This is a genomic window from Algoriphagus jejuensis (assembly GCF_039523455.1).
Lineage (GTDB): Bacteria > Bacteroidota > Bacteroidia > Cytophagales > Cyclobacteriaceae > Algoriphagus > Algoriphagus jejuensis.
The window spans coordinates 230,687-288,357 of sequence record NZ_BAAAFI010000004.1; the positions used below are offsets into that span (position 1 = coordinate 230,687).

A 57,671-nucleotide genomic window follows, 5' to 3' on the forward strand; every position below is an offset into this window, starting at 1 on the left:
GGAGCAGTTCCTATCCGGCTTCACCTATCATGCCGAGATACGCTGGACCCTGTTTGGGCTGACTGCCTTGCTGATGTTTGGCTTGACTTTCGCATCGGTCGGTTATCACACGCTCAAGGCCGCTTGGACCAATCCCGTGAATTCGCTGCAGAATGAGGGTTGACTGAATAAGGGCTTACCTTAATCCATGCTTTTTCGAAATGAATACGAATGATAAACCGTTTCTGAAATCTTTACTTTCGATTGAATGTTCCTATCTTGAAATCGACAAAAGCATGAAGTTATGTCCACAACTCTAAGAGCATCCGTTCATCAACTCGTGGATGAAATTGAAGACGAGCAACTTCTGGAGGTGCTCCGGGAATTTCTTTCCCTGAGGAAAGAATCAGAGCCTGGAAAACTTTGGGAAGAACTACCCGAGGATAAAAAGCAAGAAGTTTTGTCAGCGCTGCAGGAATCTGAGGATGAATCTACTTTGATGACTCGGGAGGAATTTTTGAAATCAAAAAAATGAAAATATTTGTCAGCAAACGGGCAGACAGGGATTTTCAAAACATCTTAGAATACCTCGAATACAGATGGGGAGCAGGTTCGGTTGAAAAATTCAAATCCCTCACCAATGACTTTTTGGATATTTTGGAAAACTTTCCAGAAATCGGCTCAATGGAATTGCCCGAGAAAAAAATTCGGGGATTTCAACTCACCAAGCAAACTCGAGTCTTTTATACGATCAAGCCCAAATTCATTTTGATTTTGACCTTCTATGACGTTCGTCAAAATCCGAAAAGTAAAAATCTCTGACTCTTGTCTAAAAATTCATCACCTCTTCTAATTTCCCTCTAGACTTTTTTATTCTCAGCAGTGGCTGTTTCACAACTATAAATCGACTAGCTCTAGGTAGAAAAATAGTCGTAGGAATTAATATGGCGTTTTTCTATTTTTCCACTTTGAGACAATAGCCCATTAACTATGAAAAAACACCTACTCTTCTACCTGGTATTCCTACTCGCCTTGGGATATTCTTCCTTTGCGCAGGAAGCCCTCTTTCGGGCACAAAACATTATCTCTCCGGAAATTCACGACGACTCGAGCGTGACCTTTCGCCTTTTCGCTCCCAATGCTAAATCGGTTCAGGTGACCGGAGACTTCCTCCCTTCGGTCAAGATGGATACACCCATGGGACAAATGGACGGTCCGGGCAAAGCTGAGATGACCAAGGAAAGCAACGGCGTTTGGGAATTTAAAGCTCCTGCCCTCAACCCAGAGTTATACAGTTATTCTTTCGTCATCGACGGATTTACGACCACAGATCCCAGCAACCCTTTTCTGAATCGGGATGTAGCATCAGTAACCAATATATTTCTTGTGGGCAAAGGTCAGGCAGACTTTTATCGGACCAATGACATCCCGCATGGCACAGTTGCCCGCAGATGGTATGACTCTCCCGGCTTGGGAATGGATCGCAGAATCACCATCTACACGCCTCCGGGATATGAAAAATCAACTGAAAAACTTCCGGTGCTTTACCTCCTGCATGGTGCCGGCGGTGATGAGGAAGCCTGGATTGCCTTGGGCCGGACCGCTCAAATCATGGACAACCTGATCGCCGAAGGCAAAGCCAAGCCAATGATTGTGGTCATGCCCAATGGAAATGTAATCCAAGACGGAGCTCCCGGAGAAGGAAGTAAAGGACTATACAAACCCTCTTTCATGATTGCCAAAACCATGGATGGAACCTACGAGGGCGCTTTCACTGACATTATTTCTTTCGTAGAAAGCAACTACCGCGTACAGGCGGACAAAGCCCACCGAGCAATTGCCGGACTTTCCATGGGTGGATATCATGCCCTTCATATTTCGAGATACTATCCGAACACTTTCGACTATGTAGGTCTGTTCTCTGCGGCAATTATGGCCAGAGAAGATGCGACAGGCAAGGTGTACAGCAACTTTGACGAGACGCTCAAAGCTCAAATGGACAATGGCTACAAACTCTATTGGATCGCCATCGGCAAGACCGATTTCCTCTACGACGCCAACAAGGAATTCCGCACCAAACTGGATGGAATGGGGATGAAATATACTTATGTCGAATCCGAAGGCGGCCACATCTGGAGAAACTGGAGAGTGTATCTGACCCAGTTTGCACCCCTACTTTTCAACTAACCAATAACCCATTAACACATGAAATTCAATCAATTAATTAAAAGTCTGGCTTTGATTCTCTTCTTGGGAGTTTCGACCCGGATCCAAGCGCAGGAGATCAGCGCGATGCAAGCTCCTCGGGTAGTCTCTCCGGAGATTGCCGACAACAGATCAGTTACGTTCCGAGTGCTCTCCGAAAAAGCCACCGAAGTCACACTCAACGGCAGCTGGATGGGTTTTGGCGAAAAACTTTCCCTGACCAAAGGCGCACAGGGCGTGTGGTCTGTGACCATCGATCCGCTACCGTCTTCCATGTACCATTACAATTTCTTCATCGACGGGGTATCGGCGATCGACCCCACCAATGCTCATGCTCTCCGGGACGGTACCCGCTACGCAAGTTTGCTGATGGTGCCGGGCGATGAATCCAAAGTCTTTCAATTGAATGAAACACCACATGGGAATATTACCCAGATGTGGTACCCATCTCCTTCTTTGGGAACGGACAGAAGGATGTACGTCTACACTCCTCCGGGATACGACAGTGGGAAAGACTCCTACCCTGTCCTCTACCTCCTGCATGGTGCGGGTGGTGACGAGGATGCCTGGACGGCATTGGGCAGAGCAAATCTGATTCTAGACAACCTGATCGCCTCCGGCAAGTCCAAACCGATGATCGTGGTGATGACCAACGGTAACGCCTGGCAGACCTCCACCCTTCGGGAGATTCCAGGGATTACTGCACCTACACGGGAAACCCGGGGGCAGTTTCAGGGGAAATTTGAGAAGAGCTTGGTGGAGGACGTCGTACCTTATATCGAAAAGAACTTCCGGGTAAAACCCGACAAAAACCATCGTGCCCTAGCAGGACTGTCGATGGGGGGCGGACACACCATCACCGCCTCGCTTACCTATCCGGATACTTTTGGCTACATCGGCGTTTTCAGCAGCGGGATATTTGACGCGAATGCAGACATGGCTGATCTGGAGAAAAAATTCATCGCCCTGAAGGACAGCGGCGTTTCCAACTATTGGGTAGCCTGCGGCAAAGAGGACTTTGTCATGGAATCCAACAAACGCTTGCTCAGCCTGCTGGAAAAATCCGGATTGAAGCATGAATACTTCGAAAACGAAGGGGGACATACCTGGGCCAACTGGAGAACCTATCTTTCCATGTTTGCGCCGATGCTTTTCTGATAATAATTTACCAAACAATCAACCACCCGAGCGCAGTCTATGAATGGCTGCGTTTTTTGTTGGTTGACAATTTTAGAACAGACTTACCAGAATGAAAAGCTCAAATAACGGCTGTCAAATCTCAATATTACAATGACAATTTACCTCCAGATCACTTTGTGGTTTCCCAGGCCCAACTTCAAGCGTAAAGCTTGACCAGCCTGCAACCCAGATTGAATGGCGCCATCGATATAGCCGACGTTGGCTCCGAAATCTATCCAGTCACCACACATGAAAAGATTCGAGAAACCACTTTGATCGGTCTTAAGACGATATTTATGGCTATTGGGAACGGACAGGGTGTAATGATCCGTAGGTCTCACATTGGCTCTGAAGTACTGGTTAACAAACCTGCTGAACCCATCTTTGTTATTTTCCGGATCCGCCAACAACTGAAAGTCTAAGCCTTGAGGATAAGTCTCAGTAGCTCCTTTTGGCCAAAACCAGCCGGCATTGTCATTGAGCCATTGCTCAAAAGAATCGATCAATCTTTGCGTTTCTTTCTTCTGAAAATTATGATCGGTGAAAGGTGGAAGCGGCGCCCTCAAAGTCAAAGGCCCGGTGAAATAGGCGAGAAATTCAGGTTTTTGACCGGCAGGCCAGTCTTCGTTTGGCAATACCAGCGAGCTGTCCAACCAGGAATACATGGGGTTTTGATAGACCACAACGTTGGGAGCACCTCCTTCTTCGGGCAATCCCCAGGCAGCCAACTCGAATCCCAATTCCTTCAACTTAGGCAAAAACCACAATTGGGAAGATATAGTCGGCGTGGTCAGCACATTGTCTACCATCAGTTTCCATTTGCTTTGCTTTTCGATGATTTCACTACAGATCGTTTTCAAAGTCCCAATGGGTATCCCTAAGATAACTTCATCAAAATCCACCCCCAGATTCAGAGTTCCGTCCTGATAGTTAGTCCAGTTGGCCCAAGGATCCTCCAAGTTCACCTGTCCGTCTATCAATCTTTTAGCGTATCCGGGGTCTATCTGTTCATAATTTGGCACTGATGGCCAAGCATTTAAGTCTCCAATCTTCTTGACAGGATCATAAGTAGCGCCATTGAGCTTCACCTGCTCTGCCAAAGAAATCTTCTGAATCGCCCCGGTATCAGAATAGTGGATCTGCTTGATTTCTTGAAAGAATTTAAATTCCACGCCCCGGTTTTTAAGCACCTCGTACATAGGCATCACCATGACATCGCCCGTTCCGTAGACAAACTGAAAGACAAAGGAACCTTTGTATCCCACTGATTTGGTGAAAAACTCCAATGCCGTACCTGCACCGATTGCCCCTCCTTTCTCATTGACCAGATTTGCAAAAGTGCCGGTATAAAAAAATCGTACCACCACAGAAAAAACAACCCAATCAGGTGCCCCCTGTTTCCTAAGCCATTCCCGATAGTCAATGTCATTGATCCGGTTGAAATCAAATTTTTCTGATCTTGGATCATAGACGTCTTCCAAAACTCCTTTCAGATTGTAGTATGCCAAGGCAATCATCAGGTTGATTCGTTTCAAGGCGGGTCTCTTTCCCATTAATTTCAACTCCCTTTTTTCTATGATACCTACTATTTTCCTTAATATCCCAAGCGCCTTAGTCAATCTATGATATGCCGCGCTGTCGGTTTTATTTTTTGTGATATCTAAAGATTCCACCAGGCCGTCGTATTTTTCTTGATGGAATTGTTCAATCTGGGTTTTCTTCGAGATGAAAAATTCAATGACTCTTTCCAAAAAGCTTTTTTTCTTGGGTTCGCTTAGACCACCTTCGCCATTTGATGGAAAATAGTGATCCAGGATCCATTTGCTTATTGGATTGATTCCCTTGCGATAGGGGCTTCCCAAGGCGATTTCCAGCATCATCGCAATTCCTTTTTCGATCAGCTCCCAGGTAGAAAGTGGCTCGCCGTCACCGGGAAGATCCTCGAGCTGCGGAAATATCAACGGCCAATTGGTCCATTTCCCCGTTTCGACATCAAAATCCGTCATCAAAGTGGTGTTGTTCCTTTTCAACCCGTCTTTGAACAAATCTTGAAGTGGACTGTCGGGCGCTAGATTATTTGTCTTACGCTCTTTATATACATCCCTAAGAAGCCGGAAAGTAGTGTCGTACCAGCCTTGCAGGATGTGGATCCCGTGCTCTTCGATCCGGTTGCAATTCCCTCTCCCAGTGGCCGTTTTCCCTCCCAGTCTCCAGCCTATCTGATAGACCGTGATCTCGTAGCGGTCCTTCCAACCTGGATAATCTGTCAATTCATGGACTGCGGATAAGGCAGCCATACCGCCACCTAAAACTGTGATTTTCTTTTTTTTCGATTCGGTGGTCATGGGCTTAGATTTAGTTTTGGGGAAAATGGGTTAAAAAAAGGTGACGAATACTCAGTTTATGATCTTGGGATTCCCCTGGGATAGCAGGGGTTGTTTTTTATCAGGAACAATGGAGTCAGCAGTTGACCATTAAGGCCGAAAGTCGTCGTGTAGATTCTAATTATTTTGGGCAAAATAAACGTCCGGTCCAAGAATTTGACAAGTCTTCCCTGCAGGTGATGGCATTTGCCCATCACCTCTTCGACTTCCTCATCGGTCATCGGATAATGCTTGGGATAGAACCCGTCGAGATGGGTGATCATGCGAACTGAAATTCCCTGGGGATTAGCCAGAAACATCCCTAAACGTGGAAACCAAAAGTCTCCCTCTACCATAAATTGGGCAAAAAGTAAACGATACAGCACTTGGTTGATGAACACTTGCTCAGGAAGGTTTTCTTTCTCAGCCAGACCTGAAAATTTGATGTATCCTTCTATAATACTCGAATTGTGAGCTCTGTACCAGGTTTTGGGATTCTGATTTTGGATAAACTCGGCCCACAATTTCGACGGCCCTGGAGGCAATTCTTTTATCAGCCCGGCTGCTAGCGCAGCTGCTCCAAATTCCGATAGGAATATAAACCAAAGGTTAACATTGTTCCACCAGGGACTTCCCGGAGGTAACGCTTCTTTGGATTTCAAGACACCTCTTTCTTCCCATTTCAAAAAAGAAATCTCAGAATCTCCTAAACCATATGCATGCTTTTTAGATTTTGCACAATGAGTTATGTAGAATTTCTCCCTGGATTCTAATCTTGCGCTCGGACTATCGCGGAGCGTTTCGACATAATCCAAAGTTCTGGATTCCAGTTCTTTCAATTTTGAAGAATGCGAGGATAAAATCACGGGACTAGGATTTTTGGCAAACCTTAAGTTAAAATTGAAAACTGAGAAGAATCTAATTTTTATAAAAATTATTCAAATTCATTTTAACTTAAAGAAAATTTCAGCGTAATGGGAAGTTATGGTGCCAGATTAATTTTTCTGCTTTTGATTTGGACGCTTCCCGTAGTTGCCCAGGGACAAACCGAGATTTTATTGAAATCAAGTGATCAGCTAATTCCTGTTGGAAACCAGGTCCATTACTTAAGGGATTCTGCATTTCTTGGAATAGAAGAGATTCTGAACCCTGACACACAAAAAAAATTCGCTCCATATTTTCAGGACACACCCAATTTTGGAAGCACTTCCGATGCTTATTGGCTTAGGTTGGATTTCAAAAAAGTGGATGAAAATGACTTCTATTTACAGATAGGGTCGGCATTTATTGACAGCGTTGCCCTTTATCAGGTTTCAGATGGAAAGGTCGAGGACGTTCAATTGACGGGCGATGATTTGCCTTTTTCTTCCAGAGAAATCAAGGTGTCCAATTTCCTTTTGCCTCTGAAGATTGAGCAAGGCGAAACGCAAACCTATTTTCTGAAAGTATCCACCAATCAACCCTTTTTCTTCCCCCTGAGAGTCGGCACGCTTCAAGCCTTCATGGAAGACAATCACCATTTAGATCTTATTCAGGGGATCTATTTTGGGTTCATGCTATTGATCATCCTCTATAATCTCTTTTTGTACTTTTCCACCAGAGAATATATCTATCTCTTGTATGTAGCTTATGTGGTATGCATTACTTGGTTTATGTCCACGGTGTACCAATATGTTTTTGAATTTGTCTGGCCTGAGAATCCTGCTTTAAATAAATACGCGGTGATATCCACCGCGATGACCATCCTCACGGCGACGTTTTTTACCCGGGCATTTTTGAATACCAAACAACGAGCTCCCATCCTCCATCAAGTTTCGACTCTTTTCATTTTTCTTGGGCTAGTAATCTTTGTGGCAATGTTTACCCCCTACAAAATTGCCGCTTTGATATTGGCCCAGGCAACAGTGTTTTTTATGGCGGTTTTTTTCTTGGTTGCGGGCATTGTCATCTTGAAAAACGGATACCTCCCAGCAAAATACTATTTGTTGGCTTGGGGATTTTTGATTTTTGGATTTATAGGAGCCATACTGGAAACTATCAATTTCCTACCCGTGGTTTATTATTTCAACTACATGCAACTGGGATCTGCTATCGAGGTAACCTTACTGTCGTTTGCATTGGCAGACCGAATCAATTTATATAAAAAAGAACGTGAAATTGCCCAGGCAGACGCGTTGATAGCTGCTGAAGAAAAAGCACATTTCATCCTACAGCAAAACATCCTACTTGAGGAAAAAGTAAAGGAAAGAACGCTTGAACTGTCAAACAGCCTCATGATAATAGAAGAAGAGAAGAAGAAATCAGACTTGCTTTTACTGAATATTCTCCCCTATGCCACTGCGGTGGAATTGAAGGAAACAGGTAAGTCAATCCTAAAATATCATGCGAGTGTAAGCGTGCTTTTTACAGATTTTGCGGGCTTTTCCAAAATTGCAGAAACACTCGATGCTTCGGAACTCGTGGGGGAATTGGATGATATTTTCAGAGCCTTTGATGAAATCGTAAAGAAACATGGACTTGAAAAAATCAAAACCATCGGAGATGCTTACATGGCTGCTGGGGGTATTTCCGGCAATGACTTTCACCCGATCAATTCTGTAAAAGCTGCCCTGGAGATGCAGGAATTTTTGGATGAAAAATTTAAAGTCATCATCGGTGAAAAGTGGCAGATGCGATGTGGAATTCACACCGGACCAGTCACTGCAGGTGTCGTGGGAAAAGATAAATTCGCCTTTGATATATGGGGCAGTACTGTCAATCTTGCATCAAGAATGGAAAGCAATAGCGTGCCTGGCAAAGTCAATGTCTCTGAAGCTACGTATCAGCTAGTAAAAGATGTATTTTATTGTATCCCTCGCGGGAAAATAGAAGCTAAAAACCTAGGCAAGGTCAACATGTACTTTGTAGACGGAAAAGTAACAGCTTGATTCATCTCCTTGGATTAAAAAACTTTTGAAGAGTTTGCTTTCACCGAGGTCCGGGATACAGAGACCAATTCGGCAGGAGGCAAACAGTTGAATTCTTAAGACATGGGTCTATCCAAATGCGACCTTTTGGCGGCACCTAGACCAATCTTTTTCCTGAAAATCTCCACGCGCACCGGCGCAAAAAAACAGAGGAAAATGTCAAAGAAGCCTTCTAAGGACTCCATTTAGATTTTTCAAGCAAAAAAAAGCCAGCTTCCCCTGACGGAAACTGGCTACAGGTTGGGGATTCAAATGTTATAAATCCTCCAGCCCGATTTCTACTTTCACCAAAGCGGCTTCAGTTCGGTGTTCCTTGATCTGGGCTAGGCCTTTTTCAGCATATCCTTTGACCGTGAAATTTTGTCCGTTGTCGATCTGATTTTCAAACATCGACTTAGAAGCGTCGAGCGCGTCGAGCTGAAATTGAATAAAGGCCTTGTCAAATTCTTCGCCTTCCATCATTGCCAGCTCGTCGTATTTGGCCTGCATTTCAGCAGACATTTCCATCGAAACCTCGATTTCCTTGGAGTCGGCAATCGCCTCCAGTTCGGTGATGCTATTGGTATTGTCCTCAACGAGCATATTGGCGTACTCCATTACGGAATCGTCTTCGCCCTTATCCATAGCCAATTGTCCAAAAGCAGTTTGGGCATTGATAAACTGTGAGGAGGAAATCGCAAAATTTCGATCTTGCTGGCTCACTGTATCCACGATGGGATCGTCGTCTTCATTTTCACAAGATGCCATCCCTAAAAGGCAAAAGGCTGATAGTACTACTGCGCCTGATCTTTTGATGACAGCTGATCGGAATGATGACTGTGTCTGAGTTTGATTACTTAATCTCATAATGAAAATAGTTGGTTTAGTGTTCGTCGAGAAGTATGCAATGACTGTTCCCAAGGCATCTAGGCCATTTAAATGCACTTTTTCTATAAAATGATTGTGTAGCATGCCAACAGACTGTTCCAAAAAATTCCCAATTCTGGCAAATTCACACGGTTTAGCCGAGTGGGATGAAGGAAAATGAGGGCTTTAGTGAATCAAAAAATCATTGAAGTCAATCTGGGTAACGGTTTTTAAAAAAGCCTTTAGCGCTTTCTCTTCTTCCGTTGCTTCTTTTCCCACCGAGAAATAGCATGCGATAACTCCTTTTGGTAGCTTGGCTCGCCTTCGGAAAAGAACAGATTATCTACCTTTTCAATAGCTTCTTCATCGGTGGTATTGTAGCGAATCGGAGGGTTACTGTCATCCGAGAAAAAGAAATTTCCCCTCACCAAGTTGGTGGTCGCACGATGAAACCGCAGCGGCGATTTGGCGATATCATAAACCAGATTGCCCTCGACCAGCACACCCGTAATCCCTTCATCGAGAAACATCCCGTTGCTTTCGGCCCGTCCGGCATTGACTTTTACGCCGTGAATTCGATTGTCCAAGACTTTGCTCTCCGGCTGAAGACCCAGCAAATAGATCCCTCCCCCGTCGCTCAGGATATTCATGATTTCATGGATATGGTTACCCGAAATGATATTTTCACGGGCAGGCGTTGCCTCTGGACTCCACATCCAGCCTACCGAAATCCCAGTGTAGGGCAGATCAAACAGGACGTTGTTCTTGATTGCGGTCTGCGCCGTAAGCCCACACCAGATGCCTACCGCTCCATAAAATTGTGATCCAACCTGCGAGATGGTACTATTTTCAACGACATTCCCCGAAGCCACTTGCTCTGGCGCAGACTTCCACCAAGGCTGGCCGTTGACGATTCGGTCTTGCCCCTCTCCAATCATAATTCCGTTTCCGGCAATATCTTTAAGGCTTGAGTCGATGATCTTGCAGTTTTTGGAGCCAGGACCAAACCAGATTCCAGACCCACCTAAATTCCTGAAATTGCAATCGGTAAACGTGATATTTTCGCTCCAAATCGAAATAATCGCCGCCGGGACCACCGCCCAGCCTTCGTTGCTAGGTCGAGGATCGAAATGGCAAGCCTGTATGCCCGAGTAGCCTTTTTCCGGGATTTCCCATTTGCTGTATTGAAAGGTGATTCCTTCGAAATGGATATTTTTAACCGGATAATTTTCCTCACCTTCCACCACAATTAGTCCTTGGGAAAAAGGAATTGACACCTTCGAATTCGTCGGATTTACGTTTTGGGGGAGTTTAAGCAAGACTTTGTTTTGACTTTTCAGAAAAATCCATTCGTAGTCTGCGTCCAAAAACTCAGGGGCATTTTCCAGGAAATATCGCGGATGCGGCTCCCAGTTGTCAATCGTGAAAAACGCCGGTATCCTTGCCCCGATCGAGTCCACAGCAATCAACTGATCTGCCGCCGTGTCGATTTCTTGAATACCGATTCTGGAGATAGACCAGTCGTGCAGGAAGACCAGCTCTACTCCTTCTAGATTCACAGGAATCGGAAAATCGCCTTTCTGAAAATAGAAATTGGTTCGGCGATCTACCCCAGCCTGTTTGACCCGGAGATAGCCTTCATTGGGAAATCTGGCCCGGGCAGCTCTTTTGCCGGAAATAAACAACTCGCGAAAGCCCGACGTCTCGTCCAACTCTTTCGGCAGAGCCGCTTCCCACAGCCCCTCGCTATTTTTGATCCAGCCGCTGATTTCTACGCCACCGGAGATGACTGGCTGGGCATCTTGTTGGGCTTTGAAAACCAAAGTCCCTTCCTCTCCAAGCTCCCGTGGACCGAATACCAAAGGCTCCGAAATCGGGTAAATGCCGTCAGCCATCCAGACTGTCACCTCCGATCCGGGATGCTCTTGCAGGCTAGAAATCGCCATTTTCTGGGCCGCAGAGATTGATTTCAGGGGTTGATCGAGGGATCCCCGATTCGAATCAAGCCCAGTCGGAGCGACATATATTTCTTGGGCAGCCAACGATGTCGACAAAAAAACGACAAGAAAAAATGACAGGGGCATTCCCAGTTTCATGGGTTTGCTGTTTGTTGGGTTCCAAAAGGTAACAACTCAGCCTGGAAATCCCTTCCTGATCGGAGCCCCGTTCGACTAAGCCCCGTTCAAAAACCGCTTTCATAAAAACCAAAAAAAACCATCCCACAACGCTGCAGAATGGTTTTTGATCAGAAAGTTAATCATCACTCTATGCTAGCATCAGCTAACGTCTTGGATGGATTGAGTCAATCCCAGCCTCCTCCCAGAGCCTGGTAGACATTGACCATCGCATTCATCTGTTCCATCTTGGTTTCGATCAGCTCCATTCTCGACTCCAAGGCATCCCTTTGGGTCAGCAAGACTTCCATGTAATCCGCCCTGGCGGATCTAAACAGGCCGTTGGAGATGGAAATAGATTGTGTCAACGCCTCTACCTGCTGTGATTTCAGCCCGTAGCTTTTTTCCAGGTTAGAGACTTTGGCCAGCTGGTTGGCTACTTCAATGTAGCCGTTGAGGATACTTTGCTCATAGTTCACTACTGCTTGGAGTTGCTTGGCATTGGCAGAATTGTAGTTGGCCTTGATGGCGTTTCTATTGATCAGCGGAGCGACCATATCTCCAGCCAGGGAGTATAGCAGAGATTCCGGAGTGGTAAACAAAAACTTGGGATCAAAGGCTTGGTAGCCCAATCCAGCGACGATGCGAAACGACGGATAGAAATTCGCCTTGGCGATCTGCACGTCCAACTTGGCGGCTGCCAAACCCAACTCTGCCTGCTTGATATCCGGACGATTGGCCAAAAGCTGGGAAGGAATCCCCGCCTTGACCAGGGTAGGCATCAGCTCCGCAAAGTTTTCAGAACTTCTCAAGACCGGCTGAGGAAACCTCCCCAAAAGGAAGTTTATCCGGTTTTCGGTCTCTGTGATTCGCTGATGAATCACGTAGATGGAGCTCTGGTTTTTGGCCACTTCGGCCTCAAATCGTTTCACCGCAAGCTCGGTCACTTTTGCAGCTTCTTTCTGTAGTTTGACGATCGCAAGCGCATTCTTTTGGATGTCGATGTTCTGATTGAGGATCTCCAGCTGATTGTCCAATGCCATCAGTTCGTAATAAGAACTGGCGATCTCTGACACCAACTGCGTCACCATGAAGTTTTTTCCTTCGACCGAAGAGAGGTAGTTGTATACGGCTACTTTCTTTCCGTTCCTTAATTTCTTCCAAACATCGAGTTCCCAGGACGCATAGACTCCGAGGGTAAAGTCAGTGTATGGCTCTGGAAATTCCTGACCCGGTTTAATCTCATTGTTGGCTTCCAAGGCCCCATAGCGGGTATATCTGCCCACTTTGTCCATCCCGGCACCTGCCTGCGCATTCACGACCGGCAAGTACTCGCCTTTTCTGGCTTTGATCTCGTTGTTGGAGATGTTAATCTCCTGCAGGACCATATTGAGTTCCTGATTGCGACTCAGTGCCGTATCGATCAGGGACTTCAGGTTTGGATCGTTGAAGAAATCAGCCCACTTGATCTGCGCTACGTTTGTGGTATCCTGAGAGCCGATATAGCTCTCAGGAGTGGACGTATTTTCGGCACGGGAAGTCGGCTCTGTGATTTTACAGCCCCAAGTAGCCAGCAAGATGAAAGCCGCTGCGAGGGATCGGGAGATGATGTGCTTACTCATTTTCATCTGTTTATAATTTGATTTAAAATGGTCAGATAGCCTGTCCCGATTTTTTTCGGGAGAATCTCGCATAGCTGATAATCATACCCCCTAATTTCATTTTGCGTCATGATCGATTTCATATCCTATTTTGTTCAGCAACTTCTTTAACTTTTTGAGGGCGCTTTCTCTGGAAGCATTTTCGACAAAATTTTCACTCAGAGGCGTCTCATCCTCATCCTTGATCATATGTCGACCATCTGCCATGGTACCAAAGATGTAATACAAGCCCGGGACGATGATCACGCCGAAGATGGTACCGAAGAGCATCCCTCCGAGGGCGGAGGATCCGATGGTTCGGTTGCCGATCGCTCCCGGACCGGTTGCGATCACCAAAGGAATCAATCCGGCGATAAAGGCAAAAGACGTCATCAAGATCGGACGGAAACGGACTTTGGCACCTTCGATGGCGGCATCAAGGATCGTTGAGCCTTGCTGGCGCTTTTGCACCGCAAACTCCACGATCAAGACGGCATTTTTACCCAAAAGCCCCACGAGCATAATCAAACCGATCTGCGCATAGATGTCATTGGCTAATCCCGTGAGCTTCAGCAAAAGGAAGGAACCGAATACCCCCGCAGGAAGTGAAAACACCACCGCAAGCGGAATAATGAAGCTTTCGTATTGCGCTGCCAGAACCAGATACACAAAGATCAACACCACAATGAAGATGTAGACTGCCTCATTTCCCCGGCGGGATTCGTCGTAGGAAAGACCTTCCCAAGCGATATCATAGCCGTGCGGCAAGGTCTGGGCCGCCACTTCCTGAATCGCACGGATCGCGTCCCCACTGGTGTAGCCTTTTGCCGGCACGCCTTTGATCGAGGAAGAAGTGTACAGGTTGAAGCGGGTGATCTCGTTTGGCCCTTGTCTTTTCTCCATCTTCATAAAGGAGGAATAAGGCACCATATCCCCATGCTCGCTCTTGATGAACATGTTCAGTATGTCGCTGGGCAGCTTTCTGTATTCAGGTGCAGACTGGGTGTAGACCTTGAAGAAGGTACCAAATCGCACAAAGCCCTGCTCATAGGTACTCCCGATCAATACGTCCAAGTTGGCCATCGCTTTGCCGATAGACACGCCTTTCTGCATCGCCAGTTCGTTGTCGATGATCAGCTCATACTGGGGATAGTTGGCAGCAAAGAAGGTGAACAGACCGGTTAACTCCGGACGCTTTTTCAGCGCATTCATGAAGTCCGTGTTGACTTTGTCAAACTCGTGGTAGTCCACGCTGCTGTTTTTGTCCAACATTCGAAGCGAAAAACCATCCGACGCACCGTATCCCGGTACTGCCGGCGGCTCGAAATACTCGATCACCGCACCGAGATCCTTGGTTTTTTCCTCCAACTCGTCGATTATCTCATGCACGGAATGCTCACGATCCGACCAATCTTTGAGGTTGATCAGACAGGTGCCGGCGTTGGATCCGCGACCTTCAGTTAGGATTTCATACCCTGCCAAAGAAGAAACGGACTGAATTCCCTCCACCTCTTCGGCGATCTTCTGGAGGTTTCGTGAAACCTCGTTGGTTCGCTCGAGCGTGGATCCCGGAGGTGTTTGGATAATCGCATAGATCATTCCCTGATCCTCATTGGGGATAAATCCGGTCGGCAGGATTTGGTTGACTGCAAAAATGCCAAAGCCGAAGGAGGCCAAAATTCCCCAAGTCACGACCCGTCGATTCACTATCAGAGTCAATAGCCAAGTGTAGCCGCCTGTGAGTTTTTCAAATTTTGCATTGAACCAATCGATAAACTTGTCGACCGGCGACTTCTTCTTCGGCTTGCCGTGGTCGTTTTTCAAGATCATCGCGCACAAGACCGGCGTCAGCGTCAGCGCGACAAGTCCGGAAAGCACAATCGCACTGGCCATCGTGATGGAAAACTGTCGGTAGAAGACTCCGACCGGTCCGGTCATAAAGGCTACCGGCACAAAAACCGCCGTCATGATCAGGGTGATCGCGATGATCGCACCGCTGATCTCTCCCAATACCTTTTTTACTGCCTTGTAGGGCGAGAGATGCTCCTCATGCATCTTGGCGTGAACCGCCTCCACGACTACAATCGCATCATCGACCACGATCCCGATTGCCAATACCAAGGCAAAGAGCGTGATCAGGTTGATCGTGAGCCCAAAGAGCTGCATAAATATGAAGGCTCCGATCAGGGAAACCGGCACCGCAATGGCTGGAATCAAGGTTGATCTCCAGTCACCCAAGAATAGGAATACGACGATCGCCACCAGGATGAATGCCTCCAGGAGTGTATGCATGACCTTGTCGATGGAGGCGTCGACGAACTTGGACACGTCGTAGTTGACCTCATACTCCATGCCCGGAGGAAAGCTGGACTCCATCTCCTCAAGTTTAGTCTTGACCTCCTCGATCACCTTGCTGGCGTTGCTTCCGATATTTTGCTTGAGGACAATGGAAGCCGCCGGATAGCCGTCCTTGTTGGAGTAGATATCGAAAAACTCACTTCCCAACTCCACTTCGGCGATATCTTTCAGCTTGAGGATCTCGCCCTCAGGGTTTGCCTTTATGATGATCTCCTGGTACTCCTCCGGCTTGTTGAATCGACCTTTGTACGTTAGAACATATTCCAGAGATTGAGGTGTTTTTCCCGAAGCCTGCCCCAGTCTTCCCGGACGTCCGATCACACTTTGCTCGTCGATCGCCTCCAGTACTTCCTCTGTAGAAATATTATAGGCACGCATTCGGTCCGGCTTCAGCCAAACCCGCATCGCATACTGGCGAGAGCCTAGGATCTGCGCCCTACCCATCCCATTGATTCGTTGCAGTTCGGGAAGGATATGGACGTTGGCGTAGTTGTAGAGAAACTTCTCGTCGGCATTTTTGTCCTTGCTGAACAAGTTGACATACATCAACATGCTCGGCTGGATCGGGGTGATGATGACACCTTCGCGCTGTACCAACGGTGGCAGGTTATTCATCACCTGATCGACCCGGGTTTTCACGTTGACGACCGCCGCATTGGGATCGGTACCGGGTTCGAAGATGATTTGAATCGTCGCTTCGCCCGCACTCGTCGCATCGGAGATGATGTACTGCATGCCTTGCACGCCATTGATTGCGCGCTCAAGCGGCACCAAGGTGGACTGCACCAGCACGTCTGCACTGGAACCCGGATATGCGATGAAGATATTGACTCTAGGCGGGGCAATCTCAGGAAACTGAGAGATAGGTCGGGTGGCAATCGCGAGTACGCCCAAGAATATAATGGCCAGCGATATGGCTATCGCCAATACCGGTCGTTGAATGAATTTACTAAACATCTTACCTGTGATTTAGAGAGTTCCCTTATTCAGCGTGTAAGCTGTTTAGCTCGGCCATTACTTTGCGCAGCTCGACAAATTCGACCTTGATCTTTTGCCTGTTTTCTACTTTGCGCAGCCCTTCGATCAGGATCTTGTCCGTCGGACTCAGTTCATTGGCGACAATGAAGAGGTGCGGCAACTCTGTCAAAACGGTGATTTGTCTGGATTCTACCACTCCGTCTTCACCCACTACAAAGACAAATTTCTTGTCAAGGATTTCAAAGGTGGCTTTTTGAGGGATAATCAATGATCCTGGGTGCTGAATCGGCATCTTGATGTTGCCGGTTTCTCCGTGTCTTAACAGCCTTTTTTCATTCGGAAATGTTGCGCGAAAGGCGATGTTTCCGGTTTCGTTGTTGAAGTCAGATTCGATGGCTTCGATCACTCCTAGATTTTCGAAATTCTTGTGGTTCGCCATTTGGAGCAATACTTTTGGCAGCGTTTCCAAGGATTTATTGGATACCAGATCCAGGTATTCAGCTTCCGGCACATTGAAATAAACCCACATCTTGGCGTTGTCTGATAGCGTAGTGAGGAGTTCGCCTTCGTCCAGCAAACTTCCCTGTCGCACGTCGTTGAATCGCCCCATGATGCCGTCAAACGGCGCGCGAATTTCAGTGAAGCTTAAGTGCGCTTGAGCGAGGCTCAGCTCGGCCTTGGCTTTGGTCAGTTTGGCTTTAGCCAGCGCCAACTCATTGGCTGAGACCACATTGCTGTCGGCCAGGCTTTTGGTATTGAGGTACTCGATCTCGGCAAAGTTGGCCTCGGCCCTGGCGATCTCCATCTCGGACTGATAGATAATCGGCATGATGCGGAACATCAACTGGCCCTTTTTGACGACTTGGCCTTCGTCGACGTAGATATTTTGGAGATAGCCCTTCTCCAAAGCCCGCAATTCAATATGCTGAGAAGAACGGATTTGGCTGACATAATCTTTGTAAACGATCGTGTCCTTCTGAAGGGGGCTAGTGACAAGGAAGGTGGCTTCCTCCTCGTGTTGTTCATGGTGGGAGTCACAGCTGGCATTGAACAGCAGCGCGCCTATACCCATAGCCATGAGAAATCCATTGATTTTCATAATCGGTAACGTGTTAAAGAGTGATGATGGTAAAATCCGCTAGGAGTCACGAAAACCTCGGAAATACCTGAGATTTAATCGCTTCCAGGGAAATTAGGGTCTATTGCTGGCAAAAAGAGGATCCAAGCACAGCGGGCCTGGACACAGCAACGGAATTAAATAGTAAAGACCCGATTATACAGGTGCAACCGATGAGGAAAAATAAAATAGAAGTTCTGGCAGAAACGCAAGAACCTGATGTGATAATTTCTGAAACTTTCTGAAAGCAGGAAAAAGAAAACAAATGCCAGCGTGAGCCTGATTTCCCATGGATCACTTTCCGCACGCTCTTCCTGCTCTTTCTCCATCGCGGCAGAAGCCCAATCAAAAACAATCCCGTGTGACTTATGATCATTTCTGAAAACAGGCGAAGAAAATTCAGTGGAGAATCCACGTTCCTGATCCAATTGGTCCGTTGAACAGGTAATGTGAGCAGAATCGACTGCTAAATCAGAAATAGAAAAAAACAGCTGGCTGCTCCCTATCGCTAGAAGTGCACAAAAACTCAGAATCAACCGAACCAGCATTTTCGACATAAGCGCCAAAGCTAAATCGAGTTATTTTCATCTACAAGTGAAAAATCATTAATTTTTTCAACAAAAAATTGCCGCATAGTCAGCAAAGCTCCGATTCCGTAACGATTTTCACATCGCTGATTCTCAATCTGCTGCAACATTCCCGTCAAAAAAAACTGGAGACAGATTGCCCGCTATCCAGAATATCGATTCCATCCCTTGGAGCCAAGCCCTTTTACAGCTACTGGTGATCCTTGCCTTCGATCACTTTCATGATCTTGTGAAACACGGCCGTATTTTCGTATACGCCTCTGAACTCATCCGCCTGCGTGCCATACGCAAAGATCGGCACCAAAATCCCAGTATGGTCATCGCTGTGAAATGCCAGTTCGACGGTGTGGGACGCAATATCTCCCTGTGGAAGAGAAACGCCACCAGTCTCATGGTCTGCCGTAATCAACACCAAGGTTCCGGGATGTTCGTCGGCAAACTGCAGCACCCTGCCTATCGCCCGGTCAAAATCCAACATCTCCGACACGATCATCCCGCTGCTGTTTTCATGGCCTCCCGAGTCAATAGTTGCGGCCTCCACCATCAGGAAAATGGGTTTCCCCTTTTTTACCAAAAAATCCAAAGCGGCGGAGGTGGCATCCATGAGATACTCTCCCCTTCCATCCAGCATCTTAGGAAGCGATCCAGGCGCGGCAAAATACCCGACTCGCTCAGCCTCCCAAGACCCAAGATCGTCAACCAACTCAAATCCCGCTTGCTCCAGCTCCCCAAGCTGGGCAGCAAACCTGTCTTTGCCTCCTCCAATAAACAAATCCAACTTGCTCTTGGGCAAGTAAGCGGCAAGCTGCTCCGCATCGTCCCGCTCGGAATGATGGGCGTAAAAAGACGCCGGCGTAGCTCCCGTGAGCTGGTCTGTGGTAACAATCCCACTCGAAAAGCCATACTGATCTAGAATATCCGGCAGATTCTCCAAAGCCCTCCCGTCAGGCGCAACGCCTATCGCCCGATTGTTAGTCTTTGCTCCGCTGGCATAAGCCGTAGCGCCAGCCGCTGAATCCGTCGTAAAATCATCCGCGGCTTGGGTCTTAACCAACCCCATGTTTTTAAGCTGAGTTAGGTTGAGCTGGTTTCCGTTTGAAAACAAGGCAGAGGAGATCTGCGCCAGACCATTGCCGTCTCCGATCATCAGGATCACGTTTCTCACCGGCACCTTTGCCCCGTCCACCTCAAACCGGGCCGGGTAAATCTCATGGATTGAGGGGTTTTGATAAACATTTTGCGGCAGCTTGCTGAGATAGTCGGCGGCATCCATGGGATGGTCCGTGTTGATATAGTCTTCTCCCATTTCATGGAAAGCTTTCCAAGCCGACTTGCTGTCGGGCGAGCCCCAAAACCGAACCGGTCGGTCAAAGCTGTGTACCAGATCGATGAAAGCCTGCAGCTTCTCCCGCTCGGCTTCCACCATTCTTCCCTTGCCGTTCCAAACGGAAAACTGGCGAAAGCTCAGGCTCACCATCCCGATTTTTTCCCAGGGAAGCTCCTTTGTCAGCTCTTTGCTCTGAAAGTCAAAAAGCATCCACTCGGGGTACTTTGAATAGTCCGCTGGCTTCGGCCTATTTCCAGATATGATCAGCTTCAATCCCTCCGGATTGGCTGAACCGTAGAGGAGATGCGCATAGTTTTCCATGCTTTTTCGCAGAATTTCCAAAGTGGAATAAGCCTCGGTCTTCAGGTCCACCAGCAAATGGAAGCTGGAGGGAATCACAAGACCGGTCTTCACTCCCTCCGAAATCGGATCCAGGTAAAGACTCTCAATCGTCCGCTTCGGATCAATGCTGGCCACCTCGTGTGCGGCCATCAGCTTCCCATCTTTCAATATTACATCTACCTCGATGGAAGACGCACCAGCCGCATATGCCGTCCAAAATGGAGCTTTTTGCAGGTAGTCGTTGTGAGAGTGGATCTGAAAGGGCCTTGATTGCTGGGCAAAAACCTGTAGAGGTAAAAACAGAATGAGCGCCAAGAGGCCGGAAAAGAAGGTTTGCATGCCTAAAAATAGTCTATTTACCCCTATTTCGCCGCACACCGAGCATTGCGAGATGAAGACTTAACCTATTCATAAAACAGGCATTTTCCATTGGCCAAGCAAGCGAACACTTTGGGCCCATGGTCTTGATTTCAGACAAACCGCTAATCAAAGGCCAGTTCGAACCATGTCCAAATCATAACAAAAAGTTGAAGTTCTGTTTCCGAAAGAAAACCAGAAAATCTTGAAATTGTTGGCTAACCTGCTTTTCATGGAAACCACCAAACACCTCTTTTTTCTATTTGCTTGCCTAGTATCCTCCCTTAGCCTTGCTGCTCAAGACCTTAAGCTAAATCAGATTCAGATCATCGGAAGCCACAACAGCTACAAAAGCACCATGGCCCCGGAACTGCTCGACTACCTGTCCAAAATCAACCCCGCTGCTTCGCAAAGCCTCGCTTATTCCCATATTCCCTTGGAATCCCAATTGGATCTGGGTCTGAGAAATCTAGAACTGGATGTATTTCATGATCCCCGGGGAGGCAGATACACCGATCCAAAAGGTCTGGAAATCATCAAAAGCAAGGGCGGCACACTTCCAGACTATGATCCCAACAATTCCCTTTCGAAACCCGGGTTGAAGCTTTTTCACGTACAGGATCTGGACTTTCAGTCCCACTACCTGCTCTTTGCGGATGCGCTGGAAGCACTCAAAAAATGGAGCAATCAGCATCCGAATCACACGCCAGTGTTCATCCTGATCAATGCCAAAGACGGGAATGTCCCAGGGACGCGGCCTACGTTGCCGTTCACTTCAACTGCGTTGGACAGCATAGACCTCGAGATCAGAACTCATCTCGGAATGGAAAAGCTCATCACGCCGGATTTGGTAAGAGGAAATTATGCGAATTTGGAAGAAGCTGTGTTGGCGGGAAACTGGCCAAGTCTTAACAAAGTGAGCGGCAGGTTTCTCTTTGTGCTTGACGAAAACGAAGAGAAAACAGACCGCTACCTCAGTGCCAAACCTGAACTCAAAGACGCAGTGCTCTTTGTCAACAAAAAAGAGGGACATCCCACTGCGGGATTTCGGATCATCAACAATGCAGTGAGGGATGAAGAATATATTCTAGACTTGGTCAAAAAGGGTTATATGATCAGAACCCGCGCCGATTCAGACACCAAGGAGGCCCGAACTGAGGATTACTCGACCTTCGAAAAAGCCAAAACCTCCGGAGCCCAGGTGATTTCCACAGACTATTATCAGCCTTCAGCCTTTTTCAATTCCTCCTACAAGGTCATTTTCGATGAAAATGTATATGAAAGACCCAATCCTGTTTTGCGGAAAAACTGATATCACTGTTTTTTGAGGAAAACCACCGATAGACCCGATCTAAAAAAAAAAGGAAGCAGCCGAGCGACGCAAAACGAGGTGACTTTCTTTCCATTCTCCAAGAACAGCGGCGAATCGCCCTTCAAACAAAAAAACAACCACACAATGTACCCGATTCAGACATCTAATCCCGCCTCATCCCCTCCGACATTCATTCCGCTCAAAAGTATCGGTCTCGCCCAGTTTGAACTCGAAACGATGCCATTTTCAGAGGCAGATCACAGGAATGAATTCTACGACCTCTACCGAATGGAGCTTCGCTGGCGAGAGGAAGGTGGAAGCATTGACTCACGGGACATCGTGATCATATCATCGCAAGATTAAGAACGCGAGTCCATCCAATCGAAACACAAAACATTCGCGTTGGCCGGGCGGCTTTTCTCCAATCACAGGTTCAAAAGTCGAGTAAATCACCTTTTAGTTCATAGCAACCGCTCCCACCGAAGAAGCAAATCCACCGAACGATCTCCTATCCGACAGGCAAAAAAAAGCCGATGAGCGTCGCTCATCGGCTTTTGAACTTATAGGCTGAGAGGTGTTAATAGCCGGGATTTTGAACCAAAAATCCTGCAATGTTGGATGCACCGTCAATCGCCCGTTGGGGAATCGGGAATAATCTCTTGTTGACGTCTTGATCGGTCTTTTCTGTCCAACTGTCTTCGTATTTCCCAAATCTGATCTGGTTGGTTCTTCTCAAGCCTTCCCAATAGAGTTCAAAGCCTGACTCACGGAACAGGATATTCAAATCCATGGTAGTCAATGGAGCGGGTGTCTGCGCAGGCCGGGCATTTCTTGAAGTTCTCAGGGTATTGATATCGGCCAAGGCACCGGCGTTATCTCCTTTTCGCAACTTCGCTTCTGCTCGCATCAAATAAACCTCACCCAATCGGAGCAACACGATATCCACGCTGCTTCTGCTGCAGCAGTCTGGCGATGTACGGCTAAACTGATACTTGGAAAATCGGTGGCCTGTATTGTGCAGGCTGCCCTCATTGGTGAAGTTGACGTTGTAGGTATGGTCTACGTAACGGATGTTTGCGCCGCTGCTTCTTCGGTTGATTACAGGATAAACTCTCACCTTGCCATCCTCACATCTTAGAATATTGCCACTTCCATCTTTTCTCGGCCCCCAGATGACACCGCGAAGAATTCCTCTGTCCATCTCAAATTCTGTATCTTCTACGCAGTAATAGTGATCCATGTCGTTGTTTGGATTCACGCCGGTCAGATCTCGGAGACTCTCAGGGATCTTGGTGTTTTCCTGGAAAAAACGTGCATCTGCTTTAGCTGGATCGACAGTGCCATAGGCATCGTACCAGGTCTGCACGAAATCCGGCGTTGCCGCGACCGCATCGGTACCGCGCGTGCTTGGAGATTCAGGTCTCGGAACCTGATCCCCGGAAATTGACCAATACTGCCATCTGCTGTGTTCTGTCTGCAATACTCCGCGCTGATCGAGAGAAAAAATGATTTCCGGATTTGAATTATTATCGTCGTTGAACAAATCAAAATATTCAGGCGACAGGGAGTAGGGTCCGTTGATAATATTGTTCGTGTATTCGATTACCTTGTCCATATCCTCTGGCCGGAAATCAGGAGTTCCATAGGGATCGCGATAGACAGCTGCATTCAGATATAAGCGAGCCAGCAATCCCTCTACTGCATGTTTGTTCATTCGGCCGGGCCCCTCGCTGGTGCGTATGACACTCACTACCGAAACGAGCTCTGACTCCAGATAATCAATCGCCTCTTGACCTCTAAGAATAACCGATTGCTGATCAGAAGCGTCTTTTCTGAACACCAATCCCCAGTTGTCCAATGCCAGCATGTTCAGGTAGGCTTTCATGGCCACCATCTCATAGAGCGGATTTTGGGCGCTGGAGTTTCCATTTTCCACTTCGAGGGTCAGTTGCTCCTCCGCAGCTACAGCTCTGGACAAGGCTAAGGTGATGTTGGTCCAAGTGTCCCCCACTAGGCTGTTGGTAGGAGTCATCAGATGCTGGTGTATCGAGATGAATTTGCCACCGTCAAACCAGTCTGTACCTCCACGATAGGGAAGAATCCCCTCGTCAGAGGCAACTTCCTGAAGTCCAAAATTAACCGTATGCAACCAAACCTGACGGAGCATGCCGTATACTGGAGCGATAGATCCACTAACTATTTCGGCTTGGCCGGTACCAGTGAGAGACTCATCCAGCACCTCCTCGTTTAAGTCTGTGCAGCCTAAAAAAGCGAACATAAACGCTGCAATCGGTATTATTTTATTAAATCTGTTAGTTTTCATTGGATTGAGATTTTCTGTGAAATGATAAAATCATCAGCTTTTTCAGAAGGTCACGTTCAGATTGATCATGAATGTCCGTGCACGTGGATAAGTAAATCGGTCGATGCCGAAGGTCTGAATCCCGCCGGACGTTGTTCCGGTATTGATTTCCGGATCAAACCCTGAATAGTCTGTGATCACAAACAAGTTTTGACCGGTGACCGACAGGCGGATATTTTGGAAATTTTCGCTCATTCCAATTTTTGCAAGATCCATATTGTAGCCGAGCGTGGCGTTGTTCAGCCTGAAGTACGAACCGCTCTCCAAGTATCGGGTGGAGACTGTATTGGAATTGTTAAAAGACTCCTCCGGATATTGGACTGCGAAATCGGTGGTATTGTTTGACCTGGAAAGTTGTGCCTTGGTAAACAGCGACATCGTGGTATGGTTGTAAATTTCGTTGCCGGCTACTCCGTTGAAATTCAGTCCCAAGTCAAAAGCCTTGAATCGCAGATTGGTGTTGAACCCGTAGATGACATTGGGGATAGCACTTCCTACTACGCTTCGGTCGTTGTCCAATATTTCGCCGTCACCGTTGATATCCACAAATCTATTCAAGCCGTCTTCACCAATCCCGTCAAATTGAAGCATATAAAATGCCCCGATAGGTTGATTGTTAATATAGCCGTTGATAGTAGCACCGGTTTGGCCGGCACCTTGAGCTGCTCCGGTAGTCAGCACAGAATACGGGGAATCTCTGACCTCATTTTGGATAAAGGTGATATTTCCTCCGATGTCATAGGAAAAGGACTTAGATGTATTGCTTGTGTAGTTCAAGGACACTTCAACTCCACTGTTATAGATCTTCATGTCTTCGATATTGTCCCAAAAAGTGGAAGTAGGTTGAACAGGATCGGCGGGAACGACTTCCAAAAGGATATTGGAAGAAACCTTGTTGAAGTAGTCCACCGTACCGCTCAATCGGTGATCAAAGAATGCGAAATCAATCCCGAAATCTATCTGCGTAGACACCTCCCACTGCAAGTTGGGATTGGCCAGACGAGTAAAGACGATTCCGTACGGGTAGCTATCCAAAGTAGTCCCATCTGTATCAATAGGGTAAGTGTTGAGACTGCCTGAGCCATTGGCCAAGCGATCTTCGGAATAACTGGCTTTGGTGATCTTGGATGGGATTTCCTGATTTCCTGTCTGTCCCCAACTACCACGCAACTTCAGATTATTGAACGCCGAGTTGGCCATGAAGTCTTCCTTGCTCAGATTCCAGCCCAAGGCAAAAGAAGGGAAGTAGCCATATTTGTTATTGTCTCCGAATTTGGAAGAACCATCTGCCCGGAAAGTTGCCGTAAACAAGTACCTATCGCCATAAGTATAGTTTACCCGACCAAAGAACGATTGCAATTCATTTTTGACAGCCGATGAACTTACTGTGGTCGGAAATTCACTCGTACTATTGTGATCCTGGTATCTAGGTTCGATGTCGTTATCAGCAAATCCGATGTAGGAAGTCCCTCTGAATTCATCGAGGAAGGTTTGGTAAGAGTGTCCCGCCAAGACGGTCAAATTGTGCGAACTGGTATTCCAATTGTAGGTCAGCGTATTTTCCACTAAGCTATTGGTATTCGCAGAGACCAATTCGTCCAAGGTACCTCGAGAAACATTTGACTCGTTGATGACTTCATTGTAAGGCTTGTATTGGACGTATCGATTCGTGTTGGAAAAGTCCACTCCAAGATTCAGCTTATAGGTCAGCCCATCCAGAATCTCAAAAGAAGGTGAAATCGTTCCCAGGATCCGGTTGTTTGCAGCGTCATCGCTGTACAATTCATACCGCTTCAACGGGTTTAGCGCATTGGTATTCAACAGGGTCGGCTCGCCATCGGTATAGGCAGGAATCGTTGGATTCAAGCTCAACATGTCACTGATCGTACCGGTGATGACCGGACGCAGGTTTTCGGTATAGGAAGCGGTCAGGTTGTAGTCGATCAGGAGTCTACCTTCAAACGCCTTCTGATTCATATTCAACTTACCGGAGTAGCGCTTCAATTCACTGTTTTTTAGGATGCCCTCCTGCTCTTGATAGCCAAGGGAAGCGAAATAAGAAAAACGCTCCGTATTGGCTCCACTCATTGACAGACTGTAATCCTGGGAAAAGCCAACCTGGGTCAATTCATCCTGCCAATTGGTATCTCCGTCAAAATCCTCCAAGGAACCTCCTACAGCAACCACCTGCTCCCTAAAAGCATCCGCGCCAAATACATCGATTTTCTTAGCCATCGAAGACCAGGCTGTACCCGCAGAGAAGCCTATTTGAGAGCTACCTGCTTTGCCTTTTTTTGTTGTAATGACGATTACGCCGTTAGAAGCTCTCGAACCGTACAAGGCTGTAGCGCTGGCATCCTTCAATACATCGATACTGGCGATGTCATTTGGATTCAGGAAATTGAGAGGGTTGGAGGCGACACCTGTGTCTGAATTGTCCAGCAGGAATCCATCAAGCACATAAAGTGGCTGTGTCCCAGACCGCAAGCTACCAATACCCCGGATAATCACATTTTGATTTGCTCCCGGCTCTCCGCTGGTTGAGGTGATGTTCACACCGGCTACTTTCCCCTGCAAGAGATCCACCGGATTGGTGATCACCCCACGGTTGAAGCTTTCGGCTTTCACCGAGCCGATGGCACCGGTTACGTCCGAACGCTTTTGCGTGCCGTATCCCACTACCACCAACTCGTCGAGCTGGGTTGCATCCGGCAATAGCTGAACCGTAATTACGGCCCGTCCATCGACAGAAATCTCCTGCATCAGGTACCCGACATAGGAAATCTGAAGTACAGCGTCACTGTCGACGTCTATTGAGAATTTCCCTTCGAGATCAGTCACCGTTCCGACGGTGGTTCCTTTGATCAGTACGGTCGCACCGGGCAGGGCTGCTCCCGTTTCGTCGGTCACGGTACCTGAGACGGCCTGCAGTCGATACACCGGCTCCAGAGAAGGCTTGCCCAAGCCCAAACTTGCTGCAGTCTTCATACTCTTGGCCTCCAAACCAGAGGGACTGAAAAATCCCGTCCAAATCATCACGTATGCCAAAGCACAGATGATCTTAGTTACTTGTAAATTTGAATGCATAAAGCTAAGTAGTTGATTACTAATGAATTTACGGAAAAAGACTAAAAAACTGGCCTCAGCTAAGTCTTTTATCAAATACAAACCTACAGCTGCCAAAAAAATCCAACATGAATCGCTCTTTATCCTTAGATTAAATATGGAGTAGAGACTTTACACAAGATTAACCCGCATCGGCCATGGGCATTTGCCCCACTTTTTTCTACAGGAAAAAAGCACCTACTGCCGATACTTCAAGGACGTTTACGAGTATATTTTACTTGGTCAGAGAAGGTAGATGGAGAGTCTCAAATCCGCCGATGGCTAGTGTCGATCGTATCAACCCTCAGATCCCTATGAAATCGAAGGACTGATGGACAGCGTTTGATTGATGGTAAAAAAAATGCGAATAGTTGCGACTCGTCTAGCGTAGAGTTAAAGAAACCATGCCAATGTTTTTTTTGACCCCCCTGACAAACAAAAAAACTCTGTAAATCAGCCATTTACAGAGTTTTGATTTTGTTTGAAATCCTATTTTGTCGGGGTGACAGGATTTGAACCTGCGACCACACGCCCCCCAGACGTGTACGCTACCGGACTGCGCCACACCCCGATTTGAGTGTTCAGCTTTTACAAATTTGAGCCAAACAATCTACGAAGAAATGTAAATTTTTAATCCCGGCAAAAAAATCAGCAAACTTAAGCTTTGAAAACGCAAGGATTCATCCTATCAAAGTACCGTTGGGTCTTCGTCGGATGAAAAAATAAGCGGCTTACTGATTGACTTGCAACATTTGGGGCAACATACCGCCTTATCCTGTATAACAAGTGCACGATTTAGCGCCTGAGCCCCTGAATTGAAGGGACCCAAGTAATCACGATGGATGCCTTCGGGCAACAAAGGACAGTCTCGTTCGTGAATTTCAAATTTCCCGTCTGAATTGGATATGGATGCTAGATAAAAGAATTTCATGGATGCGACTCTGGTGAAAAGCAAATTTACCTCTCAAAAACACGCTAAAACATCCCCTGTACAGGGTATTTTTGGGGTGTTTTTTGATAAAAAAAGCTCGTTTCGCTCCTGTTGATAAGGCAGATCGAATGGAACTACCCGTCCTTGACTGATCGAATTTACGCAGGAGGCAGCTTTTGAAGTCGCTTTGGCTCTTGCTTCATAGGCCCAAGACCGAAAAAATTCTGACTGTTTTCATCTTTCGGAAAAAAAAATAAAGTTTGAAATCCAGATTATCCCACAACATCCTATCGATCAACAACTTCAATGAAATCAAATTATATAAATATTTTTTCAACAAACGTTAACTGCTTTTTATATATATAAAATTGAATTAACGACACAGAAGCATAGGAACGCCACAGTCACTTTAGGCCGCTAATTAAAGTATCTTTAAAAGATGTAAAACATATTTTATTACGCATTTATCTGACTATATTCTGCATTTTGCCCTTGTAAAAAGAGCGATTTGACAAAGTCAAACCCAAGATTTACAAAAAGTAAAAAAGCCGAAAATCATCAAAATAGACCGATAAAACGATTTTTAAACCTGTTACTCACTTGTACATATCAAATTTTATATTTTTTTTTGCGTCGCTTAATACCCAGAATGGAATTTTCTCTAATACCTCATAACTAACTCCGTCATAAAAAAAAATCTGTATTTTTAAAACAAGTAACACTTTGAAGTCCAATACAAATAAGGTGAAAGAGATCGGGTCTGTTTGATTTTTGTTGATGATAAAAATGAATTTGTCGGAATATATTCTCCGAAGGTGTGCCAAATACAATTATCTAAAAACGGTTCTTGGCTTTGCCGTCCTATTCCTTTTTTCTCAGCATTCTTTTTCGCAAGCCACCTACACCTGGATCGGACCAAACAATGGCTCATGGACGACTGCCACTAACTGGTCTCCGACAAGAAGCACAATTGCCACTACCGACAACATTCGATTTTCCGGCGGCACCACGTTGACAATTACAGGAATTCCTTCTCAAACGATTGGAAACCTAACCATTACCAATAATTCAAACATTACATTTTCGGTAACAGCAGCTATTGTCCTGACACTCGGAAACAATGCGGGAGAGGATTTAGTCATTGATTCAGGATCAAAGCTAACCCTGACGAGCACGGTTACGCGGATGAGAATACGCACTACTGCCAATACCACTGGCAGAATCAATGGGGAATTGGTCTTGGGCAGTCTGGGGAACCTTCAGGCGAATTCTACGCTCAATAACTTTGTGGTGAATGGCAAGATCACAAATTCCGGAGGTTCGTTTAGCAGTTTTCAAGCCACCGAGCTCACTTTTGGCCCAAATGCTGAATTGCACCACTCGAGAAATGGTGCTGCAATCCCACTTGCAACATGGGATCCAACGGCTACATTAAGAATTACTGGAACGACAAGCACAACCAGCGGTGGGACTGCACAGAACTTTGGAAACGTGATCCTAAATAGTCCTGGAATGACAGTGAATATGTCATTTGCCCCCTTTTCTATCGCTGGGGATCTAACTATTGAAAATGGGGGAACCGGGCAGTTTCGCCAAACTAGAAACGCATTTACGATCGGGGGAAATTTTAACTTTATCTCAGGCAACTATGCAATTGGCAACTCTGCTACAAGATCCATCACGGTAAACGGAGACTACACTCAATCCGGTGGTACTTTATCCATGTCCATTTCAAGTTTACAAAATGGCACATTGAACGTTCTCGGGGATTTTAGTCATACGGGTGGCACGATCACAGAAACTTCCACAGGAGCCGGCATTATCAACCTTAATGGCGGCGGTCCCACGCAGACTGTCACTTCCGGAGGCACAGTCATCAATTCGATCAATTGGGTGGTGGCTACCAACTCGGTGATTCAACCCGCCAGCGCCAGCACGACTTTTGCCGGGGGAGGAACTTTTACACTAAATGGTGGAGCTACCCTTGGTATCCGCGCCACGGACGGATTGGCTACGACCGGTGCTGTCGGACATGTTAGGTCTACCGGTACACGCACGTTCAATGCAGGGGCCAATTACGTTTTCAACGGCGCGGCAGATCAATTTTCCAGCGCAGCCTTTCCTACCTCGGTCAATTCAATCCGGGTCGAAAATACCGGCAGCAGCGGAAACAATACCGTGACTATGCAGTCAAATTCCACCATTGTGGGGGGCGACCTTCTGGTCAATCAGGGAAACTTGGATCTCTCCTCCTTCACCCTGGATCGAGCATCAGCAGGAGGCACCTTCAGTTTGGGAGCTGGGCTTCGTTTAAACGTGGGTGGCACGGCTAACTTTCCTGCCAATTACAGCTCCTATTCTATCCCTTGCTCGAGTATCGTCGAATACGATGGAGACGTAGACCAAACTATCGCCGGCGTCAACTACGGAGAACTAATCATCGGGGGATCGGGCACGAAGACTTTTTCAGCAGGTACCTCTTCGATCTGTGGCAACCTTACTTTCCAAGGATCGAGCAGTTCCACAGGCTCAAATGGATTTTCAGTTGGAGGCAATGTCCTAATAAATACGGGGTCCAATTGGACTCCGGGTGCATTTACCTATCAAGTAGCCGGGGGCTGGACCAGATCTGGGACTTTCGCAGCCGGAGGCTCTACGATTGAGTTTACAGGTACGACAGCAGCATCGATCGGCGCGTCCAATTTTGAAAACATAACTTTCTCCGGTGCGGGTGCAAAGTCCGCTATCGGTCCTCTCACAATTACCGGCAATGTTTCTATTCCTGCCAATTTCACCGCGGGGGCATTTACGCACACAGTAGGGGGAAACTGGACGAAATCCGGAACCTTCACTGCGACAGGATCTACCATCGACTTCAACGGAGCAAATCCTGCTTCCATCGGGGCGAGTAATTTCAATCATTTGACGTTCAGTGGGCTTGGAGCCAAAACTGCTACCGGCGCATTGACTTCTACCGGAAATATTACAGTAACCACAAACTTTTCCGCCGGAAGTTTTTCCCATTCTTTGATGGGCAATTGGAGTAGCCTGGGGGGATTTACCCAAGGAACCAGTACTCTGACTTTTAATGGTTCGGTCGCTCAATCGGTAAACGCGAATGGAAATACCTTCCACAATCTAGTACTTAACAATCTAGCAGGATTGACTGCCGCAAGTCCACTCTCCATCACCAATGAACTTAGCCTGGATGCAGGTGTTTTTGCTGCCGGAACGAATCTGACTCCCCTGTCCAATTCACGGATTACGCGAAAAGGAACCGGGACTTCCACGGGAATGACCGGGACCATTCAAGGCGCAAATGCGTATGATGTCAGATTTGAGGGAGGAACGAAAACAATAGGTACAGAGACCTCCGGTACGGGTCTTCGGGATGTGACCCTGGCGATGAATACCTCCACGACACTTACGGCTGGAACTGCGCTCAGTTTATCCCAATTACTCACCATCCCAACAGGCAATACGCTCGATATGAGTACTTTCGCCTTGACCAAACCTACACTGACCACCGCCGGTACGGGCAAACTGCAAACAGCGAACACCTCAACCACTCCTATTCCCGTAGGGAGAACCTGGTCATTCCAAGTTGACTACACCAATGCTACCGGAGCACAGCGTCTGATCTATGGAACGTACAATGGACTGGCCTTCACTGGAACCTCCGGCACCGTGACTTTCGCTCAGGCAAGCGAAGGAAACATCGTGATCAATTCCGGACAATTCACTAACACAGCAGGTCAAACTTATACGACGACCGGCTCAACGCTTGTCTTCAATGCCAGTGCCGCTCAGACACTACCGGGAATTTCCTTTAACAATGTGAGCCTGGCAGGATCAGGGGATAAAACGTTTAACACCGCAACATCGGTCACGGGAACGCTTTCAATCACCCCAGGACCAATTGCCAAGCTAGGAAACACGAACAGGCCTGTCGGAGCATTACTCTTAAACAACGTAATCCAGCCAACTGGAACCTATGGTAGCACGGCTTCCGCAGCCACCAATAAACTAAGTGCCTATTTCGGAACGACAGGATCAGGAACAATCTCGGTGACTTCGACCTGTATCAACGGCGAGTGGCTGGGTACCACTTCTTCGAACTGGTTTGATCCTACTAACTGGTGCGGGGGCGTGCCAACTAACGCCGTAGATGTCACCATCCCTGCTACTGCTCCAAATCAACCGACTATTGGAGCCAACGGAGCGATCAGCCGAAGCCTTCAAATCCAAAGCGGGGCGACCTTGACGATTTCCGGAGACTTTACACTTTCGGTGGAGGGTAACTGGACCAATTCCGGAACTTTTGTTCCAGGAACCTCCACAGTTAACTTTAGCGGCGCGACTTCTGGCTTCATCAATGCCAGCAATTTTCATCATATCACTTTTTCCGGCACTGGGATCAAATCTCTGAACGGGGCAATCTCCACAACCGGAAACCTAACTATTCTGGCCTCGGGCAATATGGATGCGGGTAGTTTTACCCATACCCTGGCGGGTAATTTCATCAACGCGGGAGCTTTCGATGCAGAGACAAGTACATTCTTGTTTAACTCAGGCACTTACTCAATCAGTGGCACCGGGGCAAAGAACTTTTACAATCTCCAAGTGAATGGTGGCGCAATCTTGACGATTTCTTCCGCGACCTCGATATCCAATTCTTTACAGCTGCAAGCAGGAACCTTGACCGCAGGAACAAACCTCAGTTTGGGTGCAAATGCGCTGATCACACGAGCAGGGACACCAGCGGCACCTACGACATTCACGGGCACGCTACAAGGCGGAAATCCTTACGATGTAATTATTTCAGGAGAAAGCAAAACAGCTGGAGCTGAGCTTAGCGGCATCGGTTTGCGAAATGTCACATTTGCTTTGACTGCTGGAAATACGGTAACAGCAGCAAGCTCCATTTCGCATTCGGGCGTGCTTACGATTCCCTCGGGGAATACACTCGCAATGTCCACTTTTGCACTGGCAAATGCAACTTTAACTACCTCAGGAACAGGAACACTGACCACACAGAACACCGGAACTACCCCTTTACCAGGTGGTAAAACATGGAGCTTCTTTGTAAATTATTCATCGAGTACGGGTGGCCAAAAAGTCGTTTATGGAAACTACAACGGCCTCGCGGTCTCCAACGTTTCCGGCAATACTACCCTAGCACCAGAAAGTGACGGCGGAGAAATCAGACTGGAATCTGGAAATTTCAGTGCAGCGGGGACCTTTGTAGCTACGGGATCTACCGTCAGATTCAGTGCGTCGGGAGCACAATCGGTACCAGGAATTGCTTTCAACAATCTGATCTTGGATGGTACCGGCAACAAAACTTTCGTGGGAACCTCCAGCATTTCGGGCACGCTCACGGTCATAACTGGAGTTATCGCCCGATTGGCTAGTTTCAATCATTCTGCAAATCTTCTCACTCTCGGTACGACCGGCCAATCAAACGGGACTTTTGGAAGTACGGCCTCGAGTGCAAGCTTTAAAATAAGTTCCGCTTTTGGCAGCAGTGATACCGGGATTCTGACCGTAGCAAGCGGCAATTGTACTCCGGGGCTTTGGCTGGGCTATGTAAGCAGTGACTGGAATGACGCTGCAAACTGGTGCGGGTCGATTCCTACTGCTACTACCGATGTCACGATCTCCTCTGCAGCACTCAATCAGCCAATTATCGGAGCGGCTGGAGCAATTGCCCGAAGCATCACCATCCAAACTGGAGCAAGTCTCGGCTTCTCAGGTGCGTTTAACCTTGACTTGTTTGGCAACTGGACAAATAACGGAACGTTCTCCCCGAATCAGGGACGAGTCACGTTCAAAGGCGCAGGCAATCAAACACTGGGAGGAACTTCGGCGACTTCGATCTATCGCGTCATCTTGGAAAAAACATCAGCGGACCAGTTGATATTGAATTCCAACCTCACAATCGCCAATTCCCTGCTACTCAGCTCAGGTACATTGACCGCAGGTACGCGACTTTTCCTCTCCGCCAATACCCAAATTACTCGCGGTGGAACGGCAGGAGCTACGACGGCGTTTACAGGTACGATCCAAGGAACCACTGCCTACGACGTCACTTATACGGGCACTAGCAAGACAACAGGTGCAGAACTCTCTGGAACTGGCCTCAGAAATATCACCCTGAACGTCACTGCCGGAAGTGAAATCACCGCGGCAGCAGCGATTACACAGACGGGACAACTGGCGATACCAGCCTCAATGACCTTCAACTTATCAACCTTCACGCTTAACGGTACGACAACCACCTCTGGCGCGGGGCTACTAAAAACTTCAAGTACCGCTAACCCACCGATTCCAAGAGGACGTACTTGGACTTTTGAAGTGAACTATACTTCCACTACCGGCGGACAACGAATCGTGTTCGGAATTTATAATTCTCTAAAATCTCTAAGCACTTCCGGGACCAATATTTTGGATCCTATTTCCGCAGGGGGAGAAATCGAAATCGCCTCAGGCGACTTCACCAAATCTACCGGATCAATCACGGGAACCGACTCAAAGGTAAACTTCTCTGCTACAGGCAATCAGTCGATTCCGGTCATATCATACGCCGATTTGATTTTGCAAGGAACTGGGGATAAAAACTTCCAGGCAGCGACCACAATCACGGGGACCTTGAGCATAGACGGTAGCGCCATTGCAAGACTGGGAAGTGGCGTAACCCATACCGCAGCAAATGCTGTCTTTGGCAATACGGGTCAGCCGAACGGCTCATTTGGATCGACCGCCTCTGCCGCGACCTACAAAGTCGCCCAGTATTTTGGAACGACCGGCACAGGTATCATCACTGTCTCAAACAGCACCTGTACCCCCGGAATCTGGCTTGGTTATGTAAGTTCCAACTACAACTCAGGTCAAAACTGGTGCGGAGGTAGCGTACCAAATACCACAACAGATGTAGTCATCCCTGCAGGCACCCCATTCTCTCCGGTAATTAGCTCGGGCTCAAACTTCAATGTGCAAAGCATGTCCATTGAGTCCGGCGCTACTTTGGAGATCCAAGGGGCCCGATCCATCACGGTCGCTGGATCTGACTGGACAAATGACGGGACGTTCATCGCCGGTACGGCAAGCACAGTCATCTTCAGCAATGCAGATGAGGATCAGGCGGTCTCAGGATCTGGAGCCAACAATTTTTACAACCTCACGATAAACAAAGCAAACAGCGGTATCTCGATCGACGATGCGATCACAATTACCGGGAAGTTCTTGCTCGCGGATGGAGATGTAAGCTCCAATGACAATATTACCATGATTGCGAATTCTTCCTTCGATCGAGTCGACGGCACTTTTGCCGGAACGATTCAAGGAAGCAACGCCTATGACCTAACCTACTTGGGCGGTAACAAAACTACAACGGGTGAAGTATCTGGTTTGGGCCTTCGAAACCTGACGCTCTCGCTATCCGGTGCCAACACGGTAACAGCAGGATCAGCGATCTCAATTAGCGGAGCTTTGGCTATTCCGAACACACAAGTCCTTGCGATGGGGAATAATGCCCTTTCTGGGGACCTGACCACATCGGGCACGGGCTCGCTGACTACAACGAACAATACCGCCTCTCCCCTACCTGGCGGGCGCACCTGGGCGTTTGCAGTCAACTATGCAAGAGCTGCAGGTGGACAAAAAGTAGTATATGGGGTTTATAATGGACTGACAGTAGGAAATACTTCAGGCACCACAACTTTTGCTCCGCAAACGGAAGGATCAATAGAAATCGCCTCTGGAAACATTGCTTTGGGAGCAGGCGGTACTCGGACAGCAAGCACCGCAAGGCTGCGTTTTAGCGCTACAGGTGCACAGACCATTCCTGCTTTGAGTTACGCTAATTTGGAATTGGTGGGAAGTGGAGACAAAACTTTGGCGGGCGCGGTCACTGTCACCGGGGACTTTCTGATCAGCGGTACCGCAGTGGCGAAGTTACTCGGTGTCAATCATACCGCAAATACGGTCACCCTCGGTAATACCATTCAACCTGCTGGAACTTACGGAAGTACCGCTTCCACCGCACAATTCAAAAATTCCCAATATTTTGGCACAACAGGAACGGGCATTTTGACCGCAGCGACCGGCGAATGTGTACTTGGGACTTGGTTTGGCATCACTGATAATGACTGGAATAACGCGTCCAACTGGTGTGGTGGAGTTCCTACCCTGACTACCGACGTGATAATTCCTGCCGGCACTCCATTTAGTCCAGTTGTCGGTGTTGCTGGTGGAAAAACCCAATCAATCACCATCGCCTCAGGAGCGACATTGACGATGTCAGGAACTTCGCTTTTGGAAGTTGCAGGCAATTGGATTAATAACGGAACTTTCAATCCGGGTGCAACCAGTACCCTAGAATTCAAAGGAACCGGCAATACAACCATCAATTCAGGGCCATTTGCCAATGTGACTTTCTCTGGAACAGGTGTCAAAGCCGCTACAGGATCGCTATCAATTGCCGGAAATGTCTTGATTACCGGTAGTTTCAACCCCGGCGCATTCACCCATACCGTAGGAGGCAGCTGGACCCGAACCGGGACATTTTCGGCTGCAGGTTCCACGATTAATTTTAATGGAGCAGCCGCCGCTTCCATTGGAACTTCGAATTTCGGAAATGTGATTTTCTCGGGCGCTGGAGTAAAAACTGCGACTGGTGCCTTGAACATTGCAGGCAATGTTTCTGTCACCAATAATTTCAACTTAGGAGCCTTCACACATACAATCGGAGGGAATTTGACCAATACCGGTACGCTCGTGACCGCTGCGGCTACTATTGAATTCAATGGAACAACCGGCCAACAGACCTTTTCTGGTATTTCGACATTCAATAACCTGACGATAAATAATACAAGTGGCCTCGTTTTACCAAACTCCATAGGAGTTAATAATTTAGTAATTGAAAAAGGCGCGTTAAATGCCAATAATTTTAATTTGGATGTAAAAGGAAATTGGACAAACAACAGTGGAGTCAATTCCCTGATCGGAGGAACAGGCACAGCCACCTTCAGCGGCACCACGACGCAAACAATTGGAGGCACCTTTTCTCCCAATTTTAACAACCTGACTGTTGCCAATTCGGAAAGTGTGGTATTAGCAAACAATACGCAAATCACCGGTGATCTGGTAGTTTCCACAGGGACACTCAACCTCTCTACATTTACAGCCAACCGGGCCACCCCGGGAGGCAATCTCACCGTCTCCAATAACGCAACACTTAGAATCGGCGGCACCAATTCTTTTCCGACCAATTATGCCTCTACTACCCTGGTGGTAGCCAGTACAGTGGAGTACTCGGGCACCAACCAAACAGTAGCCAACAAATCGTACGGCAACCTTATCTTGAGCAGTTCCGCCGGACTGGCCATTAAAACCTTGCCGGGCGCGCCATTTTCGGTGGTGGGTAACTTCATCAGTACCCTAGGCAGCGGCACTTCAGTTGAATTGACAGCAGGTGGAAATATCACCATTGATGGAAATGTGTCCATCGGCCAATCTACGGTCTTCAACGGGGGAAACGCCAGCCACACCATCGCTGGGAATTGGGTTAACAATGGAACTTTCAATGGCAATACATCCACGCTTAAATTCACAGGATCTGGAGCTTCAGTAGGGGGATCAGGTGTTCAAAATTTCTATAATCTGACCATAGCCGGTGCTTCAACAAATTTAGCGGCAGTAGATTTTACACTATCCGGTAATCTGGCGACAACCGGTGCCGGCTCTTTTATCCATGCTACAGGAGGAACTGTTTTGATGACCGGGTCAAGTAAAACAATCAGTGGTCTGGGGATAAACTTATTTAACCTAGCAGTAACAGGAGATGTAAGTGTCTCCGCCTTCAATATTTTGACTCTCAGTGGGGACTTGTCTGTGAATGGCAGTTTGACTACCGGGCCCGGCCAAATGATTATGAGCGGTACGTCAAAAACAATCTCTGGAACGGGCAATCTGAATTTCAATACGCTCTCTATTCCCGGCTCTGTTACAACCAATACCAATTTCTCCATCTCTTCCAGTTTAATTGTAAATGGTAGCTTATCAGCGTCAGCGGGAACGGTTACATTTACAGGCACTTCCACTTTGAGCGGTACTGCAAATCTTTTCAATACCACAGTGAATGGAACAGCCCTTCAGTTGTCGTCTAATTCGACATTGGGTGTTGCAGGTGTGCTGACAATCGCCTCAGGCACACTTGATGTTACTTCTTCAGCACCTAATACCGTAAATTTCAACGGGAATGGCAACCAAACTATCAACCCGCTAACCTATAGCAACCTTGTTTTGTCAAATGGTTCTACGAAGACTGCAATTGGTAACATTACTACGAACCAAAATATTACTATCGGATCCGGTACTACTTTTAACTTATCCTCCTTCACCCACTCCATTTATGGTAACTGGAATAACAATGGAGTATTCAATGCAGGCACTGGAACTGTGCAGTTTTTGGGATCTTCCACATCTCAAATAAGTGGCCCAACTACCTTCAATATTTTAACCAGCAATTCCAGCAGCCCAACCACTGAATTAATTTTAGATAGCAATGTATCCGCGGCCGTAGTCAACATGACACAGGGGGTAATTTCCACTGGCCCTAATACGCTGACCATTACGGAAACCAGAACCGGAAACGGCTATATATTTGGTACGATTCAACGGACCCATACTTTTATTCCCGGTACTTCCTATGCGTTTGAGGGCCCTGAAAATACCATTACTTTCTCTGCCGTTTCTGGAGTCAACAGCGTCGCGGTTTCGGTCGCAAAAGGCACGGTAAATGATTTCCCTTTTGCCGGTTCCGTAAGTAGAGTTTATACGATTGCTGTGCCTACAGGAACCTATACAGCCAGCCTCCGACTTCACTATGAGGATGAGGAATTGAATGGCAACAACGAGGGAACGATGGATTTGTGGAGGTATAATGGTACGGTATGGCAAGCATCTGGAAAAACGGCCAACAACGCAACTACCAACTATGTAGAGCAGTCCGGACTTACCAATATTACCAATCGTTGGACCTTATCAGATGACTCCAATGTAGTGCAGTGGAATGGCTCTGTCAGTTCGGATTGGAATACAGCCGAAAACTGGACCGTAGTTCAGGGTTCGGCTTCCAGGCCTCCGGGCGCTTCTGATATTGTAAACTTAGGAAATGTTGCGTTTACCAATCAACCGACTATCAACAGTGCTGTAAATGTTAAAAGCATCATTTTCGGAAGTGCCAAGCCAGTTACACTCTCTTTGGGAAGTGGAGGTTCACTTGCTACGGGTGATCTAACCGGAAATTGGAGCAGCGATGCAACCCATACGATCAATACAAATGATCAAACTATAGATATATCCGGAAATTTAGCGCTGAGCAATGGAATCAGTGGTCGGTCGATAGACTTGAACATAGGTTCCGGAGCGGTAAATGTGGGCGGTTCGCTGCTTCAATCAGGAGATGCCAAAGTAATTTTCAACGGAACTGGACCACTTACAATCTCAGGGGATTTCGAATATTCCGGAGGGACATTTACTCCGGGAAACGGAACAGTACGCTATAGCGGGAACAGAAATCAAGCGGTAGCCAATGTCAGCTATAACAATCTGACGATAGACAAATCTGACGGATTAGCTACACTAGCAGGAGCTACGGACATCTTGGGCAATCTCACCATTGAATCTGGAAGATTTGACAATCTCTCTACTCTTTCTATTTCCGGTAACGTTGATATCAAGTCGGGTGCAATCCTCCACAACTTCAACACGTTGCTTGTTGGGGGAAACTGGATCAACAATGGACTCTATCTCGGTGAAGGCGGAGTAACCAATGTAAAATTCAATGGCCCTGGAACTCAAACAATTTCAGCTACTACTTTTGATAATTTTGAAATCGATAAACCTGTAGGATCCCAAGCGCTCCTCATCGACAATATAAGGATCAACGGAAACCTGACGGTGACCTCCGGGACATTAGATCTTGGCGTGTACACTAGTAGCAGGACTGTCCCTGGCGGCACAGCTACCCTATCCGATGCCGCTACCATTATATTTGGAGCAAATAATTTCTCTTCTAGTTTTGGAAGTTATGTTATTTCAAACACAAGCACCGTAATAATTGACGGCGATGATGAAGCTGTCACCCAAGTTTTGTTTTTGCCGGGGATAAGCATTGGGAACCTTATTCTTAGAAATCGCAGTGTTAAATCCCTTCAATCATCCCTTATCGTAAATGGAGACTATACCATTGAGAGCGGAGTCACCTTTGAAGGCAACTCAAATACCATTACTCTTAGTGGTAATTGGGTTAATCAGGGAACTTATGTGCCTGCTTCAAGTACTGTTTTGTTTACGGGTACTTCAAAGAATATTTCAGGAAATACCACTTTCAATAAGGCAACGATAACAGGAAGCTATACCATTCTGAATGACGTTGTTTTCAATGGACTGCTTGAGATTACAAGTTCAGGATCCTTAAGTGGCGGCAGTTCTATTCTTACCACCCTTCAAGGTGATCTGATCAATAGAGGTGTTTTGTACACATTGGGCACTACCACTTTTACTGGAAATGTTTTACAAACTCTGAGTCTGATCAATGCCACTACCACAGTAGCATTAAGAGTAAATTTCAACGGATCGGTCTCCCCTGTACTTAACTCGACATCACCTCCTGAATTTGGCTTCCTAACGATCAATAATACCGGCGGAGTTAATCCAAGTGTGGGTTGGAGAATTCTCTCCTTACTTACCGTAGGTAGTGGAGCCTCCTTCAACGGAGGAAATTCAACCCACACTATCTTGGGTTCAGTAGTAAACAATGGAACGATAACTAGCAGTGGGATTATAAATTTCACACCTCCATCGCCGGTTACCTTGAATCTCGGCACTAATTTCTCAAGTACCGGCACTGTTGTTTTTGGTGGAGCAGGGTTAATTACACTTCAGGGCCCCACAAGAACTTTTCAGGATGTGGTAGTATCCAATACAAACGGGGCGGGGGTTTCTACTTCCGCCGGTTGGAACGTTTCCAATAATTTGACTATAAATGGCGGCTCCACATTGAATGCGGGTAGCTACACTTTTGAAATAGGAAGAGATTTTATCAATACGGGGGTTCTTCAAAGTGGCACATCCACTTTCAATATGAACGGAAGTGTTCCCCAGAACATTTTCACAAATTCTGCATTCAATAATTTGTCAATCGACAAAGCATCCAACTCCGTCACCCTCCTGACAGATGCAACGGTTAACGGAACATTGAACTTTATCTCGGGCAATATAGAAACCAACGAATTTCGATTGATCCAGCCCTCCTCCGGCACAGTCATCGGTGCAGGTGCAACCACAGGTTGGGTGAACGGAAATCTACAGAAAAACATAGCAATCGGATCTACGGTGAAAACTTTTGAATTGGGTGATGCCACTAATTTCACGCCTGTGTCCGTGGATTTCGAAAGTGTTACGAGCTCCGGAGATCTTGTTGCAAAATCCATTTCCGGGGATCATCCCAACTTATCCGGCTCAGGTTTCAGAACAGACAGGAGTGTGAACCGGTATTGGGCTTTCACCAATAGTGGCGTCGTCTATACCAACGCTACGCTTACTTTGAATTGGGTAGAAGACGATGTGGATGCAGGTTCTATCACCGGCGATTTCAAGGTTGGAGATTTTGATGATACGACCTGGACTTATCCTACGGTTGCGTCACCGGAACCCACGTCTATTCAGGGGACTTCGTTGACTTCATTTAATGATGTTGCGGTGGCTGAATTGTGTACTTTATCGACCGAATTCAGTTATCCTGGGACGCCTTATTGTTCTGGGACAGGAACTGTCTCTCCGACGATCACCGGCACTTCCGGCACATTTACCGCTGGACCGGGACTTTCAATCGATCCCGCAACAGGTGAAGTGGATTTAGAGGCAAGTCTTCCCGGTACGTATGTCGTGTCCAACAGTGCTTCAAGTGAGGGAGGGTGCTCCGCTGTATCTACGGCAACCATTTCAATTGGTCTTGTGCCCACTGTCACCTTCACCACTGCCGAAACCTGTGTCGGCGGAAGTACGGGGTCTATCGCGGTGTTCGCAAGCAATGGCACACCTCCCTACACCTATAGCCTAGATGCCGGTGCCTACCAATCTTCCTCTCTATTTACAGGATTGGCCGCGGGTACTTATACTCTAAATGTAAAAGGTGATGAAGGCTGTATTTTCACTACTGAGGTTACGATAATCCCCTTCCCTACCTCAACGGATGATCAGGATAAATTCGGAATTGACTCTTGGATCGGCCATGTGTATGATGGAACCAACTTTGAAAACTATATCGGGCAATTTACAGCGTCCGAAAATTTCGATGAAAATTTTGGAGGGGATTATAACTGCTTTAATGTCGTTTCAAACTTCCTTAATCGATCCATTTTCACTGAAACGTTTTCGGTCAAATTTAAAATGCAATCCTCCAGAAGGGGTTTATATGTAGTTGATTTGGGATCCGATGATGGCATCCGACTAACAGTCGATGGCGAGCTGACCTATGATAATTGGTCTGACCGAGGCTTTACCACCAATCCGTTTGTCTTAGCCAGCTTGACAGGAGAAAGTTCTCTGTTGTACGAGTTCTATGAGCAAGGTGGAGGTAATCGAGTCGCTTTCCAAAATCTTGTCCCCGTACTCAACAATGAACTTTCAGATAACACCTTCCAGAATTTCTGTGTAGGAAACACAGGGTTGGAAATTAGCGGTGACACCTTTGGAACACTTCCTGCTGGGATTTCGCTCTCTGGAGACACCGGTTTTCAATGGAGCTATAGCACTACGCTGGGTGGATCAAAAACCAATATAGTTGGCGCTACAGGACCTACTTTTACCCCATTAACCGACCAGGCACCATTCAATCAAGCAGGCACCTTCTACGTCTATCGAAACGCATCTTTAACTAGCACAAATAATATTGGTGTTGCCGCATTTGTTGCCACCAACGAATCCAATCCGGCAATTTTAACAATCACTGCGCGTCCGGACGCGACGATCACTTATTTGGGAAACCCTTATAGAGTAGACGGTGGTATTGCATCTGTCTCGAGAACCGGTACTCCGGGAGGTATTTACACTTCTACTCCAGGGTTGTCCATCGATGAATCCACCGGCGACATTACGCTATCCGCCAGCACGGTGGGTACTTACACCGTGACCTATACCATCGCGGCTGCAGAAGGTTGTGACGAGTATCAAGCCACTACATCGGTCACCGTTAATGAAGCTTGCTTGTTCGATTTCACATGGTTTGGGATAAACACGGATTGGTTTGACCCGATAAACTGGTGCGCAGGTGAAGTGCCGCTTCTTACGGTAAACACAGATACCATTTATATCCCTTCTACAGCTAATAATCCAGTGATCGATGGCACCGATGTTCTGATCAGCGGCAACATAATATTGGATCCTGATGCGACTCTCACCGTTAGATCAGGTACCGCTCTTACATTGAATCCTGATTCTGATGTCACGTCAGCTCCGGGATCACTTATCATCATCGAAGAAGGAGTCAATTACAGAAACCTCGGAGCCGGAGTACCTTTTCTTCAAGTCAACCAGCTATTTACTGGAGACAAAGGCTGGAGAATGATTGGCGCGCCGATCAGCACCAATTATTCGACACTGACGACAGGCTTTGAAACTCAAGGATTCCCAGGATCTACCAATCCTAGCCTACAGCCCAATTTGCTTTGGTGGGACGAGACGGACAAAGGCACCACGCTACAGGGTTGGAGACAGCCGGGGAATCTAGCTGATGCCGTCCCAGTCGGAAGAGGCCATTACTTCTATATCTTCAACGGAGCAGCAAAGCCCTCTCCCGCTTCCGGTAACTACACCGATGTCCTTCCATTGACCATGTCTACCACGGGTGCGGAAGTGAATCTTACCAGTGGAATCTTTGATTTCGGAGTGACATTCACTGCTAGAGATACGAATCTCGTGGCACAAACTGACACCCTGATCGAAGTCAACCAAGCAGACGAAGGATTCAATCTGATCGCTAACCCGACCGCCAGTATGTTGGATTGGGATGCTACCAGTGGCTGGTTCAAAACCAACATGGATGAGAGCATTTATGTATGGGATAATATTTCTCAAAGTTTCCTCACTTGGAACGGATCCGTCGGGACCCTAGGCAGTGGGAGAATTGCTCCGTATCAAGCATTTTGGGTGAGAAGTAATGCGGTCAGCCCTACACTGCAGCTTTCTGGCAATGGGGCAAAAACGCCGACGAATGCACCTTTCTACCGAAAATCTGAATCCGAAGAGACGTCCTTTATTCACTTGTTTGTCACCGGAGAAAATCTGGCTGCGGAATCGTTCATCTCCTTTGGAGCCGATGGAGAATCTGGAAAAGATCCCAAAGACGCCTATCAACTCGAATCCCTAGCTGATGACTGGCTCTTGCTCTATTCCTACGGCTCGCTACAAACCCGTACGCCATTGGTGATCAACCACCAGGCACCGATCGATACGACCGAAAAAATCATTCCACTTCACTTGGCAGCGTCAAAGGCTGGGCAGGCAATTTCGGGAACTTATCTGTTGGACTGGACGCTGCCTTCGGATTTGGGTGCGGGAGTCTCAGTGATTTTGATGGATCACATTACCAAGCAAGCGATCAACATGAGGGAAGTCACAGCACACACCTTTGAATTCGAAGCGCCGAAGCTTCCGAATCTCCGCACTGGCAAATTTCAAAATCCATTAGAACTACCTAAGGCTGTTGTCTTTCAGTCACCGTACGAAACGGGCGCGGTTGACCCGAATGCAAGACAGTTAGTTTACAAACCGCAACGTCCATTTACCATATTCATCAGCCGCACGGCTGACGATAATGTCGGCTATTTACCTTTAGTTCCAAAACTCTTTGCTCCGGTGCCCAATCCATTCTCTACCCAAACCAAAATCCGATTCTACCTACCTACGGCAGAGAAAGCAAGCATTCAAATCATCGATCTATTCGGACAGGTGGTTGGCGAATTCCCGGAGAAAGTTTATGAGGAAGGCATTCATGACATGGAATGGATCCCATCTGCCATTGACCTGCCAAGCGGGATGTATTTCGTCAGACTTATGACGAGCGAGTATCAGATGAGTCAAAAATTAATAAAGAACTAATGAATCGAATCCTGCTATATACATTCATTTTATTCATTGGTTTGACCTGGAAAGGGGTCGCTCAGGAGAACGATATTATCCGCAAAGCCACCCTCAGCGTCAGAGCTTCCGCAATCGTAAACGATAACCTAAGAATGCTGACGATTCGAAATATCGATTTGATCGCACCGGCTGTAGAGGAAAATAGAATTTTGGTATCTCCAATAACCAGTCCATATGCTGGACTTTTCAAAATAACAGGAAATCCAAAAGCGCGGATAAGAATCACGTTTCTTCAGCGGGAAACCCTCGTCGAGACGAATGACCAAATCGGAGAGGTCCAGGCAGAATACAACCTCAGCGCCGCCTTCGAAGATCTGCAGAATCAAAGCATGCTACTCGACGTGGGAGAAGTCAACGTCAACCTCAGCGAAAAAGGTGTCCTATTTGTCTGGCTGGGAGCCAATCTTGATTTGAGTGACGCTGTGCCGGGCGTCTATCAATCAGAATTTACCATCGAACTCGAATACATTTAATGAAGCGACTCGCAACATATCGCCGGCTTTTATTTCAAACGTTGATTGCGGCAGTACTCTGCACGCTGTCGCAGACTTCCTTTGCCCAGCGGATCAGCTTTAGCATCTGGACGGGTAGCGACGATATCGTGTTGACTTCTGTGAATGCCTCCCCTGAATTAAACTTTAACTTAAAACAACCGCTCATAACTTCAGGAACAAGCGTGGATATCAATTTAGTGGATAATCAGGCAGTCGCATTCCGCATCGAAGCTCCGGAAAACTTCGACTTGACAGTGGATGTGGATGCACCTTTGTTTTTGACGTTCGCAGACGACCCCTTGGAGACCATTCCTTTTCAGGTAAGAGTCGCCTATAACAACCAAATGCCAGGCAACGAAATGGTTGGTAAAACAGGCGCAATCGAACTTCCTGCGGGTTTTACCAATGTGACGTTTCCGGTCAATCGAAGAACAGCAGGCGCCCCGGGGCCACCGCCCAATCCACTTACTGGGGAGGAAGTAAGAAATAAAGCTACCGCCTATCTCTATATCTATGGAAGTCTCGGTCCAGTCGGCTCCGTACCGGCGGGTAATTATTCAGCGCAAATCACGATCAATCTATCCTTCTCGAGCTATGATTAAGAATTGGGCCAGAATCGGTTTGCTAATGACCTGGATGCTTTCGGCGGGAGCAGTGCAGGCTCAATTTGTCACAATCAAATTGGAGATACCTGCCGGGACGACCTTTGCGTCTCAGGTCATAGATCCCATTAATGGAGAGTCTTGGGAAAAATCTCGTGCCATGAAATGGATTGAGATAGTAGTGCCGGAAAATCTGGTTCTGCTATTGGATGTCGGATTCCCAGCAAGGAAAGTCGATCCACCTTTGGAGTCACTTTTCCTGAATAATGGCTCGTCCAACTTTGACGAATCCAACTCACTGCGGAGTGGAAGTCATTGGATACAGATGAGACAGTGGGGAAAATTGATTCGACATACAAGTCCTCGGCCTCCAGCATTATCCGCTTGGCTGGGACTTCCGATGACAAACGGAATTACCATTAAAATAGAATATCCATAACCCTAAAAGCTTATGCCTATGAAACACAACTAGTATGAGTTCAAATCAATTAAACAATTCAATTTTAACAAAAACAAAAACAAATTTTAATTAACTAAATTACAAACAAATGAAAACTACAATTAAAACAATCCTGACGCTGACATTGGTAATGGGCTTAGGAATCATGGCGAATGCGCAAAAAGCTGCAACAGCTCCAGCTTCTGCAACTGTCCTTACTGATTTAACAATCGAGCTTGACGGAACACAGGACGAAATTGCTTTTGGAGCACTGTCTGCAAATTCTATTACAGATGTGGTTTTGGATGCCAATGGAACTGCTAACGCAAACACCGGTACTGTGACAAATGTCGCTAAATTTAACTTAGCGGGTGCCAACAACGAAGTTACCGTGACTTATGACGCTACCGTGACACTTACAGAAACTGTCTCCGGAACAGCGACAATGGTAATGACTCCAGAAGTAGTGGGAGATGCTGAAGCTATAAACCAAGCAACAGCAGCTGCAGTAGCTAGTCTTTCTACTGTAACTCTAGTTTCAGGAGAGTATTTCCTTTGGGTAGGTGGCACTATCCCTGCGCTTACTAACCAAGCAACCGGTACTTATACAGGTACCTTCAATATCGACGTTGAATACAATTAATTCCATTAATGCCGGCAGGGTTTCCTGCCGGCTATTTTCAAAATCCTCATGAAGAAACTTCTATTAGTATTTCTGACAGTTGTCTCAGTGACAAAAACAGATTTGGTTTTTGCCCAAGTCTCCATAGCTCCGACCACGATATTTATAGATCAAAATGGGATAGGTTCTGTGTTCATTACCAATCCGGGAGACACACCACAGGAGATCAATGTGAATTTTGCCTTTGGATATCCGGGAAATGACGAGCTCGGAAATCTTGTAATGATGTATTCGGACAGTGTACGAGCCAATCAATTTGGAATTGATGCCCGGGCGAGGGCCTTCCCAAAGACATTTATTTTGGCCCCTCAGCAGCAACAGACGGTTCGTATTCAGGTGAGACCGGATCGCAGTTTGGAAGCAGGGACTTACTTCACTCGCGTGAAAGTCACATCCAATGCACAAACGGCAGATGTAGAAGAAACCGTGACTGAAGGCGTATCCACACAAGTGAATTTCAAATTTGACCAAGTCATCGCGGCATTTCAAAAAGTAGGTGAGGTAACAACCGGCCTTGAGTTTGAAGACATTCAGGTAACTCAGTCAGATGACCTGCTCCGCATCGTTCCTGCATTCAAGACAACTGGGAATTCTCCCTTCATCGGAAGTGTGACCACTACGCTAAAGAACGCTCAAAACGAAACAGTTGCCGAACAAGGTCAGACGGTTGCCCTCTATTTCTCAGGAAAAAGAGCAGTTGAAATAAAGCTTCCTGAAAACGTTCCAGCGGGTGACTACACGGTTACTTTGGTCTATGAAACGAAACGAGGCGACATCCCTTCCTCCGATTTGGTTCAATCTCCTACGATCACTAAAACTATCCCTGTCAAGTTAAACTAACCCTTGTTTAACTTCTGGGTATTGTTCACAATGAATCCCATTTGGTGAAAAGCCAATGAAATTTCCAAAGATTTTCTCAATCTATTTGGGTCTAATCTTCTTTGTATTATTCTCTGCTCCCTCGGCCTTTGCTCAAAAAGAACCGGATGGAGAAGTATTGCTTAATTTCAACTATCCGGCTGTGGGTAACGTCTACCTCAACGGTGTATTTTTTGGAGATGTGGCCTTTTTGCCGCTAGGTGAAATATTGAGTCTTCTTTATATACCAAACGAAAAAACTCCCTCAGGAAAAGGGCTTCAAGGCGAATTCCCTTCAAAAAATGACCGCTGGCTGATCGATCCGGTCAGCAATGAACTCACCATCAAAGGCAAGGCCGGCAAGCTGGATGCCGACAAGTACTACATCGGAGAATTAGACCTTTTCTTACATCCGGATTATTTTTACGAGCTGTTTGGGCTCACATTTACGATCAACACTTATGCACTGAGCGTAAGCATGAAATCAATCGATCCACTTCCGATAGAAGAGCGACAAAAGCGTGAATCTATCCGACAAAAACTGCAAAATCGCCAAAATCAAGGTGATTCGATTGCTCCGCTTCTGTATCCAAGAGATCGTAAGGGGTTCGCACTGGGGGTGTTTGACTACAACCTAAACTACATCAACACCAACTTCGGGAACAATCTCGCTATGTCCTTCAACGCCGGAATGGAACTGCTGGGTGGTGACCTTCAGGGTACCTATCAAGGCAATTTTTTCGATGGCAATCTCTTTAGCAATTTCGCAGGCTTAAGATGGAGATATGTACTTCCGGGAGCTCTTCAGCCCGAGAGAAACGTAGGCCTGGCAAGTATCGCCGTAGGCCAAGTCAGTACGACTAGTTTTACCAACGGTGCCAATCTGGTAGGCATTTCAATCACCAACAATCCCATCATCCCACGGATGGATCTGGATACTTTTGTAATCGACGGGACGACTGCTCCGGATTCGGAAGTCGAATTGCTGATCGGGGGTCAGCTGGTAGATTTCACCAGAGCCGACGAAGTAGGATACTACCGCTTCAATGCTCCGATTACGTATGGCACCGTGCGATTGAGCACACGAATCTATACGCCTACGGGAGAAGTCATCACCGAAGAGCGTCAGATTCAGGTCCCTTTTACCTTTCTTCCGAAAGGTTTTGTCGGGTATAATTTCCAATCAGGAATTCCTCAATTTAGCTCTGACAGTTTAGGTACAGGCTTGGTTACCCATGCAGACGTCGCGTATGGATTGACTAGTGCCGTTACAGTGAGAGCTGGTGCAGACAGAGGTGAACTTTTCGGAGAACAGGAATTTTACCCTGTGTTTGGGCTTTCCGCAAGGATTTTTCAACAATATCTGCTAAATATTGATGCCTTGCCCGATCGGTATTATCGTGCTACCGGCAGTGTATTTTACGCAACAAATACGAGCATAAATGCCCAGTACACCGAGTATAATCCAAATTCCGAACTCAACTTCAGAGGCCAAACGCGAGATGCAAATCTGAACACATTTTTCCCGCTTAAGATATTTGGGAAATTTGGTGGGTTCAGATTAACCGGAGAGCGAATCTGGTTCGATACAGGTCAAGGAGTCAATAACTATCAGGTTGATTTCAATACACAAATCAGTCGTGTCGTCCTGCGGGTAAACTATAGAGGAGGAAAACGAAGCATCCCGATCGCAGAAAACCCGACCCAAAACCAATTTGGATTAGCGACCGGTTCGCTTACCTACACCCTTCCTCGAACTCCCGGAATCCCAGTATATGTCCGAGGCATGTTTTTGAGGGGACAATACCGCTACTCCACACTTTTTGACGAATCTGAGTCCATGAGTTTCCTGCTTTCTCAGACGCTTTTTAAAACAGGACGACTGACGATAGGATACGACCGCGAGTTTATCCGGGATCTGTCACAGTTTCAAGTCGGCTTTCTGATTGATTTCAATTCGATTCGTTCATCCTCTCAATTCAGTCAACGAACCGGAGGCTATTCCGCCCAACAAGGCTTCAGCGGCTCGCTAGCCTATGATCCGGTCGGAATAAATGTCATTCCCAGCAACAGGGATCAAGTCACCCGTTCTGGAGCTACCGTGAGACTATTTGTAGACGCCAACGAGAACGGACTCTTTGACATGGGTGAAGAGATAGTTCCTGCAAAAGCTGTGCGTCTGGATCGGTCTGCAAATATACTCCTGGGTTCAGACGGACTACTTCGAATCACCCAGCTTCAAAGTTATTGGAAATACCGCTTGGACATCGACATAGCAGCGCTCCCCAACCCAAATCTCGCGCCGAAATTAAAGAGCTTTTCTTTCATTGCAGAGCCAAACCGGTTCAGAGCTATTGATATTCCGCTCTATCAGACAGGGATCATTGATGGAACAGTATTCTTTGAAAAACAGGGGATATCAGAGGGTCAAGGTGGTCTTCGCTTGCTTTTGGTTAAAGAGGGAGAAACCGAAGGAGAAATAATCCGAACTTTCTCAGATGGAAGCTATTACTCATATGGCTTACTTCCCGGAAAATACACGCTGGAAGTCGATCCGAAGCAATTGGAATTTATGCAGGCTAGTTCTCGTCCTGGCAGGTTGGAGTTTGAGATCAAAGCGCTTGCCGATGGCGATTATTTGGAAGGGATGAATATCGTTCTCATTCCTATTCCTGAGGATGCCCCGCAATAAACCGCTCCACCAGCTCCTCCCATTCCGCTTCCAGTGTTAATTTTGATCGCTCCTCCCCTGCCCTTCTATACCAATAATCCGCATTCCATTGGTCACCTTCCTTTCGATGGAGGTAGGCATGGATTCTTGCAGCGGATTTCCCGGGCAATTGATCCACCTGATCGTGTGCGGACTTCCAGTCGTCGTGGCCATCATACCACAACGCCAGCAGAATCGGAGAATCCCTCCATTGGTCGGATTCGGTGGATAAAAAATCAGAACTGGTTTTATTCATCGTTCGAATTGATTTTACCTTTTCAGGAATTTGTTAGAATACTTAATTAAAACATTAAACCTTTTACTTTCATTGCTTTAAATCAACAAATTACTTAGTTCTCAATCCAGACCGAGGTTCAGCTGTGTCAATTTTGATTTGTGAAAGATACAAACTCTGGGGTCAGGGTTCTAGAATTGATGTTTTTCAGCAGGATCTTCGAGGCTAAACATGAAAAAATTGCCAAAGGAACCAGGTTAGAGAATTATCACGGGTATCCGTAGTGTTTTTTACCGCTCTTGGTGCATTAAGTATAAATTCTATATTTGCCCAATTAAAAAACAGTAAACCTAAAAAGAATCCGAATAAACTATGGAACAAGTACTGATTTACCTGGTCCCTGTCTTGGGAGTGGTAGGCCTGGTAGTGATGGCAGTCAAATCTGCCTGGGTCAACAAGCAAGAGACCGGGGACAAAAACATGATGGAACTCTCCGGCTACATCGCTGACGGAGCCATGGCATTTTTAAGAGCAGAATGGAAGGTTCTAACCTATTTTGCAATAATTGCAGCCATTGTCTTGGCTTGGTCGGGCATGTTGGTAGAAACCTCCCATCCCACCATCGCAGTTTCATTTATCATCGGAGCGTTCCTCTCAGCGTTTGCTGGATACCTCGGAATGAAAATCGCCACCAAAGCAAACGTAAGAACAACTCAGGCAGCTCGTACCAGTCTGAAACATGCGCTTAAGGTTTCGTTTACCGGCGGATCCGTCATGGGGCTTGGGGTTGCTGGATTAGCTGTTTTAGGCCTTGGCGCCTTGTTTATCATATTGTATCAGGTGTTTGTAGTAAGTGTCGGAGCTGGTGTCAACGGTGTCGAGATGGAAAAAGCGCTGGAAGTATTGGCGGGTTTCTCTCTCGGAGCTGAGTCGATCGCACTTTTTGCACGTGTGGGCGGTGGTATTTACACGAAAGCAGCCGATGTGGGAGCCGATCTGGTAGGTAAAGTAGAAGCTGGAATCCCGGAAGACGATGTGCGAAACCCTGCAACCATCGCAGACAACGTGGGTGACAACGTCGGTGATGTGGCGGGAATGGGCGCAGATTTGTTCGGCTCCTATGTAGCCACAATACTGGCGACGATGGTCTTGGGCCGTGAGATCGTTTCTGTTGATGCGTTTGGCGGTATTGCTCCAATCTTGCTTCCAATGGTTTTGGCAGGCCTGGGAATTGTTTTTTCCATCTTGGGAATGGCCTTCGTCACCATCAAAGATGACAAAGGTGACGTGCAAAAAGCCTTGAACATGGGCAATTGGTCCTCTATCCTTTTTACAGGTATCGCTTCGTTCTTTGTAGTGCAATACATGCTTCCTGAGACCCTGTCGATCAGAGGATATGAATTTACAAACATGGACGTTTTCTACGCAATCGTCTTGGGTCTGGTCGTTGGTACCTTGATGTCGATCATCACCGAATACTATACCGCAATGGGCAAGCGCCCAGTGTTATCCATAATCAAGCAATCTGCTACCGGACATGCAACGAATATCATCGGCGGTCTGTCTGTGGGAATGGAATCTACCGTATTACCGATCTTGGTATTGGCAGGTGGTATCTACGGCGCATACGAATTTGCCGGACTATACGGAGTGGCGATAGCTGCGGCCGGTATGATGGCTACCACCGCTATGCAGTTGGCGATTGATGCCTTTGGCCCGATAGCTGACAATGCGGGCGGTATCGCCGAGATGAGCCAATTGCCTGAGGAAGTTCGCGGCAGAACAGACATCTTGGATGCTGTGGGTAACACTACAGCTGCAACTGGCAAAGGCTTTGCCATCGCTTCTGCAGCCTTGACTTCACTGGCCTTGTTTGCGGCGTTCGTTGGAATCGCAGGAATTGACGCCATTGATATCTACAAAGCGGATGTCCTCGCCGGACTGTTTGTAGGTGGAATGATTCCGTTCATCTTCTCATCGCTTTGTATCGCCGCAGTAGGCCGTGCAGCCATGGACATGGTGAATGAGGTAAGACGCCAGTTTAGAGAAATCCCCGGCATCATGGAGTACAAAGCCAAGCCTGAATACGAAAAGTGTGTGGAGATATCTACCAAAGCATCGATCCGAGAAATGATCGCACCGGGTGCAATCGCGCTGCTTTCCCCAATCATCGTTGGCTTTGCTTTTGGCCCGGAGGTATTGGGTGGTATGCTTGCAGGAGTGACAGTTTCAGGAGTGTTGATGGGCATCTTCCAATCAAACGCCGGTGGCGCATGGGATAATGCCAAGAAATCCTTCGAGAAAGGCGTAGAAATCAACGGAGAGATGTACTACAAAAAATCTGAGCCACACAAGGCGTCCGTGACTGGTGATACCGTAGGCGATCCGTTCAAGGATACCTCTGGTCCATCGATGAACATCTTGATCAAACTGATGTCAATTGTCGCTTTGGTGATTGCTCCCCACATCTCCGAAGGCCCTCATGGATCTCATGCCATGGCTGAAAAAGTAGAAGTAAAAAAAGAAATCAAATACGAGGATGGCAAAAAGATCGTAACTGAAACCAAAATCGTCACGAAGAAATAAGCTTCCCACTTCTATAGTTTTTAAAGCCGCCTACCAAATAGGCGGCTTTCTCTTTTCAACCGTTTGCCAAGTATGATCTTCCGTTGGTGTAAAAACCGAAACAAAATCTCGTTGACGATTAATAGAATGAGTAGCTTGAAATGCATCATTCATTGATTTCCTTGAATTAAACCGATGATTTCGCTATTTTAATAGCAGTCTAGATACAAACTTTAGGCTCGATCCCTTAACCTTTTTCCTGTTTTTGACTATGTCAGTCAACAGAGGTTGGATTCTTCCAAAGAGTTGAATTTGCTGCGGTTTGGGCTTAAATACTCGATAAAAGTTTCTTTTTATATCCATTTTATTAAACAATATCACTATGAAGAAAAGCTACATTCTAATGCTTTTACTGCTGATCACACTCATTGGGCATCCTGTGATAGCCCAACAACAGGTCAGTGGAAAAGTCAGTTCTGCGGAAGATGGACTTCCGCTTCCCGGAGTCAGTATTTTGATTCAGGGAACAAGCACCGGTACGGTCAGTGATGTGGACGGCAATTACGCAATCAGTGTCGCTAGTCCGGAGGCCGTTCTTGTTTTCTCCTTTATCGGATATCAGAACAAAAGCCTCACCGTCGGAAACAACACGATCCTAAACGTGTCATTGGCTGTAGAAACTTCGCAGCTTGATGAAGTAATTGTTACTGCTTTTGGTATTTCGCAGGAGAAAAAGTCATTGGGCTACGCTGCACAAAACATCGGAGCAGAAGAAATCATCAAATCCAAACAAGTAAACATAGTCAACTCTCTCCAGGGACAGGTAGCCGGTGTACAGGTGACCAACTCAGGCGGTGCGCCCGGTCAGTCCGCCAGAATCATCATTAGGGGAATCAACTCCCTTGATCCATCCGCCGACAATCAACCGCTGTTTGTAGTGGACGGAGTACCAGTGGACAACTCGACGGTAGAGTCCTCGGGAACTCCCCGCGGCATGTCCAACCGAATGGCGGACATCAACCCCAACGATGTAGAGTCCATGTCGATATTGAAGGGCGCAGCTGCTACGGCGTTGTACGGCGTGCGCGCTGCAAATGGCGCTGTGATCATCACTACGAAGAAAGGAAAAGCCGGTCAGATCCGAGTAGACTTCAACTCTTCTCTGGGATTTGACAAGCTGGCGAAGATGCCGGAATTGCAAGACCAATATGGGCAGGGCTTTTCTGGAGTAAGAGACGACAACAGCTTCTGGCCCGCCTGGGGTGCCAATATTCAGGAGGAAAACGATCCGAGCTATGTCTATCAGGACAACTGGAACAGAGCCTTTGATACCGGAATCCAGTTTGACAACAGTCTAAGTGTGTCAGGTGGAAATGAGAAAGCGACGTTCTATGGATCTTTTGGAAGACTCGATCAAGACGGCATCATCCCATTTTCTAACTGGGACAGAACTAGTGCAAAACTTTCCGGAACGATCACCGCAAGCGAGAAATTCAACTTTTCCGCATCGATGAACTACTCCAACTCAGGTGGAAACCGCGTGCCCCACGACCGCTTCTTAGAGCGGATGATGTATTGGTCTGAGACGGCTGATGTACGGGACTACATCAATCCAGACGGCACGATGAATTCGGTCGGCACAAACACCAACCCGATCTATGACGCAAGATTTTCCACTTACACCGACGATGTTAACAGACTGATCGGAAACATGAATTTCAACTACAGTCCGACAGATTGGTTGACCTTTTCCTACCGACTCGGCATGGACTCCTATTCTGATTCCCGTGAGGGCATCACTCCGGGCCCAATGGGGATTGACGGTGAAGTGCCGCTCAGTAGTACGGGCTCTATCGAAGAGACCAAAATCAACAGCAAAGATCTGACCTCTAACTTCTACATCACGCTTAAGAAACAATGGAACGAAAACTGGGATACGCAACTCAGATTGGGAAATGACATCTTCGAACGAAAGTATGATATGATCTCTGTCTCGGGATCTAACTTTGTGATCCCAGGATTTTATAACATCAACAACACGACCCAGGTATTTGGATCAATGAACAAAAGCACTCGCCGACTGGTAGGATTCTATGGAGATTTGATGGTTGACTATAAGAACTTCCTGTTTTTGAATGTCACAGGAAGAAACGACATCTCCTCTACGCTTCCAGAAAACAACAATTCATTCTTCTATCCTTCGGTCAATTTGGGGTATGTATTCAGCGAACATTTAAATCTGCCAAATTGGGTGACTTTCGGGAAAATCCGCGCTTCCGTAGCCGAGGTAGGAAAAGACACCAAGCCACACCTATTAGGTGCGACCTTTGTTTCACCAGACGGATACCCACTGGACGGGCAGGTAGGATTCTCTAGAAACTCAAGTTTCGGCGACCCCAACTTGAAGCCTGAGACGACAAATTCCATTGAATTCGGAACCCAATTGGCTTTTTTCAACAACCGACTTAATCTGGATGTGACCTATTATAAGTCCAACTCCAAAGACCAGATCATCCCGGTTCCGATCTCTGACGCTACAGGCTTTTCCTCCTACATCACCAACGCCGGAGAGATAGAGAACAGAGGCTTTGAATTTATTCTAGGCGGCACGGCGATCGACCAAGGTGATTTCCGATGGGATATCACCGCTAACCTCACTACCAATACAAATGAGATCAAGGCGATCCGAGAAGGAATCGAACAGATCGTAATCGGTTCTCAATTTGGCTATGCTGGAAGTACCGTGACTATGATCCTCAAAGAGGGGCAAGCCTACGGTAACATCTACGGCAGCAGCTACAATCGTCCCGGCGCAAATCCAGAGTCGGATGCACTGGATGCTAGCCTTCCTATTTTGATCGGGGCAAATGGATTCCCGGTACGCACCGGAAATCAGCTTGTATTGGGAAATGCTGTCCCGAAATTCTTCGGAGGGTTGAGAAATAACTTCTCCTACAAAGGGCTGGAGTTTTCATTTTTGGTTGATTTCCGCGCCGGACTAGAGCAATACAACCAGTTCGCCAACTTCATCTCTGCTTTTGGAAAAGGGACGGAATCCCTGGCACGAAACGACACGAGAGTGTTTCAGGGAGTTTTGGCAGACGGATCTCAAAACTCCAAAGAAGTTTGGCTGGGTCAGGGCGTAGGACCGGACGGAGTTAATTATGGGGCCGGGTATTGGAGAAATTATCATAGGACTACATCCGAAAATTTTGTTCAGGATGCTTCTTTCATCAAGCTCCGCAACGTAACCTTGGCTTATAACCTTCAGCCGTCAATATTGGAGCGAACTCCCTTCCGCACGGCGAGGCTTTCACTGGCTGCCAACAACATTATTCTTTCCACTCCTTGGGACGGTTTTGATCCAGAGTCCTTCTCAGCAGGTGCAGGAGGTAATGCAATCGGATTCACCGGCTTGGGATTCCCCGGCGTTCAAAGCTATTTCGTGACTTTAAATCTAGGCCTGTAAACCTTAAAACCGCAAAACGATGAAATTTAGAAATAAACTTAACGTATTGATTGGCGCATCAATGGTTCTCTTGGCCTCTGCCTGCGAATCGTTTTTGGATGTCAACGAAAACCCCAACAATCCCGAGGACGCTCCCGTGTCTGGACTGTTGACCAATAGCACCCTAGAAACCGCCCGAAACGTCTATCGGACGGGAAGTGCGACCAGCAACTACGTGCAGTATTTGGCTTCGCCCAATCCTGCCAGTTCATCGGACACGATGGACCCGGTGGACTTCAGCAGTACTTGGTTTAACCTATACAATGTGATGACTGATTTAACTGTGATCATGGAAAAATCCA

General features: G+C 47.0%; 30 protein-coding genes and 1 tRNA gene (2 of these 31 running past the window's edge). 18 read left to right on the forward strand and 13 right to left on the reverse strand.

Annotation, left to right across the window (positions count from 1 at the left end; genetic code table 11):
- From ABD031_RS06400 to ABD031_RS06420, 5 genes are all read left to right on the forward strand, one after another.
- On the forward strand, positions 1-163 hold the 3' portion of the coding sequence (locus ABD031_RS06400) for an ABC transporter permease (protein ID WP_343849565.1). Its footprint begins 2,180 nt before the window's first position; 163 of the gene's 2,343 nt are visible here — the last part of the coding sequence; the start codon falls outside the window, past its left edge; it ends in the stop codon at positions 161-163.
- 120 nt (positions 164-283) lie between these two features.
- A complete protein-coding gene (locus ABD031_RS06405) occupies positions 284-514 on the forward strand; it encodes a hypothetical protein (protein ID WP_343849566.1) in 231 nt (76 codons plus the stop codon).
- Complete coding sequence (locus ABD031_RS06410) at positions 511-801, forward strand: type II toxin-antitoxin system RelE/ParE family toxin (protein ID WP_343849567.1); 291 nt, start codon at positions 511-513, stop codon at positions 799-801. Before ABD031_RS06405 ends, ABD031_RS06410 begins: the two co-directional genes overlap by 4 nt.
- A 168-nt stretch (positions 802-969) precedes the next feature.
- Positions 970-2,166, forward strand: a complete 1,197-nt coding sequence (locus ABD031_RS06415; RefSeq protein WP_343849569.1) for an esterase — start codon at positions 970-972, stop codon at positions 2,164-2,166.
- Between the two features lie 18 nt (positions 2,167-2,184).
- Positions 2,185-3,342 (forward strand): alpha/beta hydrolase-fold protein, encoded by a 1,158-nt coding sequence (locus ABD031_RS06420; RefSeq protein WP_343849570.1) that lies wholly within the window; start codon positions 2,185-2,187, stop codon positions 3,340-3,342.
- A gap of 140 nt (positions 3,343-3,482) precedes the next feature.
- On the opposite strand, the gene ABD031_RS06425 is transcribed toward ABD031_RS06420, so the two are convergent.
- Both ABD031_RS06425 and ABD031_RS06430 read right to left on the reverse strand, forming a co-directional pair.
- Positions 3,483-5,708: an NAD(P)-binding protein gene (locus ABD031_RS06425; protein ID WP_343849572.1), complete on the reverse strand. Its 2,226-nt coding sequence runs from the start codon at positions 5,706-5,708 to the stop codon at positions 3,483-3,485.
- Positions 5,709-5,764: 56 nt separating this feature from the next.
- Positions 5,765-6,412, reverse strand: a complete 648-nt coding sequence (locus ABD031_RS06430) for a hypothetical protein (RefSeq protein WP_343849573.1) — start codon at positions 6,410-6,412, stop codon at positions 5,765-5,767.
- Between the two features lie 372 nt (positions 6,413-6,784).
- Between ABD031_RS06430 and ABD031_RS06435 the strand changes: the two genes are divergently transcribed.
- Complete coding sequence (locus tag ABD031_RS06435; RefSeq protein ID WP_343849574.1) at positions 6,785-8,653, forward strand: adenylate/guanylate cyclase domain-containing protein; 1,869 nt, start codon at positions 6,785-6,787, stop codon at positions 8,651-8,653.
- A gap of 294 nt (positions 8,654-8,947) precedes the next feature.
- Here the strand turns inward: ABD031_RS06435 and ABD031_RS06440 are convergent, their stop codons facing one another.
- From ABD031_RS06440 to ABD031_RS06470, 7 genes are all read right to left on the reverse strand, one after another.
- Positions 8,948-9,439 carry a DUF4142 domain-containing protein gene (locus ABD031_RS06440; RefSeq protein ID WP_343849576.1) on the reverse strand — a complete coding sequence of 164 codons (492 nt, stop codon included), beginning with the start codon at positions 9,437-9,439 and terminating at the stop codon, positions 8,948-8,950.
- 341 nt (positions 9,440-9,780) lie between these two features.
- Entirely contained in the window at positions 9,781-11,484 is a 1,704-nt protein-coding gene (locus tag ABD031_RS06445; RefSeq protein ID WP_343849578.1) for a right-handed parallel beta-helix repeat-containing protein, read from the reverse strand.
- Positions 11,485-11,840: 356 nt separating this feature from the next.
- Entirely contained in the window at positions 11,841-13,274 is a 1,434-nt protein-coding gene (locus ABD031_RS06450; protein ID WP_343849580.1) for a TolC family protein, read from the reverse strand.
- A 96-nt stretch (positions 13,275-13,370) separates the two neighbouring features.
- Entirely contained in the window at positions 13,371-16,607 is a 3,237-nt protein-coding gene (locus ABD031_RS06455) for an efflux RND transporter permease subunit (RefSeq protein WP_343849581.1), read from the reverse strand.
- A 25-nt stretch (positions 16,608-16,632) separates the two neighbouring features.
- Complete coding sequence (locus ABD031_RS06460; RefSeq protein ID WP_343849582.1) at positions 16,633-17,727, reverse strand: efflux RND transporter periplasmic adaptor subunit; 1,095 nt, start codon at positions 17,725-17,727, stop codon at positions 16,633-16,635.
- Between the two features lie 155 nt (positions 17,728-17,882).
- Complete coding sequence (locus ABD031_RS06465; protein ID WP_343849584.1) at positions 17,883-18,302, reverse strand: hypothetical protein; 420 nt, start codon at positions 18,300-18,302, stop codon at positions 17,883-17,885.
- Positions 18,303-18,522: 220 nt separating this feature from the next.
- The gene (locus ABD031_RS06470; RefSeq protein ID WP_343849585.1) at positions 18,523-20,340 is read right to left on the reverse strand and encodes an alkaline phosphatase; all 1,818 of its coding nucleotides are present in this window, start codon (positions 20,338-20,340) and stop codon (positions 18,523-18,525) included.
- A 250-nt stretch (positions 20,341-20,590) separates the two neighbouring features.
- Between ABD031_RS06470 and ABD031_RS06475 the strand changes: the two genes are divergently transcribed.
- Both ABD031_RS06475 and ABD031_RS06480 read left to right on the forward strand, forming a co-directional pair.
- A complete protein-coding gene (locus ABD031_RS06475; RefSeq protein ID WP_343849586.1) occupies positions 20,591-21,670 on the forward strand; it encodes a phosphatidylinositol-specific phospholipase C1-like protein in 1,080 nt (359 codons plus the stop codon).
- A gap of 12 nt (positions 21,671-21,682) precedes the next feature.
- Positions 21,683-22,033, forward strand: coding sequence for a hypothetical protein (locus ABD031_RS06480; protein ID WP_343849587.1), 351 nt, complete (start codon positions 21,683-21,685; stop codon positions 22,031-22,033).
- A 214-nt stretch (positions 22,034-22,247) separates the two neighbouring features.
- Here ABD031_RS06480 and ABD031_RS06485 read toward each other — a convergent pair whose 3' ends face one another.
- From ABD031_RS06485 to ABD031_RS06495, 3 genes are all read right to left on the reverse strand, one after another.
- Positions 22,248-23,993, reverse strand: coding sequence for a RagB/SusD family nutrient uptake outer membrane protein (locus ABD031_RS06485; RefSeq protein ID WP_343849590.1), 1,746 nt, complete (start codon positions 23,991-23,993; stop codon positions 22,248-22,250).
- 42 nt (positions 23,994-24,035) lie between these two features.
- Positions 24,036-27,119, reverse strand: coding sequence for a SusC/RagA family TonB-linked outer membrane protein (locus ABD031_RS06490; protein WP_343849591.1), 3,084 nt, complete (start codon positions 27,117-27,119; stop codon positions 24,036-24,038).
- A 515-nt stretch (positions 27,120-27,634) separates the two neighbouring features.
- Positions 27,635-27,708, reverse strand: a tRNA-Pro gene (locus ABD031_RS06495).
- 1,146 nt (positions 27,709-28,854) lie between these two features.
- On the opposite strand from ABD031_RS06495, the gene ABD031_RS06500 reads away from it, so the two are divergent.
- From ABD031_RS06500 to ABD031_RS06530, 7 genes are all read left to right on the forward strand, one after another.
- Positions 28,855-45,234, forward strand: a complete 16,380-nt coding sequence (locus tag ABD031_RS06500; protein ID WP_343849592.1) for a T9SS type A sorting domain-containing protein — start codon at positions 28,855-28,857, stop codon at positions 45,232-45,234.
- On the forward strand, positions 45,234-45,749 hold the full coding sequence (locus ABD031_RS06505) for a hypothetical protein (protein WP_343849595.1): 516 nt from the start codon (positions 45,234-45,236) through the stop codon (positions 45,747-45,749). Before ABD031_RS06500 ends, ABD031_RS06505 begins: the two co-directional genes overlap by 1 nt.
- Complete coding sequence (locus ABD031_RS06510; RefSeq protein WP_343849597.1) at positions 45,749-46,372, forward strand: hypothetical protein; 624 nt, start codon at positions 45,749-45,751, stop codon at positions 46,370-46,372. The genes ABD031_RS06505 and ABD031_RS06510 overlap by 1 nt, the downstream gene beginning before the upstream one ends.
- The gene (locus tag ABD031_RS06515) at positions 46,365-46,811 is read left to right on the forward strand and encodes a hypothetical protein (protein ID WP_343849598.1); all 447 of its coding nucleotides are present in this window, start codon (positions 46,365-46,367) and stop codon (positions 46,809-46,811) included. Before ABD031_RS06510 ends, ABD031_RS06515 begins: the two co-directional genes overlap by 8 nt.
- A 109-nt stretch (positions 46,812-46,920) precedes the next feature.
- Positions 46,921-47,454, forward strand: coding sequence for a DUF4402 domain-containing protein (locus ABD031_RS06520; protein WP_343849599.1), 534 nt, complete (start codon positions 46,921-46,923; stop codon positions 47,452-47,454).
- A gap of 48 nt (positions 47,455-47,502) precedes the next feature.
- Positions 47,503-48,333 (forward strand): COG1470 family protein, encoded by an 831-nt coding sequence (locus ABD031_RS06525; protein WP_343849601.1) that lies wholly within the window; start codon positions 47,503-47,505, stop codon positions 48,331-48,333.
- A 55-nt stretch (positions 48,334-48,388) separates the two neighbouring features.
- Positions 48,389-51,043 carry a hypothetical protein gene (locus tag ABD031_RS06530; protein ID WP_343849602.1) on the forward strand — a complete coding sequence of 885 codons (2,655 nt, stop codon included), beginning with the start codon at positions 48,389-48,391 and terminating at the stop codon, positions 51,041-51,043.
- On the opposite strand, the gene ABD031_RS06535 is transcribed toward ABD031_RS06530, so the two are convergent.
- On the reverse strand, positions 51,018-51,317 hold the full coding sequence (locus ABD031_RS06535) for a hypothetical protein (protein WP_343849603.1): 300 nt from the start codon (positions 51,315-51,317) through the stop codon (positions 51,018-51,020). The genes ABD031_RS06530 and ABD031_RS06535 overlap by 26 nt on opposite strands.
- Positions 51,318-51,668: 351 nt before the next feature.
- Here ABD031_RS06535 and ABD031_RS06540 point away from each other — a divergent pair, with 351 nt between their 5' ends.
- The 3 genes from ABD031_RS06540 to ABD031_RS06550 all read left to right on the forward strand — a co-directional run.
- On the forward strand, positions 51,669-53,882 hold the full coding sequence (locus ABD031_RS06540; RefSeq protein ID WP_343849605.1) for a sodium-translocating pyrophosphatase: 2,214 nt from the start codon (positions 51,669-51,671) through the stop codon (positions 53,880-53,882).
- Between the two features lie 361 nt (positions 53,883-54,243).
- On the forward strand, positions 54,244-57,330 hold the full coding sequence (locus ABD031_RS06545) for a SusC/RagA family TonB-linked outer membrane protein (protein WP_343849606.1): 3,087 nt from the start codon (positions 54,244-54,246) through the stop codon (positions 57,328-57,330).
- A gap of 19 nt (positions 57,331-57,349) precedes the next feature.
- Positions 57,350-57,671: the start of a SusD/RagB family nutrient-binding outer membrane lipoprotein gene (locus tag ABD031_RS06550; protein ID WP_343849608.1), read on the forward strand. 1,100 nt of this gene lie beyond the right edge of the window; 322 of the gene's 1,422 nt are visible here — the first part of the coding sequence; it begins with the start codon at positions 57,350-57,352; its stop codon lies beyond the right edge, outside the window.

Bases quoted from the DNA above. Each gene is read 5' to 3' on its own strand.
- ABD031_RS06440 (WP_343849576.1), bottom strand. From the start codon at position 9,439: ATGGCATCTTGTGAAAATGAAGACGACGATCCCATCGTGGATACAGTG.
- ABD031_RS06490 (WP_343849591.1), bottom strand. From the start codon at position 27,119: ATGCATTCAAATTTACAAGTAACTAAGATCATCTGTGCTTTGGCATAC.
- ABD031_RS06445 (WP_343849578.1), bottom strand. From the start codon at position 11,484: ATGGCGATTTCTAGCCTGCAAGAGCATCCCGGATCGGAGGTGACAGTC.
- ABD031_RS06455 (WP_343849581.1), bottom strand. From the start codon at position 16,607: ATGTTTAGTAAATTCATTCAACGACCGGTATTGGCGATAGCCATATCG.
- ABD031_RS06420 (WP_343849570.1), top strand. From the start codon at position 2,185: ATGAAATTCAATCAATTAATTAAAAGTCTGGCTTTGATTCTCTTCTTG.
- ABD031_RS06500 (WP_343849592.1), top strand. From the start codon at position 28,855: ATGAATTTGTCGGAATATATTCTCCGAAGGTGTGCCAAATACAATTAT.
- ABD031_RS06465 (WP_343849584.1), bottom strand. From the start codon at position 18,302: ATGTCGAAAATGCTGGTTCGGTTGATTCTGAGTTTTTGTGCACTTCTA.
- ABD031_RS06405 (WP_343849566.1), top strand. From the start codon at position 284: ATGTCCACAACTCTAAGAGCATCCGTTCATCAACTCGTGGATGAAATT.
- ABD031_RS06505 (WP_343849595.1), top strand. From the start codon at position 45,234: ATGAATCGAATCCTGCTATATACATTCATTTTATTCATTGGTTTGACC.
- ABD031_RS06450 (WP_343849580.1), bottom strand. From the start codon at position 13,274: ATGAGTAAGCACATCATCTCCCGATCCCTCGCAGCGGCTTTCATCTTG.
- ABD031_RS06485 (WP_343849590.1), bottom strand. From the start codon at position 23,993: ATGAAAACTAACAGATTTAATAAAATAATACCGATTGCAGCGTTTATG.
- ABD031_RS06515 (WP_343849598.1), top strand. From the start codon at position 46,365: ATGATTAAGAATTGGGCCAGAATCGGTTTGCTAATGACCTGGATGCTT.
- ABD031_RS06470 (WP_343849585.1), bottom strand. From the start codon at position 20,340: ATGCAAACCTTCTTTTCCGGCCTCTTGGCGCTCATTCTGTTTTTACCT.
- ABD031_RS06475 (WP_343849586.1), top strand. From the start codon at position 20,591: ATGGAAACCACCAAACACCTCTTTTTTCTATTTGCTTGCCTAGTATCC.
- ABD031_RS06530 (WP_343849602.1), top strand. From the start codon at position 48,389: ATGAAATTTCCAAAGATTTTCTCAATCTATTTGGGTCTAATCTTCTTT.
- ABD031_RS06520 (WP_343849599.1), top strand. From the start codon at position 46,921: ATGAAAACTACAATTAAAACAATCCTGACGCTGACATTGGTAATGGGC.
- ABD031_RS06525 (WP_343849601.1), top strand. From the start codon at position 47,503: ATGAAGAAACTTCTATTAGTATTTCTGACAGTTGTCTCAGTGACAAAA.
- ABD031_RS06510 (WP_343849597.1), top strand. From the start codon at position 45,749: ATGAAGCGACTCGCAACATATCGCCGGCTTTTATTTCAAACGTTGATT.
- ABD031_RS06535 (WP_343849603.1), bottom strand. From the start codon at position 51,317: ATGAATAAAACCAGTTCTGATTTTTTATCCACCGAATCCGACCAATGG.
- ABD031_RS06545 (WP_343849606.1), top strand. From the start codon at position 54,244: ATGAAGAAAAGCTACATTCTAATGCTTTTACTGCTGATCACACTCATT.
- ABD031_RS06415 (WP_343849569.1), top strand. From the start codon at position 970: ATGAAAAAACACCTACTCTTCTACCTGGTATTCCTACTCGCCTTGGGA.
- ABD031_RS06540 (WP_343849605.1), top strand. From the start codon at position 51,669: ATGGAACAAGTACTGATTTACCTGGTCCCTGTCTTGGGAGTGGTAGGC.
- ABD031_RS06425 (WP_343849572.1), bottom strand. From the start codon at position 5,708: ATGACCACCGAATCGAAAAAAAAGAAAATCACAGTTTTAGGTGGCGGT.
- ABD031_RS06410 (WP_343849567.1), top strand. From the start codon at position 511: ATGAAAATATTTGTCAGCAAACGGGCAGACAGGGATTTTCAAAACATC.
- ABD031_RS06460 (WP_343849582.1), bottom strand. From the start codon at position 17,727: ATGAAAATCAATGGATTTCTCATGGCTATGGGTATAGGCGCGCTGCTG.